The sequence below is a fragment of the Nocardia sp. CWNU-33 genome (assembly GCF_046764895.1).
Taxonomy (GTDB): Bacteria; Actinomycetota; Actinomycetes; order Mycobacteriales; family Mycobacteriaceae; genus Nocardia.
In genome coordinates this window covers 1-56,106 of the sequence record NZ_JBKOQN010000004.1, presented here as the reverse complement: position 1 = coordinate 56,106, position 56,106 = coordinate 1, and the positions used below count along the sequence as shown (strand labels likewise).

Sequence of the window (56,106 nt, the reverse complement as noted above, 5' to 3'; positions counted from 1 at the left end):
CGCGATCTCGTGCGGATGCACGACGCGGTCGATGGTGTCTGGTGTGCACTCGATGCCCTTGCGGAAGAATGCCGTCTTCACCCCGCCCGCGGGTCCGTCGATGGCGGGGAACCCGTAGATCTGCTGACCGGAGCTGTTCTCGCTGATATAGATCGGCTGGTCTTCGAAGGCGGCGGTCCCGCCGATCGGGTCGAGCCAGTACAGCACTTGTCGTTCGATGGTGATCGGGATGCCGAACTGCGCCAGCAGTTCCGGAGCCCAGGCGCCCGGACAGATGACGAGCTGGTCGGCGCGGTAGGTGGCCCGCGCGGTAGTCACCGTGACGCCGGAGCCGGTTTCCGCCCAGCCGAGCACCTCCTCACCGAACGAGAGCGTTGCTCCCGCGCGCAGCGCGAGATCAATGTGCGCCTGTACCGTCAGCTCCGGGCGCGCGAATCCGGCCTTGTCCTCGTAGACCGCGATATCGCCGGAGTCCGGGGTGAAATTCGGGTATCTGCGCCGAATCTCGGCAGCGTCGAGCACTTCGTGCGGCAGCGACCATTCGCGGCTCGCGCGCAAGCTGCCCGCCACCGTCAGGCAGTCGGGTGGGCCGAGGAACAGGCCGCCGGTCAGGCGGAAGACCTCGCGCTCGCTGTCGGCGGCGAGCTGCTCCCACAGTTCGTACGAACGCAGCAGCAGCGGCACGTACGCGGGATCCTCGAAGTAGGACTGCCGGATGATCCTGGAACCGCCGTGGCTCGAGCCCTTGTTGTGCGCGGGCGTGAACTTCTCCAGCCCGAGCACCCGCTGCCCACGGGCGGCGAGGTGATAGGCGGCGGCGCTGCCCATCCCGCCGAGTCCGATAACGATGACGTCGTAACCGTCTGTCGTAGTAGCCATTTCGCTACCTCCTGATCCGGGACATGTCGGGGTCGACCACCGGCTCGGGGTGCACGACGGCGGTGTAGCGGGTGCCGAGATACTCGACCTCGACCACGGTGCCGGGGCCGAGGGCCGCGGGCAGCCACGCGTAGGCGATGCTGCGGCCGATCGTGGCGGAATAGGCCGCGCTGGTGATGTAGCCCGCGCATGCGCCGCGCACATAGACCGGCTCTTTGCCGAGCACGACCATCGTGGGACTGTCGAATACGATGCTGCGCAGGATCTTCGCCGGTGGGTCCGCCTTCTGGAGGGCGGCTTTGCCGACGAAATCGGGCTTGTTCATGCGCACCGCGAAATCGACCCCCGCGGCGGCGGGCAGATGTTCGGTGGTCATATCGGTTCCCCAACCGCGGTAACCCTTTTCGATGCGCAGGCTGTTGAACGCGATCCGGCCTGCCGCAATCACGTCGTATGCCTGCCCGGCCGACCACAGCAGATCCCAGAGGGCCCTTCCGTATTCGGCGGTGGTGTAGATCTCCCAGCCGAGCTCGCCGACGTAGGAGACGCGCATCATCGTGACGGGTATGGCGCCGAGATAGGTCTGCAACGCACGGAAGTACTTGAAGGCCTGATGGGAGAGATCGTCGGAGCACAAGGGCTGCACCAGATCTCGCGCTTGCGGACCCCACAATCCGACACAACAGGTGCCACCGGTGATGTCACGAAGCGTCACCGACCCATCGGCGGGCAGATTGCGCGTGAACCAGTCGAAATCGAGCGGTCCGTTCGCGCCGACCTGGAATTGCTGCGGCGCGAGCCTGGCCACCGTGAGGTCGCTGCGCACGCCGCCGTTCTCGTCGAGCAGCAGCGTGTAGGTGACCGAGCCGACGCTCTTGTCCAGATTGTTCGTCGTGAGCCGCTGCAACAGTTCCAGCGCACCGGGGCCCGCGATGTCGTAGCGGGTCAGCGGCGTCATGTCGTACATCGCCACCCGCTGCCTGGTCCAGTGGGCTTCCGCGATGGAGATCGGCGACCAGAAATTGCTCGACCACTCGTCACGCTCGGGGAAGGTCACGCCGTCGTCGCGAAGGCGCTGCACCAGTTTGGCATTGGCCTCGTACCAGGCGGGGCGCTCCCAGCTGCCGCCCTCGAAGAAGTAGGCGCCGAGTTGCAGTTGACGGGCATAGAACGGGCTGGTCCGCAGTCCGCGCAGCGCGGTTCGATGCTGGTGTGGATGGATGATGTCGTACACCTCGACGAACGCCTGTGAACTCGTCTCCATGATGAAGCGGTCGCTGCGGGCCACCTCCTCGAAGCGGTACAGGTCGCACTCGTGCACGTCGGTCTGCGGCACGCCGTCGATGATCCACTCGGCCATCGCCTTGGCCACGCCCGCGGAGTGGGTGACCCACACGGCCTCGGCGACCCAGAAACCGGCCAGTTCCCGATGCTCGCCCATGATCGAGAAGCCGTCGGGGGTGAAGGAGAAGATCCCGTTGAAACCCTCCTCCACCTTCGAATCACCCAGCGCAGGAAGCAGTTCCATGGATTCATGCCATGCCGGCGCGAAGTCCTCGTCGGTGAACGACAGCATGGAGGGCATCGCCGTGCCCGCCGTCACGGCAGTCAGCGTGGACATGTCCACCGGCATGGGCTTGTGCCCGTAGTAGCCGATGCCGATCCGATCCACGTGCTCACGGAAGTAGAGGTCCTGGTCCTGATGCCGCAGGATCGGCAGACTCGCCTCACCGTGTTCGGTGTTGCGGCCCGCGAGTGCGTCGATCCGACCGGTCTTGGCGTATTGGTGCGCCATCGGAACCAGCGGCACCACGAGGCCGACCTGTTGGGCCACTTCGGCGCCCCAGAATCCGGCCGCGCAGATGACAATGTCGGCTTCGATGACACCGTCGGCGGTTTCCACCCCGACCACCCGGCCGCCCCGTGCCACGATGCCGAGCACTTCCTGGTGCGGTCGGAATACCGCGCCGCGGGCTGTCGCGAGTCGCGCCTGCGCCTCCGCGGCACGCAGCGCTTTCGCCAAACCGTCTGTCGGAGTGTGGAATCCGCCAATGATTCGGTCGACATCGAGCAGTGGGTGCAGCGCGGCGCACTCGACGGGGTCGAGTAGGCGACCTTCGATTCGCCAGGACTGCGCCCAACCGGCTTTACGGTGTAGATCCTGCCAGCGCTGTGGGGTGGTGGCCACTTCGAGCCCGCCGACCGGGTTGAACGCCCAGCCGTCCGGATGATCGAGCGCCAGAAACTTTTCGGTCGTGTATCGCGCAAACTCCGTCATTGTTTTGGACGAGTTCGTCTGGAACACCAATCCCGGCGCGTGTGAGGTGGATCCGCCGGTAACGAACAGCGGACCTTTCTCGAGCACTGTGACATCGGTCCAACCGCGTGAGGTTATTTCATCGGCGAGCGATGTCCCGACGATTCCGGCTCCGATGACGACAACTTTCGGGTGAGCCAAGGCATGCCTCCGATGTTGCTTACTGCGCAACGCAATCGCATTACGCAACAAATGGTCAACCCGATTCGGGCGTATGTCAACCGCTGGAAACCAATCGTTCATAAATTGGCTTCGGGGTTGACGACGACCGCAAACGAGCCCACACTGTTGCGTACTGCGATCACTGTTGCGCTATCAGCAACTTGGAGGGCTCATGGAATCGACTGTGCAGCGACCTGCGACATCCACGACGGACCTGTTCGTCGCGCATCTGACAGACCTGCCGGTCGGCGAAGTCGCGACAGTGCAACCGGACGGCGGCACCCCGATCGCCGTATTCCACACGGAGGCCGGCTTTTTCGCGATCGATGACACCTGCACCCACCAGGACGCCTCACTGGCGGACGGCTGGGTGGAGAACTGCACGGTCGAATGCCCGCTGCACGAATCCTGCTTCGACCTACGCACCGGCGCGGTCTCCGGGCCACCCGCAAAGATCCCCGTCCGCACCTATGCGGTGCGCGTGGTCGACGGCGATGTCATGGTCGCCGCGGTGCCGTCATGAGCGAGACGGCCATGTCAGCGGGCGGTGCGTATGCCCGGAGTCGAGCGTCGGCGACGAGGGGTCGTGGACGAGCGAAGCCGGCAAACCAGGCCACCACAGGTAGTGCACACGAAGTCGAGCGCCGGCAAGGGGCAGTCGTGAACGAGCGAAGCCGACAAACCAGGCCACAGCGGGCAGTGCCTACGGAGTCGAGCGTCAACGAGGCGGACTCGTGAGCAGCGCGGGCTCGGTGGTGGTCATCGGCGCGTCGCTGGCGGGGTTCTCCCTGGTGAACGCCCTGCGCGAGCACGGCCACGACGGCAGCATCACGGTCGTCGGCGACGAACCGCATCTGCCTTACGATCGGCCGCCGCTGTCCAAGGAGTTTCTCCGCGAGGATGTCGACCTCGCGTTGGGCGACGAATCCACGACCGGCGCACGCTGGCTGCTCGGGCGGCGCGCGGTCGGGATCGGCATGACCGCGGCCGGACCCGGAGTCACGCTCGACGACGGCACCCGGCTCGCCGGAGACTCGCTCGTACTCGCCACCGGCGCCCGCGCCCGAGCCCTTCCCGGCGTCGGGGCGCTGCGGGGCGTGCACACCTTGCGCACGGTCGACGACGCGCACGCGATCCGCGCTTCGCTGCGCGCTGCGCGCACGTTGACCGTTGTCGGCGCCGGTCTGATCGGCTCCGAAATCGCTTCCACCGCAGCCGCTATGGGCATTGCGGTCACTATTGTCGAGTTGTGCCACGATCCGCTCACCGCGGTATTCGGTCCACATATCGGACCATTGTGCGCATCCTTGCACAACGCGAACGGCGTCCGATTACTGACCGGTGTCGCTGTCGACCGATTCCTCGGCGACGAGCACGTGAATGCGGTGCAATTGACCGATGGAACCGTACTATCGGCCGATGCCGTGGTGATCGGAATCGGCGCCGTGCCCAACACCGAATGGGCCGCGGACTCGGATGTGCAGATCGACAATGGTTTCGTCACCGATTCGCAATGCCGTACTTCGATACCAGGCGTGTACGCCATCGGCGACTGCGCCCGCAGCTACGACGAAACATCCGGCGCTCATCACCGTTCCGAGCACTGGACCAATGCGACGGTTCAGGCGCGTATTGCGGCGGCGGCGATTCTCGGCACACCGCAACGCCCTCCCGCCGCGCCGTATTTCTGGTCGCGGCAGTATGGACGAATGCTGCAGTTCGCGGGTGCTTGCCGACCGACCGATGAGGTCCGCTTCGTCGACGGCGACCCGTCGACCCGGTCGCTGACCGCCCTCTACGAGCGCGATGGCGCGCCGGTGGCGGTGTTCGCCATCGATAACCCTCGCCTGTTCACCAGATACCGCAAGCAGATCGAGCGGCTCACCCCGATCCCAACTCCGTAGGAGGTTTTCGTGTCCGAAACCGTGCGTGGCGTCATCGCCCGTAGCAAAGGTGCGCCGGTCGAAATCGTCGATGTCGTGATCCCCGATCCGGGGCCGCACGACGTCATCGTGCGTATCCAGTCCTGCGGGGTGTGCCACACCGACCTGCACTACCGCGAAGGCGGCATCAACGACGAATACCCGTTCCTGCTCGGACACGAGGCCGCGGGCATCGTCGAAACCATCGGCGACGCCGTCACCCACGTGGCCGCGGGCGATTTCGTCATCCTCAACTGGCGTGCGGTCTGCGGCGAGTGCCGCGCGTGCAAGCGCGGTCGCCCCTGGTATTGCTTCGCCAGCCACAATGCGAGCAAGAAGATGACCCTCGCCGACGGCACCGAACTCTCCCCTGCCCTCGGTATCGGCGCTTTCGCCGACAAGACCCTCGTCCACGAAGGCCAGTGCACCAAGGTCGATCCCGACGCCGATCCTGCCGTCGCGGGCCTGCTCGGCTGTGGCGTGATGGCGGGCATCGGCGCCGCCATGAACACCGGCAATGTCTCGCGCGGTGACACCGTCGCGGTCATCGGCTGTGGTGGCGTCGGCGATGCCGCGATCGCCGGTGCTCGGCTTGCGGGCGCGAAGACGATCATCGCGATCGACCGTGATCCGCGAAAGCTCGCGTGGGCCACCGACTTCGGCGCCACCCACGCGATCAACGCCGGCACCGACGACGTGGTGGCCAAGATTCAGGAACTCACCGAGGGGTTCGGCGCGGATGTCGTCATCGACGCGGTCGGCAGGCCCGAAACCTGGAAGCAGGCCTTCTACGGCCGCGACCTGGCGGGCACGGTGGTGCTGGTCGGCGTCCCGACTCCCGATATGACCCTCGACATGCCGCTGATCGATCTGTTCTCCCGCGGCGGCGCGTTGAAGTCCTCCTGGTACGGCGACTGTCTGCCCGAACGCGATTTCCCGGTACTCATCGACCTCTACCACCAGGGCAGGCTTCCGCTGGAGCGATTCGTCACCGAACGCATCGCGCTCGACGAGGTGGAGAAGGCCTTCGATGCGATGCACGCCGGTGCGGTGCTGCGCTCGGTGGTCGTCCTGTGAGCGAGCGCAGCGAGCGAATCGTGTGCCAGGGCGCATCGCGCATGGCGCAACCGAGCGTCAGCGAGGTGGCGGCATGAGCGTCCGCATCGATCGGGTGGTCACCTCGGGCACCTTCGCGTTGGACGGTGGCACCTGGGACGTCGACAACAATGTCTGGCTGATCGGCAACGACGACGAGGTCCTCGTCATCGACGCCGCGCACAATGCCGACGCCATCATCGACGCGGTCGGGGACCGCAACGTCGTCGCGGTGCTGTGCACGCACGGCCACAACGACCACGTCACCGTCGCACCCGAACTGAGCAAACGGCTCGACGCCCCGGTCCTGCTGCACCCCGGCGACGACCCGCTCTGGCGCATGACCCACCCGGACGTGAACTACCGTTCGCTGGCCGACCTGCCCCGAATCACCGTGGCAGGCACCGACATCGACATCTTGCACACACCAGGCCACTCCCCCGGCTCGGTATCGCTGCACCTACCCGAGGCCGCCGCCCTCTTCACCGGCGACACCTTGTTCTCCGGCGGCCCCGGCGCCACCGGCCGATCGTTCTCCGACTTCGACACCATCATCGATTCGATCCGCAACCGCCTCCTGACCCTCCCCGAAGAAACCGTCGTCCACACCGGGCACGGCGACACCACCACCATCGGCGCCGAAAAACCCGCCCTCGCCGACTGGATCGCCAGAGGCCACTGACAAGGCCCGGCAAGTGGCACACGGCTGCGGCAAACACCGAGAACATCCCGCAGTCATGTGCCACTCGGCGAGTACAGCCTGATCCCGTACGAGCACTACGGCGGGTGCCACATCATCCATCCCACCCTTCCCAGGGCAGCAGACCTCGTTCTGTGCGTGCTGATCTAGGGTCGAAAGCATGGAAACACTGGACCTCGACGAGTCAGAGCGCGTCGCGGCACTGTTGGACGCCGAGGCCAAAGCGACGGCCCTGTTCGACGAGGTCGTCGCTCGCAGCATCATCACCCCCGGCGCCGCCGAGTCCGAAGTCAGCGACGCCGTGCGTGACCTGGCCAACGAGATGTTCGGCACGCGCAGGTTCTGGCACAAACGCATTGTGCGATCGGGAATCAACACTCTCGAGCCCTATGCCTCGAAACCGCCGAATCTCGTCATCGAGTCCGATGACATCTGCTTCCTGGACTTCGGGCCGATCTTCGCCGAGTGGGAAGCCGACTTCGGCCGCACCTTTGTCCTCGGCGACGATCCCGCCAAGCTGGCGCTGCGTGACGCATTGGAGCCACTGTGGCAGCAGGGACGTGACTACTTCGACGCCACCCCCGACATCACCGGCGAGCAGCTCTACGCCTGGGTCGTCGATCGTGCTACCGAGCAGGGCTGGGAATTCTCGGCCCCGATCGCAGGCCATCTCGTCGGGGAGTTCCCGCACAAGCAGATCTCCGGCACCGACATCACCACCTACGTCGCCCCTGACTCCACCGCCCCGATGCGACGCCTCGACCCCACCGGTCGCGCATGCCACTGGATCTTGGAAATCCACCTCATCGACCGCGAACGCAATATCGGCGGTTTCTTCGAGCAGCTATTGGACGTGCGCCCGCTCGATCGGTAAATATTCGGCGCGTTGGACGCGCGCTCCCAACCAGTGGCAACAGTCTCTTCAGGACTCGCTCGCGAGCACGCCGGAGGCCCGCAGTTTCGGGCGCCGTGCCGATTCGGCAACATCCGCCGACGCCACGCTCCCGCTGTGAACCTGGGACCAGCGTCCTGTCCGCGCAACACCGTTGACAGCAGGTGGATGCCGCCGGGGCCCTCGGCCCTGCGGGCAGAGCAAAGCCCTTATCGGCGGTCCGAGGCTGGAAAATCGCGCCCGGCGCACCTGAAATTCGCAGCCTTCCGCACCGTAAGAGACTCGCTGGGTTCGGAAGGTCGGGCGGCTGATCGACACCGGCTGGAGTTCCCGCTCAGCCGCCAGTGCGCTGCGTATGCTCACCTCCATGCGACTGAGCACGCGTAACCAGCTCGATGGAACCGTCCTCTCGGTCACCCGAGGCGAAGCGATGGCCGTCGTGCGGATCCAGCTGACCGGCGGAGACGAGATCACCTCCTCGATCACCAGGGATGCCGTCGACGACCTCGGACTCGCCGAAGGCAAACCGGTCAAGGTTCTCATCAAGTCGACCGAAGTCTCGCTGGGCGTCGAGTAGAGCAGGGCGAGGTTTCCCGCCGAAGCGATGCGGCCTCGGCGGTAGTCGCCCGTTGGTTCTGGTCACGAATCCGGTCAGCAGCTGATCGCGCGACACCACCCGTTGCAGACATCGGACTGGTGGTTGCCGACTCGACTCCGGTCCGACACCTGGGACGACGGCCCCTGCGGCACCGAGCGCGAGCAGCGCTGATCTGGGCCAACTTTGGTGACTACACCCGATCGAGGTGACGCTCGCCGGTCCATGAGGCACCACACTGCATCCAGCGAGTGGTGTCGAGATCGGCTGTCTTCATCTGCTCTCCGGTCTGGATATAACGAGTAGTCGGTTACAGATCTTTCGGTAATTGAGTGATTCTGGGTCTGCGCCGACACCCCGAGCTCCAACAACGACGTCGACTCGCTGTCTACCGGCCTCGAACATCTCCATCGATCTCATACGGCGCTCCCGCAGAGCGTCGAAATCCCGAAGAGCAGCCGGCCGCTTTCGCTCACCCGACAACGGCACTCGCTCAGACATCCCGGGATTGTCCTGCACCGCATCACAACCCACCTGCAACGACGCACCGAATTCCCGAAGGGGGACTGTCAGTGATCTGGACAGACCCTGCGGCTGGTTGCGCAGTCCATCGCAGGAGTGCCACGCCCGACCTAGGTGAAGAGCGTTGTGCTGATGCAAGTTTGGGGATTGCGCCGCGGAACCCTTGATATGCAGTTGTATACTGCCGGGCGGGACGCAGGCACGTCGGAGGGGGCGAAACAGGGTCAGAATTCTGCGAATTGTCCTGCGTCCCACTCTGATCCGTTCGACACGCGCGTGGATCGGTAGCCGAGCTCACGGCTCGACAGCACCTGTGGATCCGGGATAACCCGCCGTTCAAGGGTTGGTGTCATCAACCCGTTGATCCGCTCGTCCGTTGAGTAATTGCGCGGTGTCGTCCGGGTTGCCACGCTTTGCGTGATCAGTCGAGTCGCCGGAACATGTGGAAGGACAATACATTTTGCGTTTTCAACGCTGCTTCTGTGCGCAATCCGCGGGCTGCAGTCGTCGGGCGTCCGGAGGACTGTCGTGGCTCAGCTGATCGACTTCTCGGCGGCACTTATCGAGCCCGCCGACATCAGGGCCGCCGGTTTCGCCGGAGTGGTCGGATACTTCTCCGAGTCGCGTCCAGGTACCAACTTCGGTGCCAAGCGGCTACGCCGTGACTACTGTGATCGGCTGCGCGATGCGGGACTGGAGATCGTCACCAACTATCAATACGGCAAGGGCGAGACCGCGGACTGGCGCGGCGGCTACGACGGCGGTGCCCGGCACGCGGAAACCGCACTGCGCCTGCACTTCGAGGCCGGCGGGCCCGGCTATCGTCCGCTGTATGCCCCGGTTGACGACAACCCGAGCCTGGAGGACTGGAACAACCTCATCGCTCCTTTCCTGCGCGGCTGGGCGTCGGTCGTCGGCCTCGAATGGACAGGCGCCTACTGCAACGCCCGCTGCATCGATTGGGCGCTGGAAGATGGTGTGGCGCAGTGGTTCTGGCAGCACAACTGATCCGGTGATCCGTCCATCAATGGAGATCATCCGCAGGCACATCTGCATCAGATCGAGATCGACCAGCGCCAGGTGGGTGGCGTCGGCGTCGATGTGAACGAGGCTCTGAAGGACGACTACGGACAGTGGTCGGCTGCTCGGCAACCAGGAGGGGACAAAGCATGACCATGACATCGCCGATGAACAAGGAAGAAGATCAGACCAGCGTCAGCCCGAACTGTGAATCCCGCAACGGCGCGCCGATCCTCTGGTTCCTGCTGCACACGCAGGAGGGAGACGGCGACGCCCAGTCGCTGGCGAACTACCTGCAGAACCCTAACTCCGGGGTGTCCTATCATTACACGGTCGACAACTCCGGCATGGTGATCGACGTGGTGGATACAGATCTGGCATCGTGGTCGGTGCTCAGCGGCAACCCGCAATCGATCAACCTTTGTTTCGCAGGCTCGCGGGTCGCGTGGACCCGCGACGAATGGTTCTCGAATATGCAGCGCGGCATCGACTGTGCGGTCTGGATCGCGGTGCAGGACTGCCGCAAGTACCGGATTCCCATCCGCACCATCACACCGGAAGAGCTCGGGAACGACCAGGCCGGGATCGCCGATCACAATGCCTACACGATCGGCAAGCACAACGGTTCGCACACCGACGTGGGCCCGAACTTCCCGTGGGACTATCTGAACTCCAAACTGACCGAGTATTCCGGCTCCTGACAGGGCTGGATCGGTTGAAGGCCTGGATCGCCACGCAACGACACTGGCTGCGCGCCGAGCAGCTGCCCGGCTACGCCTACGACCTCAACCCTATCGAACAGGTCTGGGGCAATATCAAGTCCAGGGAACTGGCCAACCTGTGCCCCGACACCCTCGACGAGGCACAGGCCGGCCGCCGAAGCCGGCCTCGACCGCGTCGGTAGCGACTACGACCTGTGCTTCAACTTCCTCACCCACACCGGACTATCACTATGACCACATGTCACCCAATTACCGAAAGATCCTTTAACCGTGCCGAACGCACCCAGACTGAGGGATCATGAGCATTCGGAGCGGCCGGGGACTCTCCCGTGCGCAAGGAGGTAGCCGTGAACGCACTGGTTATCGTCCTGGTATGCCTCGGCTATCTCGTCATCATCATGATCACCAACCGCGGCTTGATAGCCGGACCGCGCAAACGCTTACTGCTGACTCAGGTGGATCTGGCGCGGGAGCGCGCAACGATCATCGGGGCTCGATCCAGCCGCGATGAGGCGACAGAAGTCGCGCGCGCGACGATCGAGGCGGCCCTCGACAAACTGAGTGGCCCGACAACGGCTCAGCGGCGATCGCCCGGCGGCTGGATGCGTAGGCGGCTCGCATGGCTCTTCGATGCGCCGCTCACCCAGCTCGCCGCCGATCTGCAACATTTGAATGCGGTGAACCGGCGGTTCGTGCAACTAGTCCCGGAACCCGACCTCATGACCTACGGCGCACAGATCATCGCGCGGTTGCAGGTGCTCGACGACAAGGAGGCGGGGCGATTAGGGCGACAATTACACGAGGCCGCAACGCCGAACAGCAAGCGGATCGTCATCGAGCGCGCCCATGAGCTCGTGCACGAACGCGAAGACGCCGGCCTCGTCACCGAATTCGACCATCAACGCGTATCGCTCTGGCTCGCGCTCGTCGGCCTCGACGGTGTCATCGCCATCGGGATAGTTCTCGGACACGAGGTGACGATGTTGATGGGTGCGCTCGGCGGGTTCCTGGCCCCCACGGTCAGCTCGCTCACCAACCGAAATACGCCGTCCTCGTGGGGAGTTCGGGTGCTGAGCCCGGTCGGCGGTGCGCTGACCGCGGTGGGCGGTCTACTGCTGGTCGACCTGTTGTCCGATTCACGGGTCAATCTGCTCGGGTCGATCTTCCGTGACGTGTGGGAGAAGCCGACTACGCCGATTGCCCTCGCGCTCGCATTGCTCTTCGGTTTCTCGGGCAGGCTCTTCTCCAGCATGGCGATTCGCGCGTCATCGCAGCTGGGCGCGAAGTCGGACGACGGCTAGGTTCGCTGTCCTCCAGACCATTCGTTCGCCGGGCTCGCCTTCATGCTGCGGCAAACCGGATCGAGTCTGGTCGCCACGACCCCTCGTTCGTGACGTCCCACTCGTCCCCCGCTTGATCCGGTGGCTCTCCTTCTCGTCGAGCACCTCATCGATATCGGCGTCGGCGTAGCGCGGCGTCGACACGCAATGTCGGTCGATAGCCCGGCATCGCAGGCCGATCGACCGACGACCTGGCCGGTGTGCCGGTTGCAGCTCCCCGTAGTGACCCTGCCCAGAGTCGGCAGCCGCTCTGCACCTCATGGAAGCTGCTGTAGCCGAACGTGTCTGGTGACGATGCGATGGATAAGTCGCGCCGCCGTGCGCGCCGTGCGATTGTCGATGTCGAATTCCGGGTTGAGCTCGGCCACGTCGCACACCGCGAGTTTCCCGCTTGCGGTGAGCAGGTCGGCGACGAATTGGATCGTCTCCAGCGGCACGCCGAAAGCGGCGGGGGCGCTCACACCGGGCGCTACTGCGGCCGGCAGCACATCGAGGTCGATCGTGAGGTAGACGAGATCGACTCTGCCGAGGAAGTCCTGCACGAAATCCTGTACAGCGGTGAGGTTTCCGGTACCGCATTCATCATCGAACAGGTAGCGGACGCCGAGGCGGTCGGCGGTGTCGAACAGCGCCGCCGTATTACTCGGCTGGCTGATCCCGACCACCGCATATTCGACGGAGGTGCCCGCCGCGCTCGCCGCATCGAAGATCTGCCGGAACGGTGTGCCCGAGCTGGGGATCTCATCGGATCGAAGGTCGAAATGGGCATCGAGATTGAGGATTCCGATGCGCGGGTGCACCGTCAGCAGTGCCGAATCGGCCAAACCTCGATAGGTGCCCAAGGCCACCTCGTGGCCGCCGCCGAGCACTACAGGGAAGTGCCCGGCATCGAGGGTGGCGCGCACCATCGAACCCAGTTCCCGCTGGCCCGCGTCCAAGTCGTCGTCGACCGGCACGGTGCCCGCATCGAAGGCACGAATCGGGGTGGCGAGCGCCATCGACGCCAACGCCTGCCGCAGCGCACGTGGTCCCGCGGCAGCACCACGGCGCCCCTTGTTCCGGTGCACGCCCTCATCGCTGGCGAAGCCGATGAATACGCAGGAGGCCAGCTTGGACTGCGCCGCATACGGTTCCACCACGTGATGCCAGCGCAGATGCTCCACACCACTGCCGTCGTCACGCCCGGTCCACGGCTCGAAAGCAGTCGCCACCGGAATGGGTAGCACCATGGTCTCCTTATCGGTAAAGCTCATCGATCAGCGGTATAGCCCGAAACACCGGCCCGCCAAACCTGTTGTATCAGTGGCACTCCCGGCCGATAGGCAAGGTGCAGATAGGACGGTGCGGCCAAGGCGATCGCATCCGCCAGCGCACCCGGCCGCAAAACGCCGATGTCGTCACGCCGCAGCGCCCGCGCCCCGCCCGCGGTCGCGGCCCACACCGCTTCCTCGGGTGTCATGTGCATGTCCCGCACCGCAATGGCGATGCAGAACGGCAGGCTGGTGGTGTACGAAGTGCCCGGATTACAGTCGGCTCCGAGCGCGACGGTCACTCCGGCGTCGATGAGCGCCCGGGCATCCGGGTACTTGTTGCGGGTCGAAAAATCCGCGCCGGGAAGCAGAGTCGCCACCGTCGAGCTCTGGGCCAGCGCGTCGATGTCCGCTGCGGTGACATAGGTGACGTGATCGACGGACGCGGCGCCCACCTCCACCGCGAGCGCGACGCCGGGGCCGGTCTGCAATTGGTTGCCGTGCACACGCGGCACGAGCCCCTTCGCCATACCCGCCGTGAGCACCTCGTAGGCCTGATCGCGATCGAATGCGCCCCGCTCACAGAACACATCGATCCACTTGGCGTGCGGCGCACACACATCGATCATCTCGTCGCACACCATGCGCACGTAGTCATCGGCGCGGCCCGCGTACTCCGGGGGTGGCACATGTGCGGCGAGCAGGGTGACTTCGTCGGTGAACTCGGCCGCGATCTTGGCGCTGCGCAGTTCGCTCTCCACCGACTGCCCGTAGCCGGTCTTGATTTCGACGGTCGTGCTACCCCCACGCAGCGATTCGTTCATCAACCGGCGAGTGTTGGCGCGCAACTCGTCGTCGGTGGCGGCCCTGGTCGCCGCGATCGTGTTGCGGATGCCGCCCGCCGCATAGGGAGTTCCCGACATCCGCGCCCCGAACTCCTCGGCGCGATCACCGGCGAAGACCAGGTGCGAATGGCTCTCGACAAAGCCCGGCAACACGGCGCGGCCACCGAGATCGTGTCCGTGGTCGGCGCTCGGCGCAGCGCTGGACCGACCCACCCACGCGACGACGCCCTCGTCGAAAACGATGGCGGCATCACGGATTATGCCGAGCCGACCGGCACCGAGGTCGGGATCGTTCGTGACGAGGGTGCCGATGCCGGTGAGGACTGCGGATCCCATGGCGCTGAGCACATCGGAGCGCATGGCGCTCATGCCTCGGCCATCGGCACGCGCACGCCGCGCTCCCTGGCGACATTGTTGGCATGCTCATAGCCCGCGTCGGCATGCCGGATCACGCCCATACCAGGATCATTGGTGAGGACCCTTGTCAGCTTTTCGGCGGCGAGGTCGGTGCCGTCCGCGATGCACACCTGTCCGGCGTGGATCGAACGCCCCATGCCGACGCCGCCGCCGTGGTGGATCGACACCCAGGACGCACCGGATGCGGTGTTCACCAGGGCATTCAGCAACGGCCAGTCCGCGATGGCATCGGAACCGTCTGCCATCGACTCGGTTTCGCGATACGGCGAGGCCACCGACCCCGAATCCAGGTGGTCACGCCCGATGGCGATCGGCGCGGACAGCTCACCGGAGGCCACCATCTCGTTGAACTTCAACCCGGCGAGGTGGCGTTCGCCGTATCCGAGCCAGCAGATACGAGCGGGCAGACCCTCGAAAGCAACCTTCTCCCCTGCCATTTCGATCCAACGGCGCAGGTGCTCGTTGTCCGGGAACAGTTCCACGATCGCTTTGTCGGTGGCGGCGATGTCCTTCGGATCGCCCGACAGCGCCGCCCATCGGAACGGGCCGAGTCCCTCTTCGAACAGTGGGCGGATGTAGGCGGGCACGAAGCCGGGGAAGTCGAAAGCCCGGTCGTATCCGGCCTTTCGGGCTTCGTCACGGATCGAATTGCCGTAGTCGAAGACCTCTGCGCCGCGATCGAGGAAACCGACCATCGCCCGCACCTGGGCGGCCATCGCCGTGCGGGCGTCGTCGGTGAACTTGGCCGGATCCTTCTCGGCCATCGCCTTCATATCGGCGATGTCCATGCCGATCGGCAGGTACGCCAGCGGGTCGTGCGCCGAGGTCTGATCGGTCACGATATCGATGGGCGCCGCCATGGCGAGCAGCTGCGGAAACACTTCCGCCGCATTGCCTTCGAGGCCGATGGACAGCGGTCGCTTCGCATCACGCGCCGCGACGGCCAGGCGCAACGCGTCCTCGAGGTCGACGGCCTTGGTGTCGAGATACTTGTGGGCGATCCTGCGGTCGATGCGGGTCACATCGCAATCGATGCAGATCGCGACGCCACCGTTCATCGTGACGGCGAGCGGCTGCGCGCCGCCCATACCACCGAGTCCCGCGGTCAAGGTGATCGTGCCTGCCAGCGTGCCGTCGCTGTTCGGCACGCGACCCGATGCCGCCAGCTTCCGTGCGACGGCGCCGAAGGTTTCGTAGGTGCCCTGCAAGATGCCCTGAGTGCCGATGTAGATCCAGGAGCCTGCGGTCATCTGCCCGTACATGGTCAGGCCGAGTTCCTCCAGGCGGCGGAATTCTTCCCAGTTCGCCCAGTCGCCAACCAGATTCGAGTTCGCGATGAGCACCCGAGGCGCCCATTCGTTGGTGCGGAAGACACCCACCGGCTTGCCCGACTGCACCAGCATGGTCTCGTCCGACTTCAGGGTCTTCAGCGTGCGGACCATCGCGTCGAAGGCCTCCCACGTCCGTGCGGCCTTGCCGGTGCCGCCGTAGACGACCAGCTCGTCCGGGTGCTCGGCCACGTCGGGATCCAGGTTGTTCATCAGCATGCGCAGCGCGCCCTCTTGCTGCCAGCCGAGCGTAGTGAGTTCGCTGCCGCGCGGTGCGGACACGCGGCGCGCGCCGGAGGTAGCCGTGGGGTGTGCGGTCATCGGGTGCTCCTTGTGGTCGCTGGATCGGCGGGATAGATCATCGAGGCGGGCGGATTGCTGGTGCGCCGCGCGAGCGGGTAGTACAGGGCTGCGGTGACGACGATGCCGACGATCCAGGAAATGTCCGCGCCGCCGAGCTGTTCGGTAATCGGTCCGGTGTAGAGCTTCTGGGCGAGGAACGGGATCTGGGCCAGCACGCCGATCACGTAGCACGCGAGGGCGGTGACGTTCCAACGGCCGTAGCGTGCGTCGGGATCGTAGAGAGCGGGGATGTCCACCTTCTCTTTCGAGATCAGGTAGTAGTCGGTGAGGTTGATGGCGCTCCACGGCGTGAAGACCATGAGCAGCACCAGCACGAAGTTCTTGAAGTTGTTGAGGAAGTCGGCGCTGGCACCGACCGCGACGATGACCGACACCGCGGTGAAGCCCACGATGTACGCGGTGCGGGCGGCACTGGAAATCTTGGTCTGGCCGTTGAACGCGGTCACCGTGGTCAGGATCGACATGAAGCCGCCGTAGGCGTTGAGGCAGTTGACGGTCAGCTTGCCGACCAGCACCACCAGGTAGATCAGCGTGGCGACGACGGCGGGCCCGGCGAGTTTGCCGACGAATCCCACCTGGTCGCCGAGGAACGCCTTGCCTGCGACCGCCGCGACCAGTGCGCCGAAGGTCATCGCCCACTGCGATCCGATGACGCTGCCCGCGAAGGTCGACCAGAACGTCGCGCGGGCGCTGGTGGTGCGCGGCAGGTAGCGGGAGTAATCCGCCACATAGGGACCGAAGGTCAGCTGCCAGCCCGCGCCGAGGGAGATCGCGAGCAGGAAGGTGGCGATGTCGAAGCCCTTGACGCCCACCACGGCCGATACGTCGTATTCGGTGAACAACCGGATCGCCAGGTAGGTGAATCCGATGATGCCCATGACCGTGGCGATGCGTCCGACGACGTGGATGAGCTTGTATCCCGTCACCGCCACGAATGCGGTGAGTGCGCCGAAAATGACGATGCCGACAGTCGGGCTATCGATGTGCAGGATCTTGTTGACCGCCTGGCCGGCGAGCACGCTGCCGGTGGCGGCGAAACCGAGATACATCAGCACCACCAGCAGCAGCGGAAGCACCGCGCCGAACACGCCGAACTGTGCGCGGCTGGAAATCATCTGCGGGAGTCCGAGCCTCGGGCCCTGTGCGGAATGCAGCGCCATCACCGCGCCGCCGAGGACATTGCCGATCAGCAGGCCGAGGATCGCCCAGATCGCATCCGCACCGAACACGACGGCCAACGCACCGTCGACGATCGCGGTGATCTGCATGTTGGCGCCGAACCAGAGGGTGAACTGGCTGAACGGGGAGCCATACCGTTCGTCGTCGGGGATGACGTCGATGGTGCGACGCTCCGGCGCGAGGACGACTTCGGATGGTTCGTCGATAGTCATAGGCCTGATCTCTCTTCCCGCGAGTCCGGCTGGTGCGACGTGATGCGGCTGCGCCACCCTCTCGTACGCACTGTGCGCTGGCTCACGTTTTCCCGTGAACAGGATGTATAGTCCTGTATAGACAACCTCATGTCAAGCGCTGTCGGACAAGCGCCGACCACATGGGATGATCAGCGAGCAGTCAACGGATAGGGGTTCGAATCGTGGCGATCGTCGACGCAGAGCTTGCTGCGTTGTACAACGACGCGGGAACCGAATCGGCTCCTGCCTACGAGCGCGTGAAGAATCTCGTTGTCGCACAGATCAATTCGGGCCACTGGTCCGAAGGCGACCAACTGCCCTCGGAGAACCAGCTCGTCGCCGCACTCGGCCTGTCACGCATGACCATCAACCGCGCACTGCGCGAACTCACCGCCGACGGACTCATCGTGCGCATGATGGGCGTCGGTACCTTCGTCGCCCCACCGAAGACCGCCTCCCCCCTCTTCGAGGTGAAGAACATCGCCGACGAGATCCAACGGCGCGGCCACCGCCACCGCACCGAGGTGATCTACGTGCGCGAGGAGCACGCCGACACCGCCAACCCGGTGATCCAGGATCTGATGCGCGGCAAGGTCTTCCACTCCCTGATGGTGCATTTCGAAGACGACACACCGATTCAGGTCGAAGACAGATACGTCAACCCGAGCGAAGCCCCCGGCTACCTCGACCAGGATTTCACGCTGAAAACCCCGAACAACTATCTGAGCGAAGTGGCGCCACTGGAACGCGGGGAGCACATCGTGGAAGCGATCCTCGGCAGCGTGGACGAATGCCGCCTACTCCGCATCAAGCGGTCCGAACCGTGCCTGTTGATACGTCGGCGGACGTGGTCGTCGCGTGGGCTGGTGAGTGCGGCCCGATTGGTCCACCCCGGCTCACGTAACCGCCTCGAGGGCACCTTCACCGGCCATTGAGCCGCGGGGCGTAAACAGTTGAAAGAAAGCGATACGCACACCCTGATCAACGCCAATACGGGTGCGTCGAAAAAGGAGTGCGTACCCACTGCGGTAGCGCCTCGACGGGATGCGGACGGGAATCGGCTCAGCTCTTGGCGAGTGCTTCGCCGCGGATCCACCGGAGCAAGGTGGGGTTGTCGACGGTGGTGATGACGCCGACGGCGGTACGGAGGTAGCGGTCGTTGTCCAGCATCGACAGCATGCTCGCGGCCAGGTCCGCACGGGCGGTGAACCTGCCGTCGGCGTGACCCTCGACAACGGTGTAGTCGGTGACCGACGGCAGGTGGTAGAGCCCGCTCGGGCGCACGATCGTCCAGTCCAGATCGCTGGCGCGGACCAGCGTTTCCATCCGCCGCATGTCGTCGTACAGCGTCTTACCCAGCACCCGTGTCACGTACGGCAGTAGTACTCGGTTGAACAGGAACCCGCCATCGGAGTACGGGTGCGGGTCGACCCCGCTCGAGCTGACCACGGCGAGCCGAGGCACCCGATGCCGTTGCATCGCGGCGACAATATTGGCCACACCACACGAATAGGTGCTGATCGGTTCCTTCCCAGCGGGCACCCCGAGCACCGACAGCACCGCATCCTGCTCCGCCACGGCGGCGTCGACCGCCACCGGATCGAGCACGTCGGCGCCGACTACCTCGAGCCGATCATGGTGCAGCGGAAACGAATCCGGCTGCCGGGTGACCGCGGCGACCTGATGTCCGGCGGCGAGTGCCTGGCCGGTGAGCAGGCGGCCGGTGGGACCATTGGCTCCGAAGACTGCGATACGCATGACGACTGTCCTTCCCTGGTTACGAACCCTTTGTGGTGTTGTTCATCAGAGGCTGGATACGCCCGCACGGGCGGTGGAGAACGCGCTGTGGGACCCCATTTCCTTGAGCACGACCGCGCTTCGACCGGCGAGATAGGCCCGCCGGACGGTGTCGTCGGCATGGGTGAACTGGGCGACCGCGTCCTTCCTGCCCAGGGAGATGCCACGGTTCCAGTAGGGGAAGGAGTGCGGTTTGGGTGTGCGGCCCTTCAGTAGCCGGGTGAAGTTGTCGGCCGCGTGAATGGCCTGCGGTAGGGCGGTGTAGCAGGCGAAACGCGCTCCGGGCACAGCCGCGCAGTCGCCCACGGCGAAGATCCGCTCATCGCTGACGCTGCGCAGGAATTCGTCGACGACCACGCGACCACGCGCATCGACCTGGAGGCCGCTGCGCGCCGCGAGGTCGGGAACGTCGGCCACAATCGCCCACAGGGTCAGATCGGAGGTGAATGACGCTCCCGATCGCAGGTGGACGACACCGCCGAACTGCCCTGCGCCCGAGGACACTTCGGTCACCCCCTCATCGACGATGTCGACGGTCAGCCGCTCCAGTCCGGCGCGGACCCGCAGCTGCGCTCCCTCGGCAAGGCCCCCGCCCACCGAGGACCCGACCAGCCGCACCCGCACATCCGGCCTGGCCTCAGCGATCTCGGCCGCCGTCTCGATGCCCGTCGCACCGCCCCCGACGACCGTGACCCGGCCGCCCGCGGGAAGCGCCGCCAGCGCCGCGCGAGCTTGTTGCGCACCTTCCCACGTGCCCACCGGGACCGCTCCCGGCATCGGCACCACCGTGCTGCCCACGGCCAGGAAGGCGTAGTCGAAGTCGATTCTCTCGCCGTCGGTGAGGGCGACAGTGCCGTCGCCGATCTTGTCGACAGTGCCGAGACGCACCGTGATCCCCGCACGCAGTACCTCCATGAGGGGTGTCGCCACCGAGGCTGTCCCGGCGATCTGCTGATGCAGCCTTACCCGCTCCACGAAGTCCGGGCGCGGGTTGATCACCGCGATCTCGGCATCCTTCACCTTCTTGGCCACCCGGTTCGCCACGAGCGTGCCCGAGTAGCCGCTGCCCACTACAACAACCTGCATGTCAGCCTCCTGTCTGGTGTAACTCGACGAACACAAGACGCTGGTGAACACACCCCCGTGACAGTTCGACCACGTGACGTGCGCCACCGATCGCAGGTGTCACAAAGCGGGCCCGGCCGGCGTCTGGTGTGTGACACAGTCGAGAGCAAACAGGCAGGAGTCGGCTATGAGCGAGCGAACAACGGACACGGCCCAGCCGCTACCGCATGACCGCTCGGATCCCGCCACCGAGGCGTTCATCGCCCACCGCAACCTGCTGTTCACCGTCGCCTACGAGATGCTCGGCTCGGCCGCCGACGCCGAAGACGTCCTGCAGGAGACCTGGCTGCGGTGGGCGGGCGTCGACCTCGACACCGTGCAGGATCAGCGTGCCTACCTGGTCCGGATCACCACCCGCCAATCGCTGAGCCGACTGCGTGTCCTCGACCGGCGCAAGGAGTCCTACGTCGGCCCCTGGCTGCCCGAGCCACTACTCACCGCCCCCGACGTAGCCGAGGACATCGAGCTGGCCGACAGCATCTCGATGGCAATGCTGCTCGTGCTCGAAACACTCGCACCGACCGAGCGAGCGATATTCGTACTCCGCGAAGTATTCGACCTGGCCTACAACGACATCGCCGAAGCCGTCGACAAGACCCCCGCCGCGGTCCGCCAGATCGCCCACCGAGCACGGGCACATGTCGCCGCGCGCCGACCGCGCGGAATCGTTTCCGCAGCTGAGACTCGAGACGCACTCGAAGCGTTTCAACGAGCTGTCGAAACCGGCGATCTACAGCGCCTGCTCGAGATCCTCGCGCCCAACGTCGTCGCCCTGAACGACGGTGGCGGAATCAAGCAGGCCCTACCGCGGCCCATCGTCGGGGCCGACCAAGTGGCTCGGCTGTTTGCCATCTACTGGAACACGATCGGCGCCGTGGCGACACTGCAACCGACACAGGTCAATGGATACCCGGCGCTGGTAATCCGGCTCGACGGGGAGCTCGACAGCGTGATGGCGGTGCGCATCGACGCCGGACTCATCAGCGGGATCTACTCTGTGCGCAATCCTCAGAAGCTGTCGCATATGGAACGCGAAACCCTGCTGCACCGTTGAGTCCGGAGCTCCATGGAATCAATCGGCCTTGGCTGCGGCACGCGGCCGACGTCGCGGTACTCGAGCCGGTGGTTATGCCCGACAGGACGCCGCACGTCAACGAGGGCACAGCGCCGTCTGAAGAGGCCACAATGCACCGGGGTGACCGAGAAGCGAGGCGGCTCAGGACATCCGGTATTAGCCGATTACCGCGCGTCTGATTCGGTCTCGCGTGGCCCGTGGGAGGCCAGCAGTCGGGCGGTGCACCATAATCATGTCCCGTTCGTCGTTGGCCTCTGCATTGGCGAGGCCCCACCGCGCACTGATCTTCGATGCTCAGGCGACAATCGGGCCGGGACCATACAGAACATTCAGGCACATGCGTGCGCACTCGGCGGCCAACTCTGCGGTAGACATCGTGATGACTCCATCGAGCCAGCCTTCGATGAGCTGATTCACCCCGCCGGTGATGAACATCGCGGCGCGGCGTAGCTGATCTGGGTCGTACTCGGTCTCGAGGATCTCGGGTGCGTGTCGAACGACTAGGTCAGCGATCATGGTCAGCACATCGTGACGGCGTTCTGTCAGGCCGGGGATGCCCGCGGTATCGCTGGTGATGATCCGCATCATGTCCGGGTCGGTGGCCACGGTGTCGAGGAAGGCTTGCAGCGCTGCCCGGAGTCTTTCGGCGGCAGTTCCCTCGGCGGTGAGCCCTGCCTCGACCATCACGGCGAGCAACTGATCACGCACGTCGTCAGCAACGGCCAACAATAGTGCTTCGCGGTTGGCGAAGTGTTCGTAGAAGTAGCGGTCATTGAGCCCTGACAGCGCGCAAATCCCGCGTACTTTCACCCCAGCGGGCCCGGATTCGGCCCATGCACTGCGAGCGGCGGCGAGCAGTCGGGTCCGGCGTTCGGCGCGTCGGTCTTCGGCGCTGATCCCGCCGTAGGTCCGCACCACCTCACCCCTCGTCATTGACTTCACTCTAAGCCCATCCGTAGATTGGATGACGAACGTCACCAGAATTGCCGGTTCAAGGGAGAACCATGACCATCGACAACAGCGCCACCTCCGCCGAAAGCCTGTACCAGCGGGTGTACGCGCCACTGCTGGACGAGCACGACTACCGCGTCGAGCAGATCGATGGAGCGTTGCCGAAGGAGCTGACCGGCACCCTGTACCGGATCGGGCCGGGCAAACATCAGGTCGGGCGCACGCTGCTGCACAGCGTCTTCGACGGCGACGGCATGGTCTCGCAGTTCCGGCTCGACGGCTCGACGGTGCACTACCGCAACCGGTATGTCCGCACCCGACATTTCGAGCACGGCCAACGTTCGGACCGGATCCGGTATCGCGGCGTCGACACCCAGATTCCGCGCTGCCCCTGGCGCACCGATACCTGCACCCGACGGCCTTGCACCACACTGATTGCTGGCTGGTCCAAATGCGCGGGGGATTTGCAGGTCGGTTAGCTGCTGTTCTGGCTTCGGGTAGGGCCTCTTACCAGCGGTGCGGACCCGAATTCGTTGAGCTCACAGGCTGCGATTTCTGCGGCCCGCCGAACTTCCGCTCATGCCGCATATCAGGCGGCAACCGACACGAGATGCCCTGCGGCGCGGAACATCCGGAATTGCCGATGAGCGTGCGTCTTCGGGGCAGCGGCTGGGCGGGAGCCGGGGTCGACGGGAGTGCCGTGGGCAATGCTGGCCGCCAGCCTGACCAAGCGCTCCTCGACGCCTTCGACGTAGCCGAGATTTTCCAGGCGGCCCAGGGCGGCCCAATCCCGCTCTAGTATCCCGAGCGCCTCTTGCGCTCCTGCTCGCGTTGCTTGTCGTCCTGGTCGCTCTGCTCGCGCTGCTTGCGCTGCTTCTCTTGCTCATCGCTGCGCTCACGTTCGCGGCGTTGTGCGCGCTCGGAGATGGTCTCGCCGCTGGCATTCCACAAGAGCAAGGTTGCGCCCGCCCCGCAGTCCCGAGTGAATGTCACGGTGTCGGCGGGGGCGATCGGAAACTCGGGTTCGTGCAGTATCCGCAAATCGCTACACAGGGCGATCATGGTCGCGGTGGCGGCTTCGGCAGTGGTATTGGTGCAGGTGACTTCGAGGCGCGATGCGATCGGCACCGGAACGCAGTTCACCTTGTCCCAAGGTGCGGCGTGCCCCAACGGTGCCGCGAGCATTGTTCCCGCTGCCGCGGCGACGGCAACCAATCCTGCGTGTACCGACCGACGAATTCGCAAGGGGAACCTCCAGGGCGTGTGTCCGCCGAGCGACGTTTCCACTCGGCCCGCACGGTCATCCTGTCAGCTCGGGCCGGTGCTGACATGCCCCGAATTCCCACCGAAGAATAGTCGGACATACCAGGCACCACGCTCCTGTCACGGTGCAATACCGATAAACCGGTGGTCGGTGGTGATCCTTGCCGGTATGCCCATTCGCGTGGATTCTGTTGCCAGAGGCTCTCGGCGAGGAGGTGGATCCACGCGGCGAGCACCTCGCGACCCTCGATGGTAACGGTGTCGATCTTGATGTGGGCGGCCTGCACCGTGGCGCGGCCGGGCAGTTCGGTGAAGGTCAGCAGGTGAATCGCGGCGCGCTCGAATTGGGAATCGGCTGCGGCAGCTCCTGTTTCGAGCAGCGGGCGCAGCTCGTCGGCGGTGTAGGGTCGCAGCAGCGACACCCCATCGACCAGATGCAGCCGCGCAGCACCAGGCACTGAACCGCCGAAACCCACCAAACCGGCCCACCTCCGTAGGTCGCATCAGATGCGAGAAAGTCGCATCGTGTGCGAGTCGTGGCGGAATCCGCAGGCAGTTGCGTCAGACCGACCGCTCCGACGCCCTCAGCCGTCTACCCTCGTCGGTGCCGACCACAGCCGAATCCGTCTGGTAGAGGCTGTATTCGCCGTCCTCGAACCGGTCGATGCGCATACCGTCGGGAGTTCGGATCCAATGCAATTGGCGGCAGAAGTAATATCGGCCGAAAATCGGGCGGATTCGGCGTAGCCGCTGGTTGACCGGGGGCCGACTTCCTGGTTTGGGCTGCGCGGCGGGGGTGGTTGGTGATTCGGCTTGGCTGTCGATGATGTTGGTCGGCGTGCTGGAGCTGGGGTTCTTCGCGCCGCGGGTAATCACAGACGAAGTGCATCGGCATCCTGTGCGGATACCTCGTTCTCGAAACGTGCGGTGTGGTCGGGCCGATCTGGCATCGGCTCTGTGCCGAATACCTAAGGCAGCTGCGGTCGCAGCTATTTCAGTGTCGAGGTTCCGCTTCACACACCGGAAGCAGGAGGTAGGACTCGTGCCAGCAAAACAGTGGGCTAGGTGGATGATGCGCGCGCTGATGGTCGCAACAGTGGCGGTTCCCACGAGCGCGATCGCGGCCCTAGGGGTCGCCTCCGCACAGGACTCCGTGTACCGGACCGGCCACCTCACCTACACCTGCGATTTCCCGCTAATCGGTTCCGACACCGCGACGGTGCAGTGGACAGCGGCCGGGCCGCGATCGATCGCAGTCGGGGGCGAGGTGGTTCTCGGTGACGTGACCGCCGTGATCGTGCTGCCCCAGCGGGTAGTGGCACAGTTGTACGACCTTGCAGGTGTCGACGGCATCGGGGGCACGGTGAACGCATCCATCGGCGTATCCGGCGGTGCCGCAGCAGGACTGACCATCAGGGGATTGGGCGTGGCCGAGACCTTCTTCGACCCGCAGCAGGACTTCCCCGTACACGCCCTCAAGCGCCCGTCCACGAACGTCCCTACCCTGACCGCCGGAGCAGCCGCTGGGCCACTGGTCGTGCAGATGGGCCCCACCTTCACAGTGCACGCAGACCTGCACTATCAGAACGCTCAGCCGGAATGGCAGCGCAGCGCTCCGTTCGACTGCCAACTGGACGAAGGTCAGGACTCGAACCTGGCGAGCATCACCGTCTCCTAGCCTCGGCCACTGCTGGCTCGGGCGGGTGCCGAATCCTATCTCCGCGATCACTCTCGGGACTCCCGCCGACGAGGCGGTACGGCGCGATGGGACCCCGCTGGGGCGTTGAGAATTGACCGATTTCTGGATGCGGCCGACGAGGCACGCCGAAACTCCACAGTTTCAGGGCAAGCCGGTGTGTGGATCAGAATCGAACGATGTTCAGGTGAGCGCCGTCGGCGCGAAGGCACGCAGGATAACGATACGACAGGAGATGCTCGCATGAAGGTGATTGCGGAACTCAAAGGCGACGCGAACGTAGCCGGGATAGTCACGATAACCCAAGCAGACGCGAGCTCACCGGTCCATATTCACGGTGAGCTGACCGGTCTCGCGGCGGGAAAGCATGGATTGGTCATCCACGAGTTCGGGGACCTGTCCAACGGATTGACCTCGGCCGGGCCGCATCTCAATCCACACAGCCAGACTCACGGTGCTCCCAAGAACAAGAACCGGCATGTGGGCGATCTGGACAACATCATCGCTCCGGAGTCGGGCATGACTGTCTTCGACATCGAGGCTCAGAACGTCACGCTGTTTGGCCCGCACAGCGTGATCGGGCGCACGGTGATCGTCTATGCCGATGAGGATGATCTGGGCGAAGGAGGACACGAGCTTTCTCTGGTCACGGGCAACAGCGGGGGCCGCCTGGTGGGCGGAAACATCGTTCCCGCACAGGCATAGTCGTCGGTAGCGAAGAGGCACAGCTGCAAACTCCTCGGTGAACGGCCGGGCTCGGAACCCGAGTCCGGCCGTAGACTCACGGCGTGCCCGGTCGAACGTCTTTCTATGCCGCTTGGCGCGCTGTCCGTCGGCCGCTGCGCGGCTACCTCCGCACGGTCCGCGACCACGGCCGCGTCTACGACACGATCGTCTCGCCGCCTACATAGCCTCGGGCACACAACACTCATGCTGATGTGCGTGCGACACGCGAGCTTTGACGCGCCGCAGCGCTCCTGGAGAAGTCTCTTGGTTAACGCAGGCTAATAGTGGCCGGGCGCGCGATCGCCCGAACGCATGCACATGCGGCTCTCAACGCAGGCGCTGATGCCTCGCCTGGGCGCGCGTGTCGCTCCGGGATGCGTGCCAGATCCAGGATCTCACCGGAATCGACAGAGGTGTCCACCGCGCGTCCGTGCTGGATTACCGGCCACGGGCGGGATGCCAGTCGATGCCGAGTTCGGTCAGGGCCTGCTCTCTTTGCGCGGACAGTCGGCCCGTTCGGTAGTCGTTGCGACGTGATCGGATCCACGTGCCGAGCCGGAAACCGTCGCGGGTGACGTGGCAAGTGGGAATGTCGATGTGCCCGTGACACTCGCGGTAGGCGCTCAGCGCGGCAATAGCGTTGTCCCACACAATTTCTCGTGGGCTCCGCCAGTCGATGCCAAGGGCTTCGAGTTCACGGGTGTGGTCCGCGGGTAGCGTGCCCGAGCGGTGGTCGCGTTGGGATTGCGCGAGCCAAGCGCCGAGCCGGAATCCGTCCGCGGTGCGGTGACTGTTGTCGACGTCTGCGTGGCCGTGCTCGCTCCGGTATGCCTCGAGGTGTTCGATTCCGATCCGCCACCGGGATTGTTTGTGCGCAGGGCCGCCGGTGAGCTGTGGGCCGAGATCGACGCCGAGGCGGTGCAGGTCGTCGATCTGGGCAGCGGTCAATTCGCCCGATCGGTAGCTGGTTCGGCATCCGCTGATCCACGCACCGAGCCGAAATCCCGTTGGTGTAGTAAACCTTTGGGCAGGGCTGGCGTGCCCGTGCTCGCGGCGGAAGGCGGCCAGATCTTCGAGGTGCTGGTTCCACAGACGTCGGCTCCATCGCTGTTCGGCAAGGTCGATGCCCGCGGCGGACAACGCAGTGGCCTGTTCACTCGGCAATGTGCCGGCGCGGAACATTTCGCGCCGCCGCGACAGCCATTTGCCGAGCTGGAAACCGTCCGATGCGACATAGGTGGCCGGGACTTCCGTATGACCATGATGCGTCCGATAGGCATCGAGCGCGGCCAACGCCGTCTTCCACCGGTTTGCGCGGCGGCTGATGGTCGGATTCCAGTCGATATCGAGAGATTCCAAGGCTGCGGCGTGCTCCTGCGCCAAGGTGCCCGCCTGATATTGCTCGCGGCGTTTGCGCAGCCATTGCCCCAGCTCGAAGCCATCGGCGGTCACATACGAGACCGCGACATCGCCGTGCCCGTGCGCGGTATGGAAAGCTCGCAGCGCGGCAATTGCGGCCTCCCATCGGACGGTAAACGAATCCCAGCCCACCCCAAAGGCTTCCAGCTCCGTCACCCGCTCCATCGAAAGCTTCCCGGCGCGTTGGCGAGTGCGGCACTGCGCCAGCCACTCACCCAACCGGCGTCCGTCCGCAGACCGGTAGTCGGCGGCAACGTTCGCATGTCCGTACTCGGCGCGGAATCGGTGCAATGCGGCGATTCCCGTTTCCCATCTGGTCATGAACGGATCCCAGTCCACGCCGAGGGCTTCCAGCTTCGCGACCCGATCGGCGCGCAGTGTCGCGGCTTTGTATTCGCGTCGGCACCGTCCCAACCACCGGCCCAACGGGTAGCCGTCGGGAGTGCGGTAGTCGTAGGCGACATCGGCGTGTCGGTACTCGGTGTGAAAGGCCACGAGAGCGCCGTAGTTCTCCCACCATGGTGAGGTCGTCGTCGCCACGGTGCGCAGCAGGATCGCTCGATGGAACGCATCACTCACCCGTGCGGGTGCGCCATCGATCTGCAACCAGCCAGGGAGACAACCGGTTTCCCGAGATTCGGGCAGTCCGCGCCGCGACAGCTGACGCCGCTGATCGAGGTAGTCGGCGATCCGTTCATCGTGCGCACGCAACGCCCGCACCACGCGCCAGACGGTATCGAATTCCGAACCATCCAGCGCCGCTTGCGGATTCTCGCCCTCGGTGAGGAAGATCGGCACGATGATCGTGGCGACCTTTCCCGTCTCGCCGCCACGCCGCAAGGCCCGGCCCACGGCCTGCACCACGTCGGTGGTCGAGTCGCGCGGGTCCGCGAACATCACCGCGTCCAAGGCGGGCACGTCCACGCCCTCGGCGAGCACGCGTGCGTTGGAGACCACCACGGTGGAGTCACCTGGGCGCTGTAGTGCGGCCAGCGCGGCACGGCGATGCTGCGGCGCCATGTCCCCGCTCACCCAGCGAGCCCGCACCGACCACTGTGGCCGGTCGCCCGCGGGCAACAGGTTGATCGCGGCGGCCAACCCCGTGGCGAACCGGGTCGCCGCCATCACCCGGCCGTGGTAGGTGATCACCCGCCGTAATCGGTAGTCGCGCACCGCTTTCGCCAAGGCGACCTGCATACCCAGCATCCGTGCCGATACCGCACGCCCCTCCACGGTCACCAGTCGGCGTGCGGCGGTCAGTTTCGCCACCTCGGCGTCGGTCACCGTCACCACGGCCACGCGATAGTCGGCCAGCAAACCCGACTCGATCGCGGCAGCGAACGGCAACTGGAACACCTGCCGACCGAACACCGCGGGATCGTCCATGCTCACGCTGTCGGTGCCACCGATCGTCATGATCCGTGGCGTCGCGGTCAGATACAGCCGCCGGGCCGCCGGCACCAGCCGATCCTCGTGTATCTGCGCCCACTGCCCCCGCACGCCGGCAGTGCGATGGGCCTCATCGACAACGACCAAACCCCAACGCCCCAAACCATTCTGGGCATGCGCTGCGATGATCACCGGCAGACTCGCATACGTGGCGAACACGGTGACGCGCCCAGCTCGCCCGACGAGGCCGGCAATCTCGACGGGGTCGGTGGTAACCGGGGCGTGCAGGCCGGTCATCTCCGCGCGTAGCTCGACCGCCGCATCCGTGGCCTGCTTGTCTCCGCACACCGCCGCAATCACACCTGCCGCCGAACCGAGGTGACTCGCATAGGCGTGCGCAGTCTGCGACAACAACTCCAGGGTGGGCAGAATGATGAGCACCGAACCGTCGGGAACCAGGCGCACCGAGCACTCCGCACCGATCAGCGTCTTACCGGTCCCACACGCGGCCACGACCGTCGCCCGACCGTGTTCGCCCAGCTCGACGCAGACCTTCTCGACGGCATCGGCTTGGTGCGGCCACAAACTATTGCCCGACTCCTCCGCACTCCGCACCGAAGTTCCTCTGTCTCGAATGTCGTTGGTATCGGTGGTGTTCGAGCCGCCGGGTTCGGCCGCCAGAGGACCACCCCCGGCACCTCACGTCCGCTACGACTTCAACCACGCGTCGATCTGATCCAGGCTGCCGCTGTAGATGCGCTCGCCGTCTTCGGCGGCCAACAGTGTCCAGCCGCCCGGTGGATGCTCGGCATGGACGAGTAGGTATCCGGCCTGCTCGGCCCGATCCTCGAGGAAACGCACTCGCGCCACAAACGAATCCGGTTGCTGTGTCACGGGCCGTGGCCGCCTTTCGTTGTCGTTCACCAGGGTTCCCCCCAAAGTCGGTGTCGGCGTGATGAATCGGGGTGGATGCGTCCGGCAGCTACCAGTGCGTCGAACGCGGCATGCTTGCGCTTGCAGTCGTGATCGCGGTGCAGCTGCATTGCCAAATGAGCGTCGGCGAGGGTGAACGGCTGACCAGGTGGGCCGCATGTCCACGCCTTCGGCCATTCGACCGGCCGTATCGGGCAGCGTCCTCGGGTAGATCGGTCGCGGCGTGGCTTGCCGACGGGCCACACGCACGCCACCCCGACCATGCCGCACGCGCTGCTCCCGACCACCGCGAGGATGCTGTGCACCACCTGCCAAGTACCCACGCGCCGTTCACCGCTCGCAGCCATTGCCCGAATAGATCGGCGGTAGCGCTAGTTGCGTGAGCCCGTCGAGCACCAGTTGGAATGTGAGAAGTTCGGGTGCGCTGTCGGGCATGCAGCGTTCGGTGGTGTCGGTCGGAAAGTCGATGCCGCGCAGGTGGGCGCGTTCGCGCGGGCTGAACTCCTGCGGCGCGATCCGGCCGTGGTGCACGAGCGTGTAGTACGCGACCCACTTCCACGCGCACCGGTCGATCCGGCACGCACGGTGTCGCCGCATCTGCCGGTGCGCCAGCTCGACTTCGGCTGCGCCGCAGATATTCGGCGGTGTGACGATCGTGTCTTCGCGCATTACGCCGCCCCCATCTCGATGCCGGGCCTGGTTTGTGCGCTGCGCGCCCACGTGCCTTGCGGGCAAACGGTTTCCAAGTCGAAACCTTCATCGCAGATCAAGGCGGGCAGGCAGTCCACGTGCCCGAGGTCGAAGACAACGATCACCTCGACTCCCAGTCCGGCCGCTATGCCGAGCGCGTACCCGATCGGGTCGACGTCGGCCGGTGGGCGCACGGTGTACACGTACTGGTAGCCGAGGGTGCGAGCGTGCCGCTGCACGTCGTTGGCGTGGCGTGGCGCATCCAGACCGGACACGTCATTGCGCACGAACCCAATAGCTTTCGGTTTGTCGCTTGTCGTCGGCGATTTGATGGCTTGCGTGTGTGTCATGGTTCCCCCGGAACCTGGTCGGTGTGCTGAGTTGTGAGGCGTTCGGACGACCGGCAGCAAGGATCGCTAGCTGCACGCGGGAGTGGATCTCGAGTCACGATCCACTGGGCTGAAGTTGTTGTAGTACCGGCATTTTGGAGATCGTTCTGGCCTCCAACCTGCGGCGCCATCCGAACACCGTGGCCCCAGCACACCACGAGCAGCGGGCGAAACATGTTGATTCGGACGTTCCGAATCCAGTTGGCCCGAATCGCCACGAAAAGGTCCGTATTCCGCGTACAGTCTGTTCCGCGTTCAGGTTCCGTTTCGTTCCGCTTTTGCAGAGGATGCAGACACCATGACCAGCGACGATGAACCATCAACCCTGCCCCGGCGGCAACTGGGGCGTTTCCTGCGCGAGGTCCGTGAAGGCAGCGGGCTATCCCTCGACAGGGCAGCGCATCTCGTAGAGCTCAGCAAAACCGCACTACAACGCATCGAGACCGGCGGTGTGAAGAAGTACCGCATCCGCGACATCCAAGCGCTGTGCGAGCTGTACGAGGTGAAGCCCGACGACGTCGACCGCGCGGTCGAACTCGCCAAGCAAGCACGGGTCACCTCGTGGTACACCGCATTCGGCGGGCTCTACAGCGACGCGACGTTCAACATGTACGTCGAGCTGGCAGCCGCTGCGCGCCAACTGATTGCGTACCACGAGATCGTTCTCGGCCTGCTACAGACCGCCGACTATGCGCGGGCACTGATCGGTGCGTTCTACCGTGACAGCAGTCCGGAAGACATCGAACGCCGGGTCGAGTTGCGACTGAAGCGGCAGACGATTGTGACTCGCAAAGCCGATCCAGTGAAACTCGAACTGTTACTTCATGAGTCGGCTCTACATCGCGTTGTAGGCGGCCCCCGTGTGATGGCGGCACAGTTAAAACACCTGGCCGAGATCAGCAAGCTACCGAACATCTCGCTCCGCATACATCCGTTCGTAGACGGATGCGCTTCGGGTCTACTGCACGGTCCGTTCTTGACCCTCGACTTCGGCACTGACGCCAAAGGTCGGCCAATAGAGCCCCCGCTGGTTTACCTCGAAGGGGCCGGTAAACCTGACCTGTACTTGGAACACGCCGATGACGTGCGGCGCTACCATGACATTGCTTCAGCCATACGGAGTACAGCACTGGATGAGACGCAAACGCGAGACCTGCTCAGGCGGTCAGCAAGGAGTTACACAGCGTGAATATTGACCTGTCCGGCGTGAACTGGTTCAAGAGCAGCCACAGCAGCGGCCAAACCGACTGTGTTGAGGTCGCGTGGGTCGAGGGAGGCAGGGTGGGCGTTCGTGACTCGAAGAACCCGACCGGCCCGGCACTGATCTTCACGCCGGGCGGATGGGATGCCTTTACTGCTGGCGTGAGGGATGGAGAGTTCGACCGTCCCGCCTGAACCATACCCAAAGCACCGAACACCCTCAAAGCCACCTTGTGCGACGAAGGAGTCTGAGCGTGACCAGCATTGACCCGTCCGGATCCGAGTGGTTCAAGAGCAGTTACAGCGGCAGTATGGGCGATTGCATCGAGGTTGCGTGGCTGCCCGGGGGCACTGTCGGCGTTCGTGATTCGAAGAACCCCACCGGTCCGGCATTGGTCTTCACGCCAAGCGAATGGGACGCCTTCACCGCTGGCGTCACCGACGGAGAATTCAATCGCCCCAACTGAGCTGGACACAATCCACCGAACGCCCACGAAGCGGCACTGTGCGACGAGCACAAGTCGAAACGGGACCATCGGTTGCCCTGCCTTGTGAAAGACCTTTTTGCGCAATAGGTTCGGCGGCATGACGATGACGGATGCGACCGGGCCGGAGGTCGCAATCCGGCACCGACATCCTCGTGCCAGTCATAAGACGCTCTGCATATAGGCAAGGGCATCCAGGTCGCGGTTCGTGTCCGCCGCGCACACCTTCTATTTCGCCGGAACCCCCTGGGGACCGGTTGCACGCCGATTGACCGGCCGGTACGGTCAATCCAGCTGAACAGGGGGCGGGGAGCCGGGCCGGCCCTGATCGATGTCATCGATACAGCCGGCGACCGGGAGGAACACATGACCAGCAGGGCAAACACACTGCTCGGTGCCGCGTTTGTGGTCGCCGCTGTTGTCCTGTTGTCAGGATGTGGACCATCGACTGGTGGAGAAGCCAAACCCTCCGCAAGCTCGACGAGCGCCGGACAAACACAGGCAGCCAATGCGCCGAGCGCGTACGACCCGTGCAAAGACGTTCCGCAGGCTGTACTGGACTCGGAGAAACTGCGCCAAACTCGCATCGTCAATGACGACACAAGCGCTGGAGTCAAGTGGCGAGGCTGCGCTTACATACGATCGAACGGCTACGTAGTCAGTATTACCACCACCAATCTCACCGTAGATACCACACGTAGTCGCAACTTCCCCGAGACCGCCGAGTTCACAATCAACGGCAGGCGAGCCATCTCGACCCGTCAGTTCGACGGCCCGTTCATCAAAGAAGCCTGCACGCTGAACGTCGAGATGAAGGGCGGCAGCCTCGATTTCAACCTGAGCAATCCGCCGTCGAACCGTGACACAGGCAGCATCGACTCATGCGTGCTCGCGCGGGGGTTGGCGGAAAAGGTTGTTCCCAGCCTGCCTGCCAGTGCCTGATTACTGCTTCACGGAACGACCTGGGAGGGGACCCACATGGCAAACGACGACAAGGCTCAACCGAGCCCATTGGCGAACCTAATAGGGGAAGCCCGTGACGGTCGGCTGACGGTCCGGATGGATCTCGAGAAGTTCGTCTACGTCGACCGCGACTGCCAATACTTCATGGACCAGATCCGAGACATTCAGGCGAGAATGTCCGAGGTCTCGAGGCAGGACACGTGGGGTCTCGGTGAGAAATTCGAGCCGCAGGGAGATCGGGACCTGATCTCAGCCAAGACCATGGTCTCGCGCTGGCGAGAGAAGTCGCAGAGCACACAGAACCCGAACAACATCTACGCGGTCATGGAATCGCACTACAAGGTCATCGAAGACTTCCAGACCCTGTTCCGCACCGTCCGTGAACGAATCACCAGCGTCGACACCGACCAGGCCACCAAATACCAGGACCTGGAGGCGAACCTGCCGAAGCAACCGCCAGCCCAGGCGAAGATCTTCTCCTGGCCAGGGCTGTAAGGAAACCGAACTCGAATGGGGGGTTAACTTGATTCGTGAGATGACCATGCTGCCCGCATTGTCGGCCAGCGACTGCCGAGAGGTGAAGTGATGGCCGGCGGGTTCTACAACCACTACGATGACCCCGATGAAGACTGGGACGAGGCACCTCTCGAGCCGACACCCAAGGCCCCGCCCTCGTACCACCAACCCGTAGCTCAACCTATTTCGTACCAGCCGCCACCGCCGTCGACTGAGCCTCGTCCCGCGACATCCTCGTCCTCGTCGTTCAGCCGCTCTTCTCCTGCCGGCCGTGATACCGCGCCCACGTTGAGTTCGTCGGAGTCGGCCGCTCTGATGACAAAGCTTGGCATCACCCCGCCGCAGAAATCATCTTTGGTCTCTGTGGAGGTTGGCCCCGATCGCCTGCCTACAAATATCAAGTTGAGCCGCAACTGGAAGAATACGTTCGAGCCGGCGCAACTCGGCCGGTCAATTATGGACGCTTATCGCTTTGGGCTCTACGAGATGACTGCTCGCATGGTCGAGGCCGGAACGCTGCCTCCATCGACAGTGCCGTCGCTGCGCGACGCTGCTCCGATGTTGTTAAGGACCCGCACTATCGAAGATTTTCGAGAATTATATGACCAGCTATATCTCGAAAATCCGATTACGGTTCATGGGCCAGGGCGAAACGCATACGGCCAGCCCGTGCTGACAGTCACTGCGTCTTCGGCGAAGCTCATCTCTATCAGTATCGACGCGACCTGGGCGAACGAAATCGATGCTAATTTTGTGGCCCAGGATATCCTCGAATGCTGTCAGCAGATCAGAGCGAATAGACCTAAGCCTATAAAAGACGTCTACATGGATCGGGAACCGGATAGCCAGGTGGCCTCGCGGGTGGTAGAGCATGAGAATTATCTATTGCAAGACAGCTGATGGGAAGTTCACGGATTGAACGATCCCGATTTCATTGGCCAGTTGTATTAGTCGTATGTCGCGAACTCGCATGCCTCAGTAGGGGACGGTTAGCGACTCGACAGATTGAAGACATGATTAGAGTGGACACAGGATTCTTATGGTTGAATTGACGGAAGCGAGCCTGGCGAAGGTTAGAGAGGACTTCTCGGCGAAGGTTGATGAAGTCAAGAAGGCGCCAGATAAAATTAATGACGCAGTCGATAAGTTGAAGTATATTGCACCCCTGGTGTACTTGAAGGTGAGCGATATCAGGGATGACATACAAGAAAAGCTCGCTGAGTTGTTCGAAAAATTAAAAGAAGCTATTGAGGGGATGTTTGCTCCCTGGTTGTTCCTGGACTACGCAGCCAAGTGGCAATGGATAGGCGGCGAGATCCGCGGATGCAGCGGCATGTTAAACCGGCGCGAGCTGAACATGGAGGGCCGCTGGGACGGGAGCGCCTACAAGTCTTTTAAGACAACAAAAGAGAGCCAGCAGGCGGCTATGGCCTCCATCGACACTATGTGCACCACTATTCATGACAAACTCATAACGGTGGCAGAAGAGGGTCAAGCTCTTTACTACAACATAGTCGGCAAGCTGGCTACGATAATCGCTAACGTGGCAACGTTCGCCTCGGAAGCGGGATCCACAGCTGGCGGCAGTGTGCCCTTCACCATCGACACTCTGAATGGTGCCGTTGTGGCGACAGTTGAGCTCGTCGTTCAGGCAATTACTGACTTCATAAAAGTGCAGAGCAAGGTGTACGTCGCGATGAATGACCTGAAGAATCTCATCCACTCCCCAACCGGATTCGATGTTGCCAAATCGGGTTCTGTGACTTGGCCCAGCAGTGCAAGCGATCTTTACGATAGTAAAGATGATGATTGGCATCAAGACGGGGAGGAGAAGGAGAAATGAACTACATTCAGTCGAAATCCAGCAATGGTCGCCGCATGTCGCATTCCCCACGAGCGGCAGTCTTTGATCATCTCCAGTCGGCGCCAAAGACCATAGCCGTCGTCGCTGGGATATTCATTTTGTCCTCGTGCGGTTCAAGCAACTATGTTACGCCAACTGCGCAGCCGAGTTCTAGTCCCCAAGCGGTGTCGACAGTTGCTTCCGCTCCGTGCGTGAACTGGAAATCCAGAAAAACGCAGAACGCGGACGAGAAATATCTGACGGAGGAAATTGCGAAACTTTCTTTTCCGTCAGGAACTTGCCTATTCATGGTAGACACAACTGACAGGAGCGAGAACCCGGGCAAAATATCGGTTGCCGTTGACCTCGATGTGGCAGCGTCGGCCGGTCCTGACGATTTACGTCCGGTCGCCACTGATATCGCGCGCCTTCTCAAGAAGACTGCAATTGCGCCGCGAATCTCGGTAGTGGACATTACTAACCTAGGCGCAGCGAAACCAAAGTATCGAACGCTTCTAACCGATGAAAACTTCCAGGGCCATCCGTGGAATGGCGCGGCACCTGCAGAAGCTGAAATGGCGATCTGGAAAATTGTAGATCCATAATGAGACGGACAGCGATAAGGGCCGTTCCCGAAATGCATAAGCCGAACAGTTAAGGAGTGATGTTCAGTGGCGAGAGAGCTGAAAGTAGACGTCGACCTTCTTGAGAAAGTGTCGAAGGTTTGGCTAAACGACGTTGCTCCGGAGTTGACGCAGACAGCTGGGGAGATCGACCCGTTAAAATATACGGTGGTACAGTTCGGGCCTCTATTCTTTGGGATGTGGGAAGCCTATATTGGGGCTGCGGAATTCATTCAGAAGCGCCTAAATGAGGCTAAGCCCGTGGCTGAACAGATTGGAAATGCACTGCACACAGCCTCGACCAGCTTCGCACTACAACAGGAACAGCAAGTGCAGGAGACGGAAAAACTCAAGCAACTTATGGAGAACTAACCTCGATTTTTCGCCGGCGTGATCGGGTTCGGATTGGGATTTTCTGATGGTATCCGGGCGCGTGGGTGTGGTTGAGCGGCCCGTGTCGGCGGGTGGGCTGCCGGGTTCCACGGGCCCGGTGATGTCCTTTCGATGGTTGTAGGGGCAGTTGGTGCTGTTCACCTGCCAGGCGGGCGGAGCGCCGAGGGCGAGGTTGGTCCACGGGTTGTGGGCCGACAGGCATAGGTGGACGCTGCGGTCGCGTCGGGCCGGGCGCGCGGGGATCGGGAACAGCCGCAGCCGTGGGGTTTTCGCCTCCCAGCGGCGGGCTGGGTGGTTGGTGAGGGCGAGGGTCTGCATCCAGGCGGTGAGGTCGAGTGCGAGCGTGACGAGCGCGAGCCAGACGCGGTTGGCGTCGAAGCGGTGGAACGGCAGGTTCCGCAGGCCGGCCAGATGGGCTGCGCGCCACAACATTCCCCTACGACGACTGGACTGCTTCTACAACCCAAGAACCCAAATGACGGGGTTCCGGTAGTAACCGCGCAAAAACAACGAAGTTCGGTAGCTGCTGGTCATCGGTGTCGTTCAGCTCCGGGGCCGATGAGGCTCGTGAGGCCGCGCATGGCCTGGGCGGATCCTGGCGACTTGCCCGTGAACTTGACATTGTCACTGTGAGAAGGCCTTCACTGGCGGTCGGAGGTGGTCCCCATTAACTCGACAAGGAATTCACAGGACACGCGGCTGCTCGACGCATTGGCCGCTGGGAACTCGTCGACGCGGCTGAAGGCGGCCCTGGCAATCGGTACGCATCCTGTACCCGGTTTCGTCGATGTGCTCGTAGAACGGTGTGCGATCGAGCCGGACTTCTTCGTGCGCGACATGCTCACGTGGGCGCTGACCCGCCTCCCGTCGGAGATTACGGTTCCGAAACTGCGCGCGGAACTTCGTTCCGAACACGCACAGGCTCGGAGCCAGGCCTTGCATACGCTGTCGAAGATCGGGGACAAGAACGTGTGGCCCGCAATCACGCGGTCGTTGCTGCACGATTCCGACGACGAGGTCGCGCGGAGTGCATGGCGCGCTGCCGTCGTTCTCGCGCCCGATGGGGAGAAGGAAGGCCTGGCCACGGAACTGGCCACGCAATTCGGGCGCGGTGACCGGGACGTACGGTTGAGCCTGAGCCGTGCCCTCGTCGCGCTCGGCGATGTGATCGAGCCGATCCTGCAGGTGGCGATGGCAAGTCACGACCCGGCGGTGCATGCGCATGCGAGCGCCACGCGGCGGCTACTGCACGACCCGGATGCCGGATTCGACCTCGCCGTCGATGAGGCACGACGGGTCGTCGCGCTCGGTCCGGACCAGGAGGAGGCAACCGCGTGTTGATCAGTGAGGTGGCGCGCCGCTCGGGGGTGAGCGCCCGGATGCTCAGGCACTACGACTCCCTCGGGCTGGTAAGACCCACAGGCCGCACCATGGGTGGCTACCGGGAATACTCCGCCGAAGACATCCGGCGGATCTTCCACGTGGAGGGTCTGCGATCCCTGGGACTGTCACTGCGCCAGATCGGATCCGCTCTCGACGATCCCGGATTCACCCCGTCCGCATTGGTCGGCGACCTCATCCGAAAAGCTGAGGAACGACTGAACCGGGAGCAGGAGCTACTCGAGCGGCTCCGTACGGTCGAGACGGCCGAGCCCTCCAGCTGGCAGGACGTCGCGCGCATCGTCGAGCTCCTGCACGGACTGGCATCGCCGAGTGCCGCGCGGCGGCAGCAAGCCGTCCTGGCCCCGGCCGAGGATCTGCCGATGCCCGCCGAGTTGCTTGCAGAGGCGGTCCTCATCGAATCCGATCCGAACGTTGCCGGGGCCCTGCGGTGGGCCCTCGCGAGGGCAGGCGCTGACGCTGTGGCAAGCCTGATACCCGCCATGAGCTCGGAGAACATCGCCATCCGGCGGCGGGCGGTCCTGGCCTTCGCCGAGCTACCCGGCGACGAGGCGACCGCAGTGCTCACGGACGCGCTCGAGGATACGGACACGACGATCCGTAGACATGCTGCTCTGGCACTGGGTGCGCGGGGCGTGACCCGAGCTGTGCCGACGCTCGTCGACACCGTGGTCGAAGGCCCGAACGATGTCGAGGCAGCCGAGATACTGGGAACCTTGGCATACGACGCCGAGTGGGCGGACCGGATCATGAGTGCGATGGTCGATGAACTCGCCGCCCACACAGCGGATTCGGCGGTGCGGATGCGGCTGACACAGGCACTCGCCGAAATGCCGGGGACCATCGCGCTCACTCCCCTGCGGCAACTGGCCCATGACGATGATAGGGCCGTGGCCCTCATGGCCTCGGCCCTCGTGAAAGTGCTCGAAGAACGCCTATAGATTTCGGAGGACCCGGCACGGGTCCAGGCTCGAGGAACATCGAAGTCATCTCACTCGAAGGAGAGGGAAAGCGGGACCGAGACCTCGTCCGCGTCCCGACAGCCGAGGCCGACAACCAACTGCGCCTTCCGCGGACCTTTACTCGAGCCATTGCCACATCCGTGTGCGCGACCTCGAAATGCCGGGCGGCCCTCCCCACTGGTGAGGACAGCGTTCGAGCCACTGTATGAAGGAGGAGCGTGACAGCAGAGTTGACGATTTCTGTGACTACAACAACTCCACATTCGGGACAGCATCTTCTCGAGCGCACGTACACGCTGACGAAAGCTCACCCGTGCGCTGCACGTTCACAGCGACTCGAGGGCGATCACGGCACAACCTATGATGGTCCTTCCGCACCGGGGCGTGACGGGACCGCAAGCGCGCGAACAGCGACTTGGCCTGAGCAGCAGTCGAATTCGGGTCTCCTCGGTCACCGACCGGGGAACAAAGAGGAGGTATACGGGGTGGGTCGAGCAGCGCGATCTGGGGACCAGCGGGGAATTCGTGGTTGGCTGCGCAAGACCGGCGCTGTCATCGCAACAGCTGTGCTGATGTCGTCGATCGGTGCGGCGGTGGCTACCGCCGCACCGGTCCACGCACCGATATTGCGCACACCGGCAGGCGGTTACCAGGAGCTCTTCGTGCCGTCCGGCATGGGGCCGATCAAGGTTCAGGTGCAGTGGGCGCGCCGCGGCGGAAGCGCGGCCCTATACGTGCTCGACGGTTTCCGTGCGCCCGCCGACCACAATCAGTGGACGACCGATACCGACGCGCTGCGCCAGTTCGCAGGCGACAACGTCACATTGGTGTTCCCGGTCGGTGGTCACTCGAGCTTCTACACCGACTGGTACCGGCCGAGTAGTACCAACCGTCAGACGACGACATACAAATGGGAGACCTTCCTCACCCAGGAGCTGCCCGCATTCCTGCAACAACACGGCGTTTCGCGAACCAACAACGCCATCGTCGGGGCCTCCATGGGCGGCAACGCCGCCCTGACGCTGGCCGGCCACCATCGCGACCAGTTCAAGTTCGCCGGATCCTTTTCCGGATTCGTGCATCCGACGTATCCGCTCTGGAACGAAGCGATGCGCGTTGCCATGTGGGACGAAGGCAACTTCAATCTGGACGACATGTGGGGTCCGGCCAAGGACCCCGCCTGGACCCGCAACGATGCCACTGTGCAGGCCGAATTGCTGCGTGGACTGCCGATGTACGTCTGGACGGGCAATGGCGTGCCCGGCCCGCTCGACCTGCCGTACGGGGTCGGCAACACGGTGAACGCGATGAGCCTCGAGGCGATGGCGACAACTGCCACCCAAATGTTCCGTGATCGAATCACAGCGCTCGGAATCGCCGCTCGCGTCGACATCGTCAACGGAACGCACAATTGGCCCTACTGGCAGCAAGCGCTCGCGACGGCGCGTCCGATGATCCTCGATGCGCTGGGCGTGCGCTGACACAACAGTCGCAAAGGCGGCTGGTTGCACTAATGGTCGGTAAACCCTTGCACACCGTCGATGTCCGGATTGCGACCAGAGCCTGGCGCGGCAAGGAGGCCGTGGATGTCCGGCCACTGCGCGCGACGGCCGAGTATCCCTTTCTCGAAGTGGCACAACCGCTGCCCGATTTGTGCGCTGCCCACGGACGGCGCGCGGTCGAGCGACGTGGTACCTGGATTCGGTTCCTTCGGACCGGTCGGGGGTCCGAACAGGCGACAAGCGGTTCCCTCGCACGCTCGTTCTCGGGCGAGATGTGGCGGGCCCTCCGAACGCTCACGGCGACACCGAAAGTCGAAATATCCGCCGTCGTGTACGGGGAGTGGCCGGTGTGCGGGGACTGTGTTCGGCGTGCGAAACGATTGCGGTGGCTGGGACATACGTTAGCGGCCATCGGCCCGGCCGCACTGGTGGGCAGCGTCGTCGCGTTCCTACTGACCGGACCCGGGCAAGTGCCGATTCTGTTGGTACTTGCGGCCTTCCCCGGCGGGTTTCCGCTCGGCGTGATCCTTGCGATCTTCGCGTACGGCGACGCGCGAGCATTGATCCACTGTCGACCTATCGCCGATGAGACCAGTGTGATCATCCGCGCGCATCCGGAATTCGCGGATGCGGCACAGGGTGTCGCGGGCTCGGCCGGATAACGCGTTGTCTGCAGGCGGCTACGAGGAGCTCTTCGTGCCGTCCCGCATGGGCCCATCAAAGTCCAGGTGCAGTGGGCGGCCCGCGGTGGGAGCTCGGCCCGCTACGTGCTCGATGGTTTCCGTGCGCCCGCCGACCGCACTGATCGATTCTCAGGCGGACAGTGTCCGGTCCGGGCATGGCATGCTGGCGGGATGAAGTCAGCCGCGATGGAGATCGTCGGCATCCTCGATCAGGTGTTGGCGATCGTGAAACACGCGCCGCAGGAGCTGATCTGGCAATCTCGGTACTCGGATGAACAAGAGCTCGTCGATGATCTCACCGATCATGCCCGGCGCATCCGGCAGGAAGATTTGAGCCGGTTGCCCGACCTTTCATTCCTGTTCGCGCCGACCGGGCCGCTGTGTGAGATCGCGGCCAGCAGTGGATGGCTGGAGTTCTACACGGTGCTGGGGAACCGGTTCGATGATTTGCATTCGCGCCTGCTACAGCCGTGACGCTGACGAGACATTGTCAGCCCTGTGGAAGACTGCGTCGGCACGGACCGGCGCGCCGAGGTACCGGGCATCGACCGACCGCTGGCGTGCGTGGGCTGGGATGTTTTGCGCCGTAATCGATCTCGAAATGCCTTGATTGGGAAGGCATCCAGGCCGCTGTCCGCGTACCCAGCGCACGCCTCCTACTTCGCCGGAACCCGCCCGGGGACGGTTGCACGCTGGTTGACCGGCCGGTACGGTCAATCCAGCTGAACAGGGGGCGGGGAGCCGGGCCGGCCCTGATCGATGTCATCGATACAGCCGGCGACCGGGAGGAACACATGACCAGCAGGGGAAACACACTGCTCGGTGCCGCGTTTGCGGTCGGGGCTGTTGTCTTGCTTTCCGGATGTGGGCCGTCGAGCGGTGGGGACGCCAAGCCAGCGACCCCAACTAGCACGGGATCATCGCTTGCAGAGGGTGCGCCGAGCAGCTACAACCCATGCAACGACGTTCCGCAAAGCGTGCTGGACTCGGAGAAGCTGGGTATGAAATCCGTTGCCGAGACCGATGCGAGCGGCGGGGTCAAGTGGCGTGGCTGTCGGTGGGTGCGGTCGAACGGCTATGGAGTGAGCATCCGGACCACCAACCTCACCGTGGATGTCATTCGAAGCCGCAACTTCTCCGAGGCTACCGAGTTCACCATCAACGGAAGACGGGCAATCTCGACCCGCCAGTTCGACGGCCCGTTCATCAAGGAGGCGTGCACGGTGAATGTGGAGATGAAGGGCGGAAGCCTCGAGTTCAACCTCAACAATCCGCCGTCGAACCGCGACACCGGCAGTACCGACTCTTGTGTGCTCGCTCGAGGCTTGGCGGAAAAGGTTGTGCCCAGCCTGCCCGCGTCTGCTTGACGACTGCTCTACGGACCGAACTGGGAGGGGACCCACATGGCAAATGACGACAAGACTCCAGCGAGCCCGTTGGCGAACCTCATCACAGAGGCCCGCGAGGGCCGCCTGACGGTCCGGATGGATCTCGAGAAATTCGTCTATGTCGATCGTGACTGCGAATACTTCAAGAACCAAATCCGAGTTATCCAGACCATGATGATCGAGATCGCCAACCAGGATAAATGGGATCTCGGTGAAGGTTTCACCCCGCAGGGCGACCGGGATCTGTGGTCCGGCAAGACGATGGTCGCGCGCTGGCGCCAGAAGTCCCAGGGCTCGCAGAATAGCGTCTACGCGGTTATGGAGTCGCACTACAAGGTCATCGAAGACTTCCAGACCTTGTTCCGCACCGTCCGTGAACGTATCACCGGCGTCGACACCGATCAGGCCGCCAAATACCAGGACCTGCAGTCGAACCTGCCACAGCAGCAACCGGCTACGCCGAAGATCTTCTCCTGGCCAGGCCTGTAGGGAAAGGCGATCCATTGACCGGCAACGAATCCAGCCAAATCCCCCCACGCGGGGAGAACGTATTCCATTGGGAACGTACAGAAATTGAGGAAGCGTTCAAGCCTCTCGATCCCAAAAACGCCCACGATGCGGCGATGAAGTATTCCAACGTGGCCACAAATTGGGATCAGGGATTGGAGACCTTCGCCCGTTCGGTCCAAGGCTCGATCGCGGAATCATGGGAAGGCTCAGCCGCGGATAAAGCCAAAGACGCGATCACCCGCTACGTCAAAGACGCCCACGAGCTGACCCCGCTGATCACGCAGATGTCCAACGACATGGAGGCCGCCGCCGAGGCGATCCGCACCGTCGCCACCGGGATCCCGGAGGCCAACCACCACTCCTGGACCGCGAACGTGTGGCCACCACGTGCCGCCGCGGAAGAAAACACCCGCAGCGAGGCAACCGCGGGCGCTCGCAACGCCATGCTCGAAAACTACGTGAAAAAGTTCGCCGAGTTCGATGGGCGGGTCCCCGTACTCCCCACCGCACTCAACCCCACCAACCCATTGGACATCTCCGGACCGACCAAACCCGCCGACACCGGAGACGGGGGCTCGGGGAATCCCAGCGGTAGCGGAAGCCCCAATTCTCCTGGCTCAACCGATGATCCGAAGAAAACGGAAGAGAACCCCGAAGAGAAGAAGACCGAGGAGGAGTCGACCGACGAGCCGTCGTCGAAGGACACCAACCCCGCCAGCACAAATCCGACCTCGACAGACCCGAGCAGCACTCCGACCACCCCGACCGCGCTCGACCCGTCCAAAGCCGGCACCCCGACCACGCCTGCGGGCACCCCGAGCGGGCTCGGCTCACCTGGCGGCGGTACACCAGGGTCACCCAGCACCCCGAGCCCGGGCCGCAGCGTCCCGGGCGTCCCTGGTACGCCCACAAGCGCCAATCCAGCGGCCGCTGCGGCCAGCAGACTCGCAGGCGGAACAGGCATGCCGGGCATGGGCGGCATGGGCGCCGGCGCCGGCAAGGGCAAGGGCAAGTCCGATGATGAAAACACCCACGAGACGCCGGACTATCTCATCAATGCCGAGAACACGGCGGAACTGATCGGCGAGATCGCGCCTACCGTTCCCGGTGGCGTGATCGGCGGAGACATTGCGCCCCCGCCGCCGCCCACCCGCAACTGACCACTGCGCCGGTTCTGGTTCGGTGGCGCACTCGCGCGGCCGCGCGGCAATGGATCGCGCGGCACCGGGTCGCGCGCATCCTGCCCAGCGCGAACCCGTCCCGCCGACCACTCCGAAGCACCGCTCCTGCTCGCCGTACCGCGCCGAGCACAACTCACCCCGCACGACCGATTGGAATCTCTAGATGGCTGAATGGACTTGGGAGCCCGACGATTTCGCCGCGCTATGGTTCAGCCCCGCAAACGACCGGTTCCCCAATCCACTCCGCTTCACCAGTCGCTTCCCCTACCGCGACGACTTCGACGCCCATCGCGTCACTGTGCGCGAGCGCTACTCCCGCGACGAACTCGAAGAGATCCAACTCGCCCTGCACACCCTGACCACCTCGACCATGCGCATCGAAATCTTCGGCGGCACAACCCAACACAAGAACCCCAAGGGCGGAACCCGCGTGTACCGCCTCGTCGGTGCGCGCAACGACCACCGCGCCATGTCGCTGGCCCAAGCCACTTTCGGCGACTCCATCGGCCCCATCCGCTGCCGCCTGTTCCCCGTCGACCATCTGACCGCGCAGCTGTCCAGTGCCCTGCCACCTTGCAAACCCGGCACGCAACCACCGGACACCTTCCACCCCGACGACCTGTACGGCCGCCCCAACGGCCACCTCGAAAGCATCAGCCGTAACACCCCCCGCGAGCGCTACCAACGCCTGCTCCATCGCCCCGCCGACGGCGGCGGATCCGCACTCCTCTACACCGGCCCGGTCAACAAACTCACCGACCCACTGCACACCGTGCAATGGCACGACATCAGCGACGACGGCCGCTACACCGAATTCCGCGGCCAGCACATCACCGTCCGCCCCACCACCCCCACCGACCTCACCGCGCACTTCGGCGACTGGATCGACCGCGTCACCCAACGTCTCCGCGAAGCCGAAGAAGACCGCTGGTAGCCGACGAGACCGCACCCCGGAGGCGACGGGGCCATACCCGGGGCAGGGCAAGGTCCAGCAGCCGATCAAAGCACCTACTCGGCCGTTCCCTCCGTGGGTTGCTGCGCAGCCGACCTCGGCAACCGCGCCACCCCGGTATCCAGATCGATGTCGAACCGAGGACGATGCGCCTGGCCGTCACCCCTACGGCTTGGCCGACGAGGTGTTCAGCGGTCCGGCCGGGGCCGGGGAGTCCGGCACCCCTGCGTAGTCGGGCAGCTCGACGCCGTTGATCGCACGCTCGACCAGTTCGGTGAACCATTCGCTGTCGAAATCGATGCTCGGCTCGGCGTCCGGCCCAGGGACGTCGCGGCTGCGCGCGTTCAACCGGCCGATCTCCTGGTTGGCCTCGACGAACGAGCGCATCCGCCTCTCGTAGCCGGCGAACCCGGCCTGCGGGTCCCACCCGGCAGCGGCCAGCTCTCCGGCCAGCAGGTAGGCGCCGACCAGGGCCAGCCCGGTGCCCTGCCCGGACATCGGGGACGAGCTGAACGCCGCGTCCCCGAGCAGGCCCACCCGTCCGCTCGACCAGCGGTCCATCACCACCTGGGCGACCTGGTCGAGGTAGAAGTCCGGGGTGTCGTCCAGGTGCGCGAGGATGCCCGGGGTCAACCAGCCCAGGCCGGCCATCCGCTCGCGCAGCAGGCGCTTGTGGGCCTCGACGTCGCGGTAATCGACGTCGAGGTCGGCCGAAGGGAAGGAGAACATGGCCATCGCCCGGGTGGCGTCCTGGATGGGCCGCAAGCCGGCGGAGCGCCCGGACTCCTGGTAGTCGATCAGCCAGCGGTCCAGCTCGAACTCGTTGGGCACACTGTAGAAGGCCAGCACGTGCCCGAGGTGGTGGACGAACCGCTCGTGCGGCCCGAAGACCATGGCTCGTAGCGCCGAGTGCAGCCCGTCCGCACCGACCACCAGGTCGAAACGCCGCCGGTCGCCGCCCGCGAAGGCCACGTCGACCCCGTCCGCGTCCTGGGTGAGCTCGGCGATCCGGTCGCCGAAGATGTACTCGACACCGTCCCGGGTGTCGTCGTAGAGCACCTGGGACAAGTCCCCGCGCAGGATCTCGATCTCCGCGATGAACCCGTCACCACCGTCGTCATCGGCACGGTAGGTCTCCAGCACGTTCCCGTCCACGTCCACGGTGTACGCGCCGATGGTCTCGGTGCAGGCCGCGCGTACCGCCGCGTCCAGCCCCATGCGCCGGATGACCTCCTTGGCCACACCGCGCGCGTCCACCGCCTGCCCACCCGGACGCAGCTCGGGAGCCCGCTCCACCACGGTCACCTCGGCCCCCCACCGGCGCAACCAATGGGCCAGCGCGGGCCCCGCGATGCTCGCCCCCGCCACCAACACCCTGGTACCGCTCACCCGCGCCCCCTGCTCGCCCGTCCGGATCGTGTGCTCCTGTTCGGAGTCGTCGACGCTCATCATTGCCTCCGTGTGTTTCCTCCCGCACTGGAACGGTCCCAGCACAGGCCCACCGCTGTCGGTGTATCCAGCCGTATCGACTACGGATCCACACAAAATCATCGGTACAGCCGAAATCGTGTCCACGCTCCTGCAAACACCCTGAACTCGGCAATACCGGACATCGCGGCCGGAACACAGTGCGGCCGTGGTCAGCAGCGCGGATACGCCGGGGCGGTTGACCGGATCAAAGGTGATGAGTCGTTGGGAGTCGGTCGGGGCTCGGCGGATCAGGGCCGCAGAACTCCGGCGGGCGGCCGCACGAGCGCCTTCCTCGATCAGCGACCGTTCAGCGTGCTCTACACGGGTCGACAGAACCGTTCCGGCAAACAACCCGGCTCAGGCGACATGGAAGTCTTCCTACCGGGGTTCGATCGGGGGCTACTCGGTTGTTTCGTCCGTGTGTTGCGGCGCAACCTGCCTCGGCACCCTGGCCACGCCGGTGTCCAGATCTATGTCGAATCGAGGGCGGTGCGTCTGCCCGTCGCTGTCCTCGCTGCCCTCGTCGGCCAGCTTCTGGCCCGGAAACAGCTCACCGATGACGCCCATGCCCTCACAATAGCCGCGCAACGCTCGGTGCCGCCGGTCGATCGGCCGGGTCACGGCGACCATGTCAGGGCATTGCCGCGATCGGTGCGGAACACGGCAGCGCTCTTCAGGTGCAGCAGTTCGGGTCGAGCACAATGCACAAGGCGGACAACGCATTCCGCAGCGGCCGGTGCTGGACACTCATGCCGTGCCGGGTCGACTCGATCAGCCCGGCGGCGCGGAGCTGGCCGAGGTGATGGCTGACAGTTGATTCCGACAGCCCAACGACCTCGGCGAGCTGCCCGGTGGCTTGATCACCCTTCGCCAACAGCAGTGACATGAGTTTGACCCGCGCGGGGTCGGCCAAAGCTTTGAGGCGCAGGGCTACTTCAAGGGCGGCTTGGTCGTCGACCGGCCCGGCCGCAACCGGAGCGCAGCAGATGGGCGCGGTCACATCGATGACAGGCAATGCTTTCGGCATGACCCCACACTACCGAGGGTCTTGACATATGTCGAAAAGGTGGGCACGATCGTGGCATCCCAAGTAATTCGATATACGTCTCAAAGGTGGAGGTCATCATGTCTCGTATCCAGCTCGCCCTCAATGTCGACGATGTAGACGTGGCGGTGAAGTTCTACTCGACGCTGTTCGGCGTCGAACCCGCCAAGCGCAAGCCGGGCTACGCGAACTTCGCGATCGCGCAGCCGCCGCTGAAGCTGGTGCTCCTGGAGAACCCCGGCAAGGGCGGCAGCATCAACCACCTCGGCGTCGAAGTCGAGTCCAGCGAGCAGGTGCACGCCGAGATCGCCCGACTGTCGGAAGCGGGAGTGTTCACCGAGGAGGAGATGGCGACGACGTGTTGCTTCGCCACCCAGGACAAGGTGTGGGTCACCGCGCCCGGCGGCGAGCGATGGGAGGTCTACACAGTGCTCGCAGACAGCGAAACCTTCGGCACCGCACCGCAAACCACCGCAAACGCCGCGAATACAGAAGCCTCGGAAAGCCCGTGTTGCGGAACCGCGCAGGAGGCGGCCCAAGAGGGCGCATGCTGCGGCAGCCAGGCCAAGAGCGCAGCCGTAGCCTCCGGAGCCGGCTGCTGCGGCTGACATCACCAGCAGATAGGCCTGGTCCTCGCAGAGCGGGCCTTTCTGCTGCGTGCGCTCACAATGCCATCGGACCGCGCTCGCGAATCACGTCGGCCAGCGCGCGAATCCGCTCGTTCTCGGCGTCCGAGCGCCACACCAAAGCCCAGTGCAGTAGCGCGGCCAACATGTCTTCCCGATTGACGATCGTCACGATCTTCTCCACCGTTCGGCCCGACGGTGTGTAGAACGGCAGCCGAATTCCAGGTGACCCTTGCCGCGTGATCGCACCCTGATACCTCGTGGTGTCGCGAATCCACCTGGAGAACATCTCAGCTCACGAACCACCGCTGATCGTTGTGGCCCGTGAGCGGCGAAGTCTGCCCGACTTCTCCGCTCACGGGCCATGCGAAACAAGCCTTCACACCTCGGTACCTCCGGTGGTTCATGTGGAGCGGTCGCCAGCGACACCGGTGTGGGGTGTGCCCCGAGTCAGAGGGCGAGGGTAATCAGGGTCTTCACAATCATCAAGATGGCTACGAAGCCGAACAATCCGAGACCGACAACCCAGACCTGGAACATGAGCCTCAGGTGTATCAGGTTGCCGAACCAGCCGTCGTCGGGATCTGCGATGTACTGTTGCCGGAATGCCGCGCCGTGTGCACTCCAAGCGCCAGCGCCCAGTTCCTGCTGCTCAAAGCGCTCCAGCCATTGAGCATCCCGACTTTCGGCTCGTTGGTGGCTAGCCATGAGCATGATCGAGATGACCGACACATTCAGTGCGAGCAAACCGGCGAGAATCCGAGGAAAGGCCTCGATGTTCTGGCTCAGCGCGACGCTGAACAAGAAAGCTTGGGCGGTCATACTGACGGCGGGCACCTGCCAGAGCAGGTTCTCGTATTGAAGACGCCGGTCCGCCACAGCTTGGTACAGCGCCTCGGGATTGGGCGGGTGCTGAGAAGGAGGATTGGCCACGACGGCACTGTCTCATAGAGAAGTACCGCCCGCCATTACCGCCACGGTGCTCGCACGAGGCCGTTTGCAGCTCATGGGCGCCGGAGGTACATGAAGGCGCCAGGTGGCGTTCCGACCACTGCCTCGACGGCTGAACGACCGGGCTTGTGTGCAGACCAGTGCACGGCCGGTTCCCGGCGTTGTCGCGGGTGGAGCTGGGACGGTTCTTCCACCTGCGCTTCATTACTCACGATTGTCGAAGTCCTGCAGCGACGTCTTCGGTTATCCGTGCGAGTACGGCGGCGAAGGAGGAACGTGCTCGAAATAGCGCCGGCAGTGACAGCGCGAGAGGATCAGATGGGTCGCCTTGACGGCCTGGCCGGCCGAGGGCGCCCATGTTGTCGATTGCTTTCAGACAGTCTTTGCTGGCGCCATGAGCTTGGGACAGGAACGACTGCCAGAGTTTCTGAGCGTCCGGATCCGGGATACGGAAAAGCCGGTCGGCATCGTCGGCACCCTGCCCGAGCTTGGTACAGGTGACCCGTAGGAAGGCCATGTCGACGGTGACAGCGTCACTGGTTTCAACGATCGCGGCGGGGAGGTCGTTGTCGAAGATTTCGACATTAAGTTTGAGCAGTTCCTCGCCTCCCCGCTCGCCCCACGCACCGACCTGCAAAGCACGCGTGATGATCGATACAGGTTTGGAACGACCATCGATATCGATGTCGCTCGCGGTCGACGGTCTTTGATCGAGTGATGCAATTCGTTGGGTAGTACCGAATACCGCGACCGCGATCACAGCGCTGGAGACCATTATGATTCCAACGCGCTGCCTGGGACCTGTCGTGGCGGCGGGAGTGCGAGGCACGGACAATGGCTCGGGCTTTCGGGTGGCTTGCGATCGCTGTCGAATGCCGCGCACCAGGGCGGCCAGTCCGACGGCCACCCCAGCGAGCAGGGCTACCAGCGATGCCGCTGCAGGGACGAAGTGGAAGAACGGTTGCGTGAGGCGGGGACGGAATCCGCAGGTCCGTGTGGTGATCGCAAGCCCGCGGATGCAGCCATCCGCCGATGTCAGCGCGAGGATCCCGGCGGATCCGATCAACACAGTGGTGTATCCGGCGACGATCGCGACGATAAGAGAGAATCGCGTCGAGTACCCGAGCGTGACGGCCACAGCAGTGGCGGCACCCATCACGACGGTGATCAGCAGCCACCAACTGTCGACCCATTCGAAACCGGTCTGCTGTGTCCCGCCGGAATCGGGCCGCCAACGATGCATATATGCCTGAACGGCAAGCACTGACAACCAGCAAACCAGTGTGCCGATCAGCGCAGGCCACAGCACCACACGCAACGAGGGTAGAGGGATCGACGCTCGGGTATCCGTACCTGTCCTGGCCAGCGTGGAGTCGATCCACTCAGGCACCACCGTCGTGCGCCGAATTGCGCACGCCCATAAGGGAATCGCCCATAATGCTGTGATCGCGAGCGGTATCGATGCGATAGAACCGATGAACGCTGTGTGGCGGAACGTGAGATCGGTCGCGGTTTGTTCCACGACATGATCGGACAGTTCGAAGCCCCAACGTTGCCACAGGTGCACACCGGACAGCACACCCTGGCCCAAAACGGTTCGGTGGCTGCCCCAGCCCACGAACCACACGGCCAAGCCGAGCCCCGCCGGGATCAAGGCCAGCGCCGGCACCGGCCGGATGCTACGACCCCGCCAGACCCGCGACCACAGCACTGAGCTTTCAACTGTCCAGGCGCCGAACAGGATCCCGGTGATGACAGGGATGAGCAGAACCCATGGGTGAGGTGGTATCCACGCGTGTACCGAGAGCGTCCCGGATATCACATCACTCACGGCGAGCCCCAATCCCAGCCAAAGCCCGGCAAGCCAGCCCGACGGGATCCGGCCATCGGTGAGGTCGGCATAGATCACAGCCCGGCACAGGGCAATCCCAGCCACCGCGGTCACGAGGACCGCGACTCCAGTCGCCACCCAAAAGTCAACCGCGGGTAGCGCTCCCATTCGTTGGTTGAACTGGTCGCTCTGGGTGGCGATGAGCATCGCTATTGCGCCGGTCAGAAACAGCGGCAGCGCTCGGACACCGAACAGCTGCGCCGGGTCCTGCAGTCCGGCTCGGCGCAGGTCCCAGCGGGGGTGCGTCCGCCACAGTTCAGCGAATGCCCGCAGCGCAGCGCGCACACGGCTGGTGACGGGAGCAGGGGTTGGTAACACCCAGCCGCGCGGATCGGCACCCCACCGCACAGCGGCGCGGTCGGCGCAGATCTCCCGATGGCGGAGCAGGTCGGCGCGCGCCAGATAGATCAACAGGGTAAGAAAGGCCGCCAGCGCCAGATTCCGGGTAACGACAGTCAGTTCCGTGGACGGTCCGATGGTGTGGGGTCGCGTGAGCAGCTTCAGCGCCGCAACAACGACTGAGGCGGTGTAGGGCAGCAGGAGCAACGCGAGGAACACCCGCCACAGCACGACCGTCAGGTACGTCGCTGTGACGTCCCGGTTGTGGATATGAGCAAGCTCGTGCAGGACCACGGCGCGGAAACGGTTCTCTGCATTGTCTCTCGAGGCAACCAGTCCACCGTCCAGGCATACGGTCGGTGCTGCTGTGCGACCGAACACGACCGCACCCGACGACAGTGCGGTGCGGTCAACCACGAACCTAGGCGTACGAGCCAGCCCAGCACGCTCGACCAGGCCCTGCAACCGGTGCTGCAGGTCCCCGTCCGGGTCGAACACTTCGAGCCCGACGATCTTGCTTCGACGCAACTTCCACACCGGTAGCCATAGGAACATCCCTGCAGCACACACGAATTCCACTGCCATCCATGCCACCGGCAACCACCAGGGCGGCGGCGGCTCATACCGACCTATGCACTGGTCCAGCTTGTCCCACTGATCCCACATCTTCAGGGCGTTCGCGCCCACGTCCTGGTCGGGGTCGGCGCCGGCAGCAAGCTGGCAGAGCCAGGACCCTCCTCCCGCCAGATCCGCGGAAAGTGATGCAGCCATTGCAGTTGTCGCCGCCAACAGCAATACGACCAGCAGCGCGAACCGGATCGTGGTTCCAGTCCCGATCGCTTGATCATCAACCCGTGCTCGCAGGTCCGTCGCCGCTGTCATGGGCACATGCCCTCGGAACACCCCACCCACCCCGAACAGCCGCATCGGGTGGCGGGAGGAATCTGCGCGATGGTCGGCGCCTCGCGAGATACCTTCCGGGGAAGCACTTTTCGATGCGGGTACCGTAGCTGAGTCACGCCCGTTGCACAGTCACCCAGCAAGTCAGGAACCGGTTGCAGCCGTAATGTGCTGTTCACTGCGCGCTGTACCACGTACACCGCGAGTGCCTGGCGCCCACTAGGGGTGCTCGTCCCCGAGGCATGTGTACCGCGGTGATCTCGGCACCGCACCCTGGCCGAGGCATTCAAGTGAAATCCGCTCTGTCCAACAGAGTCGACGTCTGCCCTACGCATATCCCCGCCCCAGAGTGATCGGCTCGCCGTCAACGATAGAGGATGAGCGTGATCGATGGACCGATCTCGGGAACCTTCACCGCGGCAAAGGTTGTCGCCCCACACGGTCGTCCTGCCCCGTCGACGAGCGTCGAACCTTCAGCGGGCGGTGAACTTCCAGCTGCACGCGGTCGGCGGGCACGACACACGGTGTGGCCGTACTCTTTACTCAGAGTGAACCGGTGAACTCTCTGGGGGTGTTGTGTACAGCGACAGTTCGGGCCCTGACGCCAAAAGTGTTGCAGTCCCGGCGGTTACGGTCCGCGCCGTCGTGCGCGACGTGATCACGGCGGTAGCACCTGGGGAAATACCGCTCGTGGAGGCAATGGCCTCCCTGGACGACTCGGCTGTGATCCGACGACTGAATCGACGTCGAGGCCGACGCGACCCCCTAGGATTCGGAGTCGAGGAGATCGCGGCCCTAGCGACACCGGTGGTGTGGCTCGCGATCGACCAAGCGGCGAAACAGTTGGGTGACGCGGCCGGTGACGAGGTGTCGAAAGGGGCGAAAGCGCTCGTGCGCAAGTTGTTCCGCCGGCCCGCTGGCCCGGTCGAAGTACCGCCCCTGACCAGAGAGCAGATCACCTCAGTCCGACGACACGTACTCGAGCTTGCGGCGCAACATGGATTGGACGTCGAGAAGGCGACCGCATTGGCCGATGCAGTCGCGGTACGTTTGGCGGCTGTGGATGGGCAGGCGGCATCAGATCCTGATCCGGACTCGGACCAGGGCGCGGAAAATAACGCTCAGTGACCGCTTGGCCCCGTGCCTGCGAGATGATTGAGGGCATCGGGAGTTCGGGGTCTCTCCTGCTGAGGGCATCCGCGCATGGACAGGCTCGCCACCAGTAGCGGTGACCGGAGTGGGGACGAAAAGCTGAGCGTCCGGCCCGGGCCGGACGGCTACCCGCGCTGCACGTTCTCCCGGAAGTACTGGTTGTTGTTGCCCATCATGTTGCCGGCCGGGTTGTACTGGGCGACAACGTATTGCCCACCTCTTCCGCCGGTGTTGCAGGCGACCCCGACCCCGAGCTTCGTGCTGGCCTTCCAGACCACCTGTGTGAAATGCCCGGTCTGGCTGGAGAACCCGGTCGGTGTGTCGAAGTTGTAGTCCTTGATCTCGTCGTACCACGCTTTCGTCGCCGAGAAGCCGGTGTGCCGGTCGCCCCATATAGCAGCGAGGTTCTCGCCGTTGCCCGAGCCCTTCGAGTGCTCGAAAATCTGGGTGTCGGCCAGATGATCGGCCCACTTCTGGGCCGAAGCTGACGCCGCCGGATCGAGCACCATTTTCGGCGAGCCATGTTTTGCCCGGTACTGGTTGTGGGCGTTGAGCATGTCCTGGGCGAACGACGCCCCGCCACACGTGGAGTCCACTCCGGCGGTGGCCTCACCCGCCCCGCCGAGGGCGGCAGCCATCAGCACAGCCACACAAGCCGACAAAAACCGTCCACGACGCATATCGATCTCCCGGGCGAGACGAGCAGGAAGCCAACGACGAAAGCTACAGGCCCCACCGGTGAATCCGGCAAGGGCGCTGAGATGTTCGGCGATCAACCTACCGTGCTGCCGGCGGGACCGTCGAGGCATCGCCGCCCTGGCGAGGGGGTCCCTGTAGTAACGGCGCAGAAAACAACGAAGTTCGTGTAGCTGCTGGGCAAGCGGCTGCATCGTACGGTTCGTGGTGCGGGGCAATGTGATTGGTGCTCGGCTGCTGGCGAGGGTTGATCAGCAGCGTGGAGGTTGGGGTTCGTGGCGACGCGTGTGTTCGCGAATGAAAAGTTGCAGCGTCTGCGGGAGTTCCCCGAGATCAGCCGCGAGTGGCTGTCGACCGGGCCGGTGGAGGCGTCAGCGGCCGCGGTCAAGACCGAGTACAGCGACGACCACCAGCCACACCGTTGCCCCGAAGCCTGCGGTGACGACCGTTCCCCACAGCATGATGAACGGCCCGTATTCCGCCACGCGGGCCCAGTATCCGCAGGGGCCCACATCTTCCGGGATGGTCGCGCATTCGGGGTGGCCGATGGCCGCGAAGGCCAGGGTCGCGAGCATCGGAATCGCAACGGCCACACCGAGTACGATCGCCAGGCTTCTGATGAGGCGGGAGAGGACTGCCATGCGGTCAGACCCTAATGCGCGGCCGGGGGCGATTTCCACGCGCACCCGCGCAGCCATCAAGGGTCGGCCAGTTCCTCGCGCCAGTAACCCAAGTCGGTCAGCAGTGTGTCCAGGCGTACCAGCACATCGTGGCGCAGTTGCGATATCGGTGTGTACGGCTTCGCAGTGCACATCGGTTCTCTCCGGACCCCGCGACCAGGCGATACGCCAGTCGGGTGGCCCAGGGGAATCTCACCCCGGGGCTCCCACAGATCCGGGCGTAACAGCCTCCCGTTACCCGGCTCTTTTCATCCTGTTCGCCAGGCATGCGGTGTCCACTGCCAGTGTCGGAACATGGCAGGGTATTTCCGGACCGCGTTTTTGTAGGCGCGACGGGCTTTCTTCACCGGTTTCAGCCGCCGATATTTGCAGCGGATCCAGCGCACCAGGTAGGGAGTTGATGCGCGTCAGGAGGGGATGCATCGCGGAGGGATAGAACGCTCCGTAATACCGCATCCAGCCGGTCACGACCGGATTGATCGATCTGGCCAGTTGGGCGAAGGTCGAGCCGATCCGGTGA

Annotated in this window: 61 protein-coding genes and 1 pseudogene (1 of these 62 only partly in view); 37 read left to right on the top strand and 25 right to left on the bottom strand. The window is 64.2% G+C overall.

What is annotated here, in order from left to right:
- Both solA and ACLMAL_RS06235 read right to left on the bottom strand, forming a co-directional pair.
- Nucleotides 1-879 carry the 5' portion of an N-methyl-L-tryptophan oxidase gene (solA, locus tag ACLMAL_RS06240; protein WP_328406192.1) on the bottom strand. The gene continues 285 nt to the left of window position 1, outside the view, so the window shows 879 of its 1,164 coding nt (coding positions 1-879); its start codon is at nucleotides 877-879; its stop codon lies off the left edge, out of view.
- A gap of 4 nt (nucleotides 880-883) precedes the next feature.
- Entirely contained in the window at nucleotides 884-3,337 is a 2,454-nt protein-coding gene (locus ACLMAL_RS06235; RefSeq protein WP_411998206.1) for a GcvT family protein, read from the bottom strand.
- A 193-nt stretch (nucleotides 3,338-3,530) separates the two neighbouring features.
- On the opposite strand from ACLMAL_RS06235, the gene ACLMAL_RS06230 reads away from it, so the two are divergent.
- From ACLMAL_RS06230 to ACLMAL_RS06185, 10 genes are all read left to right on the top strand, one after another.
- A complete protein-coding gene (locus tag ACLMAL_RS06230; protein ID WP_411998205.1) occupies nucleotides 3,531-3,881 on the top strand; it encodes a bifunctional 3-phenylpropionate/cinnamic acid dioxygenase ferredoxin subunit in 351 nt (116 codons plus the stop codon).
- A 211-nt stretch (nucleotides 3,882-4,092) separates the two neighbouring features.
- Complete coding sequence (locus ACLMAL_RS06225; protein WP_411998204.1) at nucleotides 4,093-5,262, top strand: NAD(P)/FAD-dependent oxidoreductase; 1,170 nt, start codon at nucleotides 4,093-4,095, stop codon at nucleotides 5,260-5,262.
- A gap of 9 nt (nucleotides 5,263-5,271) precedes the next feature.
- Nucleotides 5,272-6,357, top strand: a complete 1,086-nt coding sequence (locus ACLMAL_RS06220; RefSeq protein WP_411998203.1) for an S-(hydroxymethyl)mycothiol dehydrogenase — start codon at nucleotides 5,272-5,274, stop codon at nucleotides 6,355-6,357.
- Between the two features lie 73 nt (nucleotides 6,358-6,430).
- Complete coding sequence (locus tag ACLMAL_RS06215) at nucleotides 6,431-7,057, top strand: MBL fold metallo-hydrolase (protein ID WP_328406202.1); 627 nt, start codon at nucleotides 6,431-6,433, stop codon at nucleotides 7,055-7,057.
- 187 nt (nucleotides 7,058-7,244) lie between these two features.
- A complete protein-coding gene (locus ACLMAL_RS06210) occupies nucleotides 7,245-7,949 on the top strand; it encodes a M24 family metallopeptidase (RefSeq protein ID WP_411998436.1) in 705 nt (234 codons plus the stop codon).
- A gap of 385 nt (nucleotides 7,950-8,334) precedes the next feature.
- Nucleotides 8,335-8,544: a TOBE domain-containing protein gene (locus ACLMAL_RS06205; protein WP_411998202.1), complete on the top strand. Its 210-nt coding sequence runs from the start codon at nucleotides 8,335-8,337 to the stop codon at nucleotides 8,542-8,544.
- A 1,068-nt stretch (nucleotides 8,545-9,612) separates the two neighbouring features.
- A complete protein-coding gene (locus ACLMAL_RS06200) occupies nucleotides 9,613-10,092 on the top strand; it encodes a DUF1906 domain-containing protein (RefSeq protein WP_411998201.1) in 480 nt (159 codons plus the stop codon).
- A gap of 161 nt (nucleotides 10,093-10,253) precedes the next feature.
- A complete protein-coding gene (locus ACLMAL_RS06195) occupies nucleotides 10,254-10,805 on the top strand; it encodes an N-acetylmuramoyl-L-alanine amidase (RefSeq protein WP_411998200.1) in 552 nt (183 codons plus the stop codon).
- Nucleotides 10,806-10,819: 14 nt separating this feature from the next.
- On the top strand, nucleotides 10,820-11,008 hold the full coding sequence (locus ACLMAL_RS06190) for a transposase (protein ID WP_411998199.1): 189 nt from the start codon (nucleotides 10,820-10,822) through the stop codon (nucleotides 11,006-11,008).
- Between the two features lie 165 nt (nucleotides 11,009-11,173).
- Nucleotides 11,174-12,127, top strand: a complete 954-nt coding sequence (locus ACLMAL_RS06185) for a hypothetical protein (RefSeq protein ID WP_411998198.1) — start codon at nucleotides 11,174-11,176, stop codon at nucleotides 12,125-12,127.
- A gap of 296 nt (nucleotides 12,128-12,423) precedes the next feature.
- Here ACLMAL_RS06185 and hutG read toward each other — a convergent pair whose 3' ends face one another.
- The 4 genes from hutG to ACLMAL_RS06165 are packed head-to-tail and all read right to left on the bottom strand — an operon-like array spanning nucleotide 12,424 to nucleotide 17,760.
- Nucleotides 12,424-13,419, bottom strand: a complete 996-nt coding sequence (gene hutG, locus ACLMAL_RS06180; RefSeq protein WP_411998197.1) for a formimidoylglutamase — start codon at nucleotides 13,417-13,419, stop codon at nucleotides 12,424-12,426.
- A complete protein-coding gene (hutI, locus tag ACLMAL_RS06175) occupies nucleotides 13,416-14,597 on the bottom strand; it encodes an imidazolonepropionase (RefSeq protein ID WP_411998435.1) in 1,182 nt (393 codons plus the stop codon). Before hutI ends, hutG begins: the two co-directional genes overlap by 4 nt.
- Before the next feature lie 29 nt (nucleotides 14,598-14,626).
- Nucleotides 14,627-16,327 carry a urocanate hydratase gene (gene hutU / locus ACLMAL_RS06170; protein WP_411998196.1) on the bottom strand — a complete coding sequence of 567 codons (1,701 nt, stop codon included), beginning with the start codon at nucleotides 16,325-16,327 and terminating at the stop codon, nucleotides 14,627-14,629.
- Nucleotides 16,324-17,760: a purine-cytosine permease family protein gene (locus ACLMAL_RS06165; RefSeq protein ID WP_411998195.1), complete on the bottom strand. Its 1,437-nt coding sequence runs from the start codon at nucleotides 17,758-17,760 to the stop codon at nucleotides 16,324-16,326. Before ACLMAL_RS06165 ends, hutU begins: the two co-directional genes overlap by 4 nt.
- A gap of 203 nt (nucleotides 17,761-17,963) precedes the next feature.
- Between ACLMAL_RS06165 and hutC the strand changes: the two genes are divergently transcribed.
- A complete protein-coding gene (gene hutC, locus ACLMAL_RS06160) occupies nucleotides 17,964-18,716 on the top strand; it encodes a histidine utilization repressor (RefSeq protein WP_411998194.1) in 753 nt (250 codons plus the stop codon).
- Nucleotides 18,717-18,843: 127 nt separating this feature from the next.
- Here hutC and ACLMAL_RS06155 read toward each other — a convergent pair whose 3' ends face one another.
- Together ACLMAL_RS06155 and ACLMAL_RS06150 are read right to left on the bottom strand one after the other, a co-directional pair.
- Nucleotides 18,844-19,539 (bottom strand): NAD(P)-dependent oxidoreductase, encoded by a 696-nt coding sequence (locus tag ACLMAL_RS06155; protein ID WP_411998193.1) that lies wholly within the window; start codon nucleotides 19,537-19,539, stop codon nucleotides 18,844-18,846.
- Nucleotides 19,540-19,584: 45 nt separating this feature from the next.
- The gene (locus ACLMAL_RS06150) at nucleotides 19,585-20,664 is read right to left on the bottom strand and encodes an NAD(P)/FAD-dependent oxidoreductase (RefSeq protein WP_411998192.1); all 1,080 of its coding nucleotides are present in this window, start codon (nucleotides 20,662-20,664) and stop codon (nucleotides 19,585-19,587) included.
- 166 nt (nucleotides 20,665-20,830) lie between these two features.
- Between ACLMAL_RS06150 and ACLMAL_RS06145 the strand changes: the two genes are divergently transcribed.
- The gene (locus ACLMAL_RS06145) at nucleotides 20,831-21,757 is read left to right on the top strand and encodes an RNA polymerase sigma-70 factor (RefSeq protein WP_411998191.1); all 927 of its coding nucleotides are present in this window, start codon (nucleotides 20,831-20,833) and stop codon (nucleotides 21,755-21,757) included.
- Between the two features lie 315 nt (nucleotides 21,758-22,072).
- Here the strand turns inward: ACLMAL_RS06145 and ACLMAL_RS06140 are convergent, their stop codons facing one another.
- On the bottom strand, nucleotides 22,073-22,711 hold the full coding sequence (locus tag ACLMAL_RS06140) for a TetR/AcrR family transcriptional regulator (RefSeq protein ID WP_411998190.1): 639 nt from the start codon (nucleotides 22,709-22,711) through the stop codon (nucleotides 22,073-22,075).
- Between the two features lie 71 nt (nucleotides 22,712-22,782).
- On the opposite strand from ACLMAL_RS06140, the gene ACLMAL_RS06135 reads away from it, so the two are divergent.
- Nucleotides 22,783-23,208, top strand: a complete 426-nt coding sequence (locus ACLMAL_RS06135; protein WP_411998189.1) for a carotenoid oxygenase family protein — start codon at nucleotides 22,783-22,785, stop codon at nucleotides 23,206-23,208.
- A gap of 316 nt (nucleotides 23,209-23,524) precedes the next feature.
- Here ACLMAL_RS06135 and ACLMAL_RS06130 read toward each other — a convergent pair whose 3' ends face one another.
- The gene (locus ACLMAL_RS06130; protein ID WP_411998188.1) at nucleotides 23,525-23,974 is read right to left on the bottom strand and encodes a hypothetical protein; all 450 of its coding nucleotides are present in this window, start codon (nucleotides 23,972-23,974) and stop codon (nucleotides 23,525-23,527) included.
- Between the two features lie 209 nt (nucleotides 23,975-24,183).
- On the opposite strand from ACLMAL_RS06130, the gene ACLMAL_RS06125 reads away from it, so the two are divergent.
- Nucleotides 24,184-24,453 carry a hypothetical protein gene (locus ACLMAL_RS06125; protein WP_411998187.1) on the top strand — a complete coding sequence of 90 codons (270 nt, stop codon included), beginning with the start codon at nucleotides 24,184-24,186 and terminating at the stop codon, nucleotides 24,451-24,453.
- Nucleotides 24,454-24,553: 100 nt separating this feature from the next.
- On the opposite strand, the gene ACLMAL_RS06120 is transcribed toward ACLMAL_RS06125, so the two are convergent.
- Nucleotides 24,554-24,868: a hypothetical protein gene (locus ACLMAL_RS06120; protein WP_411998186.1), complete on the bottom strand. Its 315-nt coding sequence runs from the start codon at nucleotides 24,866-24,868 to the stop codon at nucleotides 24,554-24,556.
- Between the two features lie 220 nt (nucleotides 24,869-25,088).
- Between ACLMAL_RS06120 and ACLMAL_RS06115 the strand changes: the two genes are divergently transcribed.
- From ACLMAL_RS06115 to ACLMAL_RS06105, 3 genes are all read left to right on the top strand, one after another.
- On the top strand, nucleotides 25,089-25,670 hold the full coding sequence (locus tag ACLMAL_RS06115) for a DUF6801 domain-containing protein (RefSeq protein ID WP_411998185.1): 582 nt from the start codon (nucleotides 25,089-25,091) through the stop codon (nucleotides 25,668-25,670).
- Between the two features lie 261 nt (nucleotides 25,671-25,931).
- Entirely contained in the window at nucleotides 25,932-26,393 is a 462-nt protein-coding gene (locus ACLMAL_RS06110; RefSeq protein ID WP_411998184.1) for a superoxide dismutase family protein, read from the top strand.
- An 83-nt stretch (nucleotides 26,394-26,476) separates the two neighbouring features.
- Nucleotides 26,477-26,599: a hypothetical protein gene (locus tag ACLMAL_RS06105; protein WP_411998183.1), complete on the top strand. Its 123-nt coding sequence runs from the start codon at nucleotides 26,477-26,479 to the stop codon at nucleotides 26,597-26,599.
- Nucleotides 26,600-26,852: 253 nt separating this feature from the next.
- Here ACLMAL_RS06105 and ACLMAL_RS06100 read toward each other — a convergent pair whose 3' ends face one another.
- The 4 genes from ACLMAL_RS06100 to ACLMAL_RS06085 form a co-directional block, all read right to left on the bottom strand.
- Nucleotides 26,853-29,837, bottom strand: coding sequence for a Helicase associated domain protein (locus tag ACLMAL_RS06100; protein ID WP_411998182.1), 2,985 nt, complete (start codon nucleotides 29,835-29,837; stop codon nucleotides 26,853-26,855).
- 93 nt (nucleotides 29,838-29,930) lie between these two features.
- Nucleotides 29,931-30,116 carry a hypothetical protein gene (locus ACLMAL_RS06095; RefSeq protein WP_411998181.1) on the bottom strand — a complete coding sequence of 62 codons (186 nt, stop codon included), beginning with the start codon at nucleotides 30,114-30,116 and terminating at the stop codon, nucleotides 29,931-29,933.
- A 369-nt stretch (nucleotides 30,117-30,485) separates the two neighbouring features.
- Nucleotides 30,486-30,824: a hypothetical protein gene (locus tag ACLMAL_RS06090; protein WP_411998180.1), complete on the bottom strand. Its 339-nt coding sequence runs from the start codon at nucleotides 30,822-30,824 to the stop codon at nucleotides 30,486-30,488.
- Complete coding sequence (locus ACLMAL_RS06085; protein WP_411998179.1) at nucleotides 30,824-31,195, bottom strand: hypothetical protein; 372 nt, start codon at nucleotides 31,193-31,195, stop codon at nucleotides 30,824-30,826. Before ACLMAL_RS06085 ends, ACLMAL_RS06090 begins: the two co-directional genes overlap by 1 nt.
- A 337-nt stretch (nucleotides 31,196-31,532) precedes the next feature.
- On the opposite strand from ACLMAL_RS06085, the gene ACLMAL_RS06080 reads away from it, so the two are divergent.
- The 8 genes from ACLMAL_RS06080 to ACLMAL_RS06045 all read left to right on the top strand — a co-directional run bounded on the left by ACLMAL_RS06080 (nucleotide 31,533) and on the right by ACLMAL_RS06045 (nucleotide 36,846).
- Nucleotides 31,533-32,423 (top strand): helix-turn-helix domain-containing protein, encoded by an 891-nt coding sequence (locus ACLMAL_RS06080; RefSeq protein WP_411998178.1) that lies wholly within the window; start codon nucleotides 31,533-31,535, stop codon nucleotides 32,421-32,423.
- Entirely contained in the window at nucleotides 32,420-32,629 is a 210-nt protein-coding gene (locus ACLMAL_RS06075) for a DUF397 domain-containing protein (RefSeq protein ID WP_411998177.1), read from the top strand. Before ACLMAL_RS06080 ends, ACLMAL_RS06075 begins: the two co-directional genes overlap by 4 nt.
- Before the next feature lie 59 nt (nucleotides 32,630-32,688).
- Entirely contained in the window at nucleotides 32,689-32,901 is a 213-nt protein-coding gene (locus ACLMAL_RS06070; RefSeq protein ID WP_411998176.1) for a DUF397 domain-containing protein, read from the top strand.
- Between the two features lie 384 nt (nucleotides 32,902-33,285).
- Nucleotides 33,286-33,861 carry a DUF3558 domain-containing protein gene (locus ACLMAL_RS06065; RefSeq protein WP_411998175.1) on the top strand — a complete coding sequence of 192 codons (576 nt, stop codon included), beginning with the start codon at nucleotides 33,286-33,288 and terminating at the stop codon, nucleotides 33,859-33,861.
- 36 nt (nucleotides 33,862-33,897) lie between these two features.
- Complete coding sequence (locus ACLMAL_RS06060; protein WP_411998174.1) at nucleotides 33,898-34,377, top strand: hypothetical protein; 480 nt, start codon at nucleotides 33,898-33,900, stop codon at nucleotides 34,375-34,377.
- A gap of 336 nt (nucleotides 34,378-34,713) precedes the next feature.
- A complete protein-coding gene (locus tag ACLMAL_RS06055) occupies nucleotides 34,714-35,298 on the top strand; it encodes a hypothetical protein (RefSeq protein ID WP_411998173.1) in 585 nt (194 codons plus the stop codon).
- A 139-nt stretch (nucleotides 35,299-35,437) separates the two neighbouring features.
- Nucleotides 35,438-36,241, top strand: a complete 804-nt coding sequence (locus ACLMAL_RS06050) for a hypothetical protein (protein WP_411998172.1) — start codon at nucleotides 35,438-35,440, stop codon at nucleotides 36,239-36,241.
- Nucleotides 36,238-36,846 carry a hypothetical protein gene (locus ACLMAL_RS06045; protein ID WP_411998171.1) on the top strand — a complete coding sequence of 203 codons (609 nt, stop codon included), beginning with the start codon at nucleotides 36,238-36,240 and terminating at the stop codon, nucleotides 36,844-36,846. The genes ACLMAL_RS06050 and ACLMAL_RS06045 overlap by 4 nt, the downstream gene beginning before the upstream one ends.
- A gap of 330 nt (nucleotides 36,847-37,176) precedes the next feature.
- Here the strand turns inward: ACLMAL_RS06045 and ACLMAL_RS06040 are convergent, their stop codons facing one another.
- The gene (locus tag ACLMAL_RS06040; RefSeq protein ID WP_411998170.1) at nucleotides 37,177-37,689 is read right to left on the bottom strand and encodes a transposase; all 513 of its coding nucleotides are present in this window, start codon (nucleotides 37,687-37,689) and stop codon (nucleotides 37,177-37,179) included.
- A gap of 234 nt (nucleotides 37,690-37,923) precedes the next feature.
- Here ACLMAL_RS06040 and ACLMAL_RS06035 point away from each other — a divergent pair, with 234 nt between their 5' ends.
- The 10 genes and pseudogenes from ACLMAL_RS06035 (at nucleotide 37,924) to ACLMAL_RS05990 (ending at nucleotide 45,818) form a co-directional block, all read left to right on the top strand.
- On the top strand, nucleotides 37,924-38,598 hold the full coding sequence (locus ACLMAL_RS06035; protein WP_411998434.1) for a HEAT repeat domain-containing protein: 675 nt from the start codon (nucleotides 37,924-37,926) through the stop codon (nucleotides 38,596-38,598).
- Entirely contained in the window at nucleotides 38,592-39,599 is a 1,008-nt protein-coding gene (locus tag ACLMAL_RS06030) for a HEAT repeat domain-containing protein (RefSeq protein WP_411998169.1), read from the top strand. Before ACLMAL_RS06035 ends, ACLMAL_RS06030 begins: the two co-directional genes overlap by 7 nt.
- 506 nt (nucleotides 39,600-40,105) lie before the next feature.
- Complete coding sequence (locus ACLMAL_RS06025; protein ID WP_411998168.1) at nucleotides 40,106-41,101, top strand: alpha/beta hydrolase; 996 nt, start codon at nucleotides 40,106-40,108, stop codon at nucleotides 41,099-41,101.
- Between the two features lie 32 nt (nucleotides 41,102-41,133).
- Nucleotides 41,134-41,784, top strand: coding sequence for a hypothetical protein (locus ACLMAL_RS06020; protein ID WP_411998167.1), 651 nt, complete (start codon nucleotides 41,134-41,136; stop codon nucleotides 41,782-41,784).
- Between the two features lie 7 nt (nucleotides 41,785-41,791).
- Nucleotides 41,792-41,922 (top strand): annotated as a pseudogene (locus tag ACLMAL_RS06015) (esterase family protein); the annotation flags it as partial.
- Nucleotides 41,923-41,991: 69 nt separating this feature from the next.
- Nucleotides 41,992-42,279 carry a hypothetical protein gene (locus ACLMAL_RS06010; RefSeq protein WP_411998450.1) on the top strand — a complete coding sequence of 96 codons (288 nt, stop codon included), beginning with the start codon at nucleotides 41,992-41,994 and terminating at the stop codon, nucleotides 42,277-42,279.
- Nucleotides 42,280-42,599: 320 nt separating this feature from the next.
- Nucleotides 42,600-43,172, top strand: coding sequence for a DUF3558 domain-containing protein (locus ACLMAL_RS06005; RefSeq protein WP_411998166.1), 573 nt, complete (start codon nucleotides 42,600-42,602; stop codon nucleotides 43,170-43,172).
- Between the two features lie 36 nt (nucleotides 43,173-43,208).
- The gene (locus ACLMAL_RS06000; protein WP_411998165.1) at nucleotides 43,209-43,682 is read left to right on the top strand and encodes a hypothetical protein; all 474 of its coding nucleotides are present in this window, start codon (nucleotides 43,209-43,211) and stop codon (nucleotides 43,680-43,682) included.
- A gap of 134 nt (nucleotides 43,683-43,816) precedes the next feature.
- A complete protein-coding gene (locus tag ACLMAL_RS05995; RefSeq protein ID WP_411998164.1) occupies nucleotides 43,817-44,863 on the top strand; it encodes a WXG100 family type VII secretion target in 1,047 nt (348 codons plus the stop codon).
- Between the two features lie 184 nt (nucleotides 44,864-45,047).
- Entirely contained in the window at nucleotides 45,048-45,818 is a 771-nt protein-coding gene (locus ACLMAL_RS05990) for an ESX secretion-associated protein EspG (protein WP_411998163.1), read from the top strand.
- 183 nt (nucleotides 45,819-46,001) lie between these two features.
- Here the strand turns inward: ACLMAL_RS05990 and ACLMAL_RS05985 are convergent, their stop codons facing one another.
- From ACLMAL_RS05985 to ACLMAL_RS05975, 3 genes are all read right to left on the bottom strand, one after another.
- Nucleotides 46,002-47,285 (bottom strand): FAD-dependent monooxygenase, encoded by a 1,284-nt coding sequence (locus ACLMAL_RS05985; protein WP_411998162.1) that lies wholly within the window; start codon nucleotides 47,283-47,285, stop codon nucleotides 46,002-46,004.
- A gap of 420 nt (nucleotides 47,286-47,705) precedes the next feature.
- On the bottom strand, nucleotides 47,706-47,936 hold the full coding sequence (locus tag ACLMAL_RS05980; protein ID WP_411998161.1) for a hypothetical protein: 231 nt from the start codon (nucleotides 47,934-47,936) through the stop codon (nucleotides 47,706-47,708).
- A gap of 43 nt (nucleotides 47,937-47,979) precedes the next feature.
- Nucleotides 47,980-48,333 carry an Rv2640c family ArsR-like transcriptional regulator gene (locus ACLMAL_RS05975; RefSeq protein ID WP_406233288.1) on the bottom strand — a complete coding sequence of 118 codons (354 nt, stop codon included), beginning with the start codon at nucleotides 48,331-48,333 and terminating at the stop codon, nucleotides 47,980-47,982.
- Between the two features lie 98 nt (nucleotides 48,334-48,431).
- On the opposite strand from ACLMAL_RS05975, the gene ACLMAL_RS05970 reads away from it, so the two are divergent.
- Complete coding sequence (locus ACLMAL_RS05970) at nucleotides 48,432-48,959, top strand: ArsI/CadI family heavy metal resistance metalloenzyme (RefSeq protein ID WP_411998160.1); 528 nt, start codon at nucleotides 48,432-48,434, stop codon at nucleotides 48,957-48,959.
- A 55-nt stretch (nucleotides 48,960-49,014) separates the two neighbouring features.
- Here ACLMAL_RS05970 and ACLMAL_RS05965 read toward each other — a convergent pair whose 3' ends face one another.
- The 3 genes from ACLMAL_RS05965 to ACLMAL_RS05955 form a co-directional block, all read right to left on the bottom strand.
- A complete protein-coding gene (locus ACLMAL_RS05965; RefSeq protein WP_411998159.1) occupies nucleotides 49,015-49,149 on the bottom strand; it encodes a hypothetical protein in 135 nt (44 codons plus the stop codon).
- A gap of 278 nt (nucleotides 49,150-49,427) precedes the next feature.
- Nucleotides 49,428-49,910: a hypothetical protein gene (locus tag ACLMAL_RS05960; protein WP_411998158.1), complete on the bottom strand. Its 483-nt coding sequence runs from the start codon at nucleotides 49,908-49,910 to the stop codon at nucleotides 49,428-49,430.
- Nucleotides 49,911-50,136: 226 nt separating this feature from the next.
- Nucleotides 50,137-53,040 (bottom strand): M48 family metalloprotease, encoded by a 2,904-nt coding sequence (locus tag ACLMAL_RS05955; protein ID WP_411998157.1) that lies wholly within the window; start codon nucleotides 53,038-53,040, stop codon nucleotides 50,137-50,139.
- 828 nt (nucleotides 53,041-53,868) lie between these two features.
- On the opposite strand from ACLMAL_RS05955, the gene ACLMAL_RS05950 reads away from it, so the two are divergent.
- A complete protein-coding gene (locus tag ACLMAL_RS05950; protein WP_411998156.1) occupies nucleotides 53,869-54,186 on the top strand; it encodes a hypothetical protein in 318 nt (105 codons plus the stop codon).
- 149 nt (nucleotides 54,187-54,335) lie between these two features.
- Here ACLMAL_RS05950 and ACLMAL_RS05945 read toward each other — a convergent pair whose 3' ends face one another.
- From ACLMAL_RS05945 to ACLMAL_RS05935, 3 genes are all read right to left on the bottom strand, one after another.
- Nucleotides 54,336-54,860, bottom strand: coding sequence for a CAP family protein (locus ACLMAL_RS05945; protein ID WP_411998155.1), 525 nt, complete (start codon nucleotides 54,858-54,860; stop codon nucleotides 54,336-54,338).
- A 417-nt stretch (nucleotides 54,861-55,277) separates the two neighbouring features.
- Nucleotides 55,278-55,547 carry a hypothetical protein gene (locus tag ACLMAL_RS05940; protein WP_411998449.1) on the bottom strand — a complete coding sequence of 90 codons (270 nt, stop codon included), beginning with the start codon at nucleotides 55,545-55,547 and terminating at the stop codon, nucleotides 55,278-55,280.
- Between the two features lie 273 nt (nucleotides 55,548-55,820).
- The coding region (locus ACLMAL_RS05935; RefSeq protein ID WP_411998154.1) for a group II intron maturase-specific domain-containing protein at nucleotides 55,821-56,106 on the bottom strand (286 nt) is incomplete at its 5' end.

Bases quoted from the DNA above. Each gene is read 5' to 3' on its own strand.
- ACLMAL_RS06055 (WP_411998173.1), top strand. From the start codon at position 34,714: ATGACAAAGCTTGGCATCACCCCGCCGCAGAAATCATCTTTGGTCTCT.
- ACLMAL_RS06000 (WP_411998165.1), top strand. From the start codon at position 43,209: ATGGCAAATGACGACAAGACTCCAGCGAGCCCGTTGGCGAACCTCATC.
- hutI (WP_411998435.1), bottom strand. From the start codon at position 14,597: ATGGGATCCGCAGTCCTCACCGGCATCGGCACCCTCGTCACGAACGAT.
- ACLMAL_RS06085 (WP_411998179.1), bottom strand. From the start codon at position 31,195: ATGACACACACGCAAGCCATCAAATCGCCGACGACAAGCGACAAACCG.
- ACLMAL_RS06110 (WP_411998184.1), top strand. From the start codon at position 25,932: ATGAAGGTGATTGCGGAACTCAAAGGCGACGCGAACGTAGCCGGGATA.
- ACLMAL_RS05970 (WP_411998160.1), top strand. From the start codon at position 48,432: ATGTCTCGTATCCAGCTCGCCCTCAATGTCGACGATGTAGACGTGGCG.
- ACLMAL_RS06150 (WP_411998192.1), bottom strand. From the start codon at position 20,664: ATGCAGGTTGTTGTAGTGGGCAGCGGCTACTCGGGCACGCTCGTGGCG.
- ACLMAL_RS06140 (WP_411998190.1), bottom strand. From the start codon at position 22,711: ATGACGAGGGGTGAGGTGGTGCGGACCTACGGCGGGATCAGCGCCGAA.
- ACLMAL_RS05975 (WP_406233288.1), bottom strand. From the start codon at position 48,333: ATGCCGAAAGCATTGCCTGTCATCGATGTGACCGCGCCCATCTGCTGC.
- ACLMAL_RS06005 (WP_411998166.1), top strand. From the start codon at position 42,600: ATGACCAGCAGGGGAAACACACTGCTCGGTGCCGCGTTTGCGGTCGGG.
- ACLMAL_RS05995 (WP_411998164.1), top strand. From the start codon at position 43,817: ATGAAGTATTCCAACGTGGCCACAAATTGGGATCAGGGATTGGAGACC.
- ACLMAL_RS06045 (WP_411998171.1), top strand. From the start codon at position 36,238: ATGAACTACATTCAGTCGAAATCCAGCAATGGTCGCCGCATGTCGCAT.
- ACLMAL_RS05940 (WP_411998449.1), bottom strand. From the start codon at position 55,547: ATGGCAGTCCTCTCCCGCCTCATCAGAAGCCTGGCGATCGTACTCGGT.
- ACLMAL_RS06155 (WP_411998193.1), bottom strand. From the start codon at position 19,539: ATGCGTATCGCAGTCTTCGGAGCCAATGGTCCCACCGGCCGCCTGCTC.
- ACLMAL_RS05980 (WP_411998161.1), bottom strand. From the start codon at position 47,936: ATGGTCGCCGTGACCCGGCCGATCGACCGGCGGCACCGAGCGTTGCGC.
- ACLMAL_RS06230 (WP_411998205.1), top strand. From the start codon at position 3,531: ATGGAATCGACTGTGCAGCGACCTGCGACATCCACGACGGACCTGTTC.
- ACLMAL_RS06040 (WP_411998170.1), bottom strand. From the start codon at position 37,689: ATGTTGTGGCGCGCAGCCCATCTGGCCGGCCTGCGGAACCTGCCGTTC.
- ACLMAL_RS06060 (WP_411998174.1), top strand. From the start codon at position 33,898: ATGGCAAACGACGACAAGGCTCAACCGAGCCCATTGGCGAACCTAATA.
- ACLMAL_RS06090 (WP_411998180.1), bottom strand. From the start codon at position 30,824: ATGCGCGAAGACACGATCGTCACACCGCCGAATATCTGCGGCGCAGCC.
- hutU (WP_411998196.1), bottom strand. From the start codon at position 16,327: ATGACCGCACACCCCACGGCTACCTCCGGCGCGCGCCGCGTGTCCGCA.
- ACLMAL_RS06010 (WP_411998450.1), top strand. From the start codon at position 41,992: ATGGAGATCGTCGGCATCCTCGATCAGGTGTTGGCGATCGTGAAACAC.
- ACLMAL_RS06215 (WP_328406202.1), top strand. From the start codon at position 6,431: ATGAGCGTCCGCATCGATCGGGTGGTCACCTCGGGCACCTTCGCGTTG.
- ACLMAL_RS06135 (WP_411998189.1), top strand. From the start codon at position 22,783: ATGACCATCGACAACAGCGCCACCTCCGCCGAAAGCCTGTACCAGCGG.
- ACLMAL_RS05985 (WP_411998162.1), bottom strand. From the start codon at position 47,285: ATGAGCGTCGACGACTCCGAACAGGAGCACACGATCCGGACGGGCGAG.
- ACLMAL_RS06195 (WP_411998200.1), top strand. From the start codon at position 10,254: ATGACCATGACATCGCCGATGAACAAGGAAGAAGATCAGACCAGCGTC.
- ACLMAL_RS06145 (WP_411998191.1), top strand. From the start codon at position 20,831: ATGAGCGAGCGAACAACGGACACGGCCCAGCCGCTACCGCATGACCGC.
- hutG (WP_411998197.1), bottom strand. From the start codon at position 13,419: ATGAGCTTTACCGATAAGGAGACCATGGTGCTACCCATTCCGGTGGCG.
- ACLMAL_RS06065 (WP_411998175.1), top strand. From the start codon at position 33,286: ATGACCAGCAGGGCAAACACACTGCTCGGTGCCGCGTTTGTGGTCGCC.
- ACLMAL_RS06080 (WP_411998178.1), top strand. From the start codon at position 31,533: ATGACCAGCGACGATGAACCATCAACCCTGCCCCGGCGGCAACTGGGG.
- ACLMAL_RS06205 (WP_411998202.1), top strand. From the start codon at position 8,335: ATGCGACTGAGCACGCGTAACCAGCTCGATGGAACCGTCCTCTCGGTC.
- ACLMAL_RS06020 (WP_411998167.1), top strand. From the start codon at position 41,134: ATGGTCGGTAAACCCTTGCACACCGTCGATGTCCGGATTGCGACCAGA.
- ACLMAL_RS05955 (WP_411998157.1), bottom strand. From the start codon at position 53,040: ATGACAGCGGCGACGGACCTGCGAGCACGGGTTGATGATCAAGCGATC.
- ACLMAL_RS06050 (WP_411998172.1), top strand. From the start codon at position 35,438: ATGGTTGAATTGACGGAAGCGAGCCTGGCGAAGGTTAGAGAGGACTTC.
- ACLMAL_RS05990 (WP_411998163.1), top strand. From the start codon at position 45,048: ATGGCTGAATGGACTTGGGAGCCCGACGATTTCGCCGCGCTATGGTTC.
- ACLMAL_RS06165 (WP_411998195.1), bottom strand. From the start codon at position 17,760: ATGACTATCGACGAACCATCCGAAGTCGTCCTCGCGCCGGAGCGTCGC.